The organism is Lentzea sp. NPDC006480, from assembly GCF_040611995.1.
GTDB lineage: Bacteria > Actinomycetota > Actinomycetes > Mycobacteriales > Pseudonocardiaceae > Lentzea.
The window spans coordinates 1-41,897 of the sequence record NZ_JBEXPJ010000066.1; the positions used below are offsets into that span (position 1 = coordinate 1).

Consider the following 41,897-nt stretch of genomic DNA (forward strand, 5'->3'; position numbering starts at 1 on the left):
GTGGAGAACCTCGACCGCGTCCTGGCGAGCCACTTCCTCGGCCCCACCCCGCAGGAGGTGTTGCGGCGCCGCGTCTCCGAGCTCACCGTCGCACAAGTCAGGTAGAGCTCGCGCGCGATCTCGTCGTTGCTGCGCCCACGCGCCATCCGCGCGAGCACCTGCCGTTCCCGCTCGCTCAACAACCCCAGCCCGCGATCCACCTCCTCGGGCGGGGGCAGGATCTCGAACCTGTCGAGCAACCGTCCCGTCACCTCGGCACACAGATACGCGTGCCCCCGAGCCACCGCCCGCACCGCGGCGAGCAGCTCCTCGTGGCTCGCCCGCTTCAGCAGAAACCCCCGAGCGCCGTCGGTCAGCACCTGGTGCAGCCGCGCGTCACTGCCCTCCCCCGCCAACGCGATCACGCCACCGGCCAGGACCCGCAACCGAGCCAGGTCCGAGACATCCGCGGTGATCACCACCTGTGGCCGCCGGAGCTGCGCGAGCCGCAGGCCTTCCGCCAGTCCACTCGCCTCGCCCACCACGCAGAGGTCGCCCGCTTCCTCCAGAGCGTGCCGGAACCCCCTGCGCACCAGCACTTCGTCGTCGATCAACAGCACGGAGGACATCAGTGCCCCATCCCGAGGCCGCCGTCGACCGGGATCACCGCACCCGTCACGTATCGGGCGCCCTCACTCGCGAGCCACACCACCGTCGACGCCACCTCAGAGGGTTCGGCGAAGCGGCGCAACGGGATCGCGTCGCGGTACTGCTTGCCGTACTGCTCTGGCAGCGCGGCGGTCATGTCGGTGTTGACGTAGCCCGGCGCGACGACGTTCGCCGTGACGCCCCGGCTGCCCAGCTCGCGGGCGAGCGACCTGGCCAGGCCGATCAGGCCCGCCTTGCTGGCGGCGTAGTTCGTCAGGCCGGCGCTGCCGTACATGCCGACCACCGAGGACATGAAGATCATGCGGCCGTGCCGGGCGCGCACCATCGGCGTGGCGGCGCGGCGGGCGCACCGCCACGCGCCGGTGAGGTTCGTGTCCACCACCGAGCTGAACCTGTCCTCGGTCATGCGGGTGATGAGCGTGCTGTCGGTGATGCCGGCGTTGGCCACCAGCACGGTCACCGGCCCCAGCTCCGCTTCCACCGCGGTGAACGCCGCGTCGACCTGCTCGCGGTCTCTCACGTCGCACTTCACTCCGAACGCGCCGTCCGGGCAGTCTCCGCCGCGGTGCGTCACCGCCACGTGCGCACCGTCGTCGAGGAACGCCTCCGCGATCGCCCGGCCGATGCCCCTGTTGCCGCCTGTCACCAGAACTGTGCGGGTCATGGTGCTCCTTCTGGATCATCGGCGTCCGGGTGATGCCGCTGGTCGGTGACCCGGCCGCCCCTATCGTGGGATCGGATTCGGGCACCGGCGCCCTCAGCCTGGTTCGACGGTAGGGAGAAAGACGGTGGCGCCTGATGGCCCTCGCGGCCGACGTGTTGACCTTTCCGGCCAACCACCCGGGTTCCGCAGGGGCACCGCCGGAGTGCGCGCGATGGTGGAAGTGGGCGCGCAGCACGGGGTGGACACGCGGGAATGCCTGCACAGCACGGGAATCTCGCCGGAGATGCTGCACGGCGACTCGGTGGTGAGCGGGGCGCAGGAACTGGCCGTGGCGGCGAACCTGGTCACCGGGACCGGTCACGCGCCCGGTGTGGGCTTCGCGGTCGGGGAGCGGCTTTCGTTGCGCGCCTACGGGGTCTGGGGGTTCGCACTGCTGACCTGCCCGACCGTGCGGGGCGCAGTCGAGTTCGGGCTGAGCTACCTGCCGCTCACCTACGCGGTCACCGGGTTGAGCATGCGGGTGCGTGGCGACGAGGCCCAGCTGATCGTGGACGACGGGCCTGATCACGAGGAGCTGCGGCCGTTCCTCGTCGAACGGGAGATCGCCGTGACGATCGGGATGCTGCGCACCATCCTCGACGAGCCACCACCGTCGATGCGCGTGGAACTCCGCTCCTCCCCCACGTCCGTCGACTACGCACAAGCCCTGGGCGCACCGGTGGAGTTCGGCGCACCGCACAACGCGATCGTCACCGACGCCGCGGTGCTCGACCTCCCGCTGCCCCAGGCTGATCCGCTCACCAGGACGGCCTGCGAACGCGCGTGCCGCTCGCTGTTGCTCGAACGTCGCTCCCCGCGCGTGGTGCGGAACGTGCGAGCGATCATCGCCGACGGTGTGACCGACGGCGGCCTGATCGCCGCGCACCTGCACCTGTCACCCCGCACCCTGCGCCGGCATCTCGCCGAGGAAGGGACATCCCTGCGACAGCTCGTCGACGAGGCCCGGCGGTCGCGGGCGATCGAGCTCATGGCGGAGCACCGGCTGAGCGTCGAGCAGGTCGCGCTGCGGCTCGGCTACGCGGACGCGGCCACGTTCATCCGCGCGTTCCGCAGGTGGACGGGCACCACGCCGGCCGCCTACACGTCACGCTGAGGTTCGAACGCGCGCATCTCCCGGGCACCTCACCGGGCGGAACCACGCCCACCGGTACCGGATCAGGCCGCAACCCAGCCGTGTGCCCGCCTTCTTCCGCGAACACCTGCGTCGAGCCGCCGGCCGCGGATATCCTCCCGCGCGCAGCAGCTCTGGGGAGCGGAGGAGCCATCATCAGCGGGTTGAGCGTGCGGTTGCTGGGCCCGCTCGAGGTCTGGCGGGACGGTCGCAGGGAGAGCCTCGGCGGCGTCAAGCAGCGGGCCCTGCTCGCGCATCTCGCGCTGCACGTGAACACCGGTGTCTCGCTCGACCAGCTCGTCGAGGCGTTGTGGCCCGTGTCGCGGCCGCGGTCGGTGGTCCAGAACGTCCGCACCTACGTCTGGCAGTTGCGCCAGCTCCTCGACGAACAGCTGCGCACCCACGGCACCGGCTACGTGCTCGAACTGTCCCCCGCCGAGCTCGACAGCCTGATGTTCGACGAGCTGGTCGCGGACGCCCGCCGAAGGCCGGACGCGGCGCTGGACTTGCTGCGGCAGGCGGAATCCCTCTGGCGTGGCCGGCCACTCGAAGACCTGCCGGACCACGACGCGTGGACGCCCGCGATCGCCCGGCTCGACGAGGCCCGGCTCTCGGCGACCGAGCAACGACTCGCGTTGCAGGTGACGCAGGGCGAGAGTGCCGAAGCGATCCCGGAGCTGCGGGCGTTGCTGACCGAGCATCCCTACCGCGAGAGCGTCTGCGGTCAGCTGTTGATCGCGTTGCATCAGGACAACCGGCGCGCCGAGGCGTTGCAGGTCTACGCCGACATGCGCGCCCGGCTCGCGGACGAGCTCGGTCTGGAGCCGGGGCCGGCGTTGCGCGAGGCCCAGCTCGCGGTCCTGCGCGACGTTCCAGCTGCCGCGCCCATTCGCCAGTTACCGCCCTCCGTGTCCGATTTCTGCGGCCGCACCACGGAAACCGGGGCTCTGGTCGCGGCGTTGCGGCGGGCTTCGGTGTCCGCGCCGGTGGCGGGCGTGACCGGGCCACCGGGGGTCGGCAAGTCGACCCTGGCGATCCGGGTGGCGCACCAGGTCGGTGACCACTTCCCGGACGGCCAGCTCTACGTCGAGCTCGGCGGCACCTCTGACCACCCGCGCGAGGCGAGCGAGGTGCTCACGGAACTGTTGCACGCCTTGGGAGTCACCGGCGCCGGGTTGCCCGCGCAGGTCACCGCCCGGGCCGCGCTCTACCGCTCGAAGCTCGCCGGACGCCGGGTCCTGGTGGTGCTCGACGACGCCGCCTCGGTGAGCCAGGTCGTGCCGCTGCTGCCCGCCGACGCCGGGTGCGCGGTCCTGGTCACCAGCAGGCGCAGGCTGGCGGAGCTGCCCGGCGCGCTGCAGGTCGAGCTGCCGCCGTTCGCGCCGTCGGAAGCCGCGGAACTGCTCGCGGGCATCGCGGGCGAGGACCGGGTCAGCGCGCAACCCGACGAGGCCGCGGCGATCGCGGCGGCGTGCGGGCATCTGCCGCTGGCGATCCGGGTCGCGGGTGCCCGGCTGGCCGGGCGCGGCGGGTGGTCGATGCAGGTCCTGCGCGAACGGCTAATCGACGAGTCGACCCGGCTGCGCGAGCTGAGCTCCGGCGAGCTGGCGGTGCGGGCGAGCTTCGACCTGAGCGTCCGTCAGCTGCCCGAGCGCGAGTTCCAGGCGTTCGTACGGCTGGCGTTGCTCGGGCCGCACGACTTCCCCGGCTGGGTCGTCGAAACGCTGCTCGACGAGCCGGGCACCGAGCACCTCGTGGACCGGCTGGTCGACGCTCACCTGCTCGAGTCCAACGGCGCCGACGGCATCGGCCAGCCGCGTTACCGGCTGCACGACCTGTTGCGCTGCCACGCGCTGGAACATTCGCTGCCGGACGGGCGGGCCGCGCTCGAACGGACGTTGCGGGCGTGGCTGTGGCTCGCGGTCACGGCAGCACGCCGGTTACCGGTCACGTTCGGCACCACGATCTGCTCGGTCGACCCGGTACCGGCACCGGAACACCTGCTCGCCGAGCCGGTCGCGTGGTTCGAGGCGGAACGGCGGACGTTGTGCGGCGCGGTGGACATCGCGGCGGCCGCGGGTCTGGACGACGTGGCGTGGCAGCTCGCGGCGGCCTGTGTGCCGTTCTTCGACCTGCACAGCCACTACGAGGACTGGGCGCGCACGCACGCGCGGGCGTTGCAGAGCGTTCGCGCGGCCGGGAACACAGCGGGCGAGGCGGCGTTGCTGCGCGGCATCTGCCAGGTGCACATCTACCGCAACGAGTTCGCCGAGGCCGAGCAGGGACTGCTTGCGGCACAAGAGCTTTATCGCTCGGTCGGTGACGAACGCGGTCAGGGCACCGCCGTCGCGGGCATCGGTGTGGTGTACCGGCTGCGGGCGGAACACGAGCGCTCGCTGGAGTTCTACGCCGAAGCGTTGCGGCTGCTGGAATCCGCCGGCGACCTGCATTCCGTCGCGCACGTGCGGGCCTCGATCGGCGGGGTGCTCGGCTCGCTCGGCAAGCCTGACGACGCACGGGAATGGCTCACCGGTGCCCGCCGGCTGGCCGCGGATCTCGGTGACGCACACCGGGAGGCTCTGGTGCTGGTGCGGCTCTCCGCGCTCTACCGCAGCACCGGCGAGCACGACGAGGAACTGGTCAGCGCACGCCGGGCCGTGTCCATCCTGATGGACCTCACCGACGAGCGGTGCACGGCGTTCGCCCAGGTCGAGCTGGCCGAGGCGCTGATCTCGAACGGTCACCCGCAGCAGGCGCACGACCTGGTGCAACAGGCGCTGGAAACCTACCGCCGCACCGGGAACCGGGAAGGCGAACCCGCCGCGCTGCGCACCCTCGCGCGCGCGGCGGGGTCACTGGATCAATTGCTGTTGCCGGGCTTCCAGCCGAGGTAGTGGCTGAAGTGCGACGTCGAGCTGGCGTGGCCGATCTTGTTGTTGACGTCGGTCGACCAGAAGCCGCCCGCACCGTCCGCGATGCCCACGTGGCCGTACTGGCTGATGTCCCAGAAGACGAACGCGCCCTTGGGCGGCAAGCCGGTGGTGTGCCGGGCGCCGTCGGAGGACCGCCAGTGCTCGATCGCCGACGCGTGGTGCGTCGTGCGGTTCCACGCCAGGCGGACCGCGCGCTCGCAGTAGCCCTCGTAGGCGGTGCTGCCGTTGCGGTCGGACATCCACTTGACCGCACCGGCCGCCGTCTGCTGGATGGTGATGTCGGACCCGGTGGCCGTGAACGCTTCCCCGGTGGCCGCGCCGGCCGGAGCGGCGGTGCCCATGAGAGCCCCCAGCAGGCCGATGGCCGCGAAGGTGAGTTTGCTGAACCGCATGAGATCCCCTTTTCGCTGTCTGCGCTGCTCCCACAGCGTCCGGGGGCCTCATCCACGGCCGATACACCGCTGATACACGGACGCGGAGCTATGTCCGTTCGGCCCTATCGAACAGGTCGTGTGCCACGCGCGCCCAGGGCCCTGCGCGTGTTGTCCTCGACGGACACTCCTAGGAGGTGGGCCATGTCCGGTCTGCTCGTCAAAAGCTTCGACAAGCCAGAGGAGACCCGTCCCTTCGAACAGGGCATGGGTCAGCTGGAGCTGCTCAACATCGACTCGGGCCCGGTCGGCCGTGCCGTCTTCCAGCCCGGCTGGCGCTGGTCGGAACACGTCAAGCCGATCGCGCAGACCGACAGCTGCATGGTGGCGCACAAGGGTTACTGCGTCTCGGGCCGGATGCAGATCGTCATGGACGACGGTCAGCAGGAAGAGATCGGGCCTGGTGACTTCATGACCGCCGAACCGGGGCACGACGCCTGGGTCGTCGGCGACGAACCCTGTGTGCTGATCGACTGGCAGGGTGAGTCCGACTACGCCAAGCGGAAGTGATCACAACCCTTTCAGCATGAGCTGCAACGCGAACTCGAACCGCTCGTGGCCGGAGCCCGAGTTCAGCTCGTCCGCGTGCTCGACCGTGTGCGGGAACCGGCTCACCGGCAGCATTCGCAGCCGGGCCAGGATCTCGTCCCGGTCGACCACGCGACTGTCCTCGTCGCGGTCCGGGTGACGGCGCAGTGACGCCTCGACCGTGTAGGCGCTGACGTACAGGAGCGCGGCGTCGATGGTCCACGCCGCCGGCCGCGGTGCCACACCGCCCTTCAACAGGATCGCGAGCAGGCCCTCGGTGATCCGGAGCGTGTCCAGGTTGGCCGGGGCGGCGGCGAGGGCGGCCTGCGCGATGCCCGGATACCGCAGGAACTGGTCGCGCAGCTGCCCGCAGACGTCGGCGAACTGCGCGCGCCACCGTCCGGCGTGGGGCGTCGGCAGCGACACGTTCCTGCTCAGGGTGCCGATCAGCAGGTCGTCGAGCTCGGCCTTGTTCCGCACGTGCGCGTAGAGCGAGGCCGGGCCGGTACCGAGCGCGGCGGCCACCCGGCGCATGGTCAGCGCGGCGAACCCCTCGGTCTCGACCAGGGCGAGCGCCGTCGTGACGATGCGGTCGACCGTGATCGGTTCCTTGCGCACCGGTGCCGCGTCCAGCGCCGCGATCTGGGCCGCCCACTCTTCCCGCGACGAGCTCTTCCGCTTCATGTCACCTACCCTACCAGTTGACACGAACACTGTTCGTCCGTAGAACAGTGTTCGTGCTTACGCAAACCTCCCCGCGGTCGCTGCGGGAAGCGTGGATCGCCCTCGCCGGGTTGTCCGCGGTGTTCCTCTTCGAGATGCTCGACAACTCGATCCTCAACGTCGCGCTGCCCACGATCGGCCGTGACCTGAACGCCTCGACGACCGCCTTGCAGTGGGTCTCGAACTCCTACGCCGTCGTGTTCGGCGGCCTGATGCTCGTGTTCGGCGCCGTCGCGGACCGGTTCGGACGGCGGCGTGTGATGCTCGTCGGCCTGGTGCTGCTCGGCGTCGCGAGCCTGGCGACCGTGTTCGTCACGTCCGTGGCATCGTTGATCGCCGTGCGGTCGCTCATGGGCGTGGCAGCGGCGATGACCACACCCGGCTCGATCGCGCTGGCGTTCCGGTTGTTCGCCGATGACGACCTGCGCGTGCGGGCGATGACGTTCATCTCCACCGTGGGCCTGGTCGGTCTCGCCGTCGGCCCACCACTCGGCGGCTTCGTGCTCACGGTCGCGCCGTGGCAGGCGTTGCTGCTGATCAACGTGCCGATCTCGGTGTTCGCGTTCATCGGCATCAGCCGCGGCATCGGCGCCGACACCGAGCTCCACCGCGACCCCGCGGACGTGCTCGGCGGCGTGCTCGGCACCGCGACCATCGTGCTCGCGCTGGTAGTGCCGACCTTCTTCGTCGAGCAGGGCGCCGGATCGTGGATGACGTGGACGGCTCTGGCGCTGACGATCGCGATGGCGTTCCTCTATGTCGTACGCGCGCGCTCGGCGAGTCACCCGCTGCTCGACCTGAAGCTCGTCGCCCGCCCGTTGGTCGCCAGCGGCCTCGCGTACAAGGCCGCGACCGGGCTGGCGGCGGCCGGTCTCACCTACCTCGTCACGCTCCAGCTGCAGCTCGACTGGCAGTGGTCGCCCGCGCTGGCCGCCGCGGGCATGCTGCCGCAGGTCGTCGTGCTGATCGCGGGTGGCCCGTTCGTCAACCGGTTCGTGCGCTGGGCGGGCCTCGACCGGGCCGCATGGCTCGGCGGCGCGGTCACCGTGGCCGGGCTGGCCGTCTACGCGCTGTTCGGTCGTCTCGGGTACCTGCCCGTCGCGACAGCCCTCGTCCTGGTCGCCGCCGGCATCCGCGTGGTCGGTGCCGTCGCGGGCGTCAACGTGCTGAAAGGCCTGCCGGAGAACAGGACCTCGATCGGCGCCGCGCTCGTCGACACCGCCTCGCAGGTCACCTCGGCCGCCGGTGTCGCCGTCAGCGGCACCGTCCTCGCGCTGATGTTCACCGGCACCATCGCCCAGCCCGGCTGGACGGGAGCGCAGACCGCCCAGTTCGAGAACGCGGTCACCACGGGCGGTCTGCTGCTCACCGCCGTGGCGGCCGTGCTCGTCGGCTGGGCCTACCTCCGCATGCGCAAGGCCTAAGAACGCTCGTCCACCGGCACGTATTCGAACGTCGGGCCGGCGCCCGCCTTCATGAGTCCCTGCGCCAGCCCCTTCAGCTGGTACATCGTGCCGACAGTGGCGCCGAGCTGCGCCGGGTTGCCGTTGAACACCTCTTCGAGCTGGTAGAGCAGCAGGCAGTAGGCGTTGTTGAACTGTTCCTGCGCGACGCGGATCTCGCTGCCTTCCGGGTGGTCCGCCGTGCGGGGGTTGGGCCGCATCGGCAGCACGCCGTCGTAGTCGACCACGATCGGCTCCCCGGTCGGCCCGGACTGCGGGGTGTCGCCGGTCTGGTAGCGGCGGCCGTGCTTGAGCTCCTGGAACCGGTAGTAGTGCGCCACTTCCTCGCGGTCGGGGTGGAAGACGTCCCGGTCGCCGTCCCACACGTCGGTGCGCGCGGCTCCCTCGCCCTGTTCCACGATCTCGCCGAGCGCGGCCAGGGCGGACTTCAGGTCGTGCACCGGCAGCACCGAACCACCCGCGGTGCGCAGGTGGAACTCACCGATCTGCCGCTCAGGGTCGCCGCAGAAGACCTGCTCCTCGCCGAGCTCTTCACACAACGCGCGAATGCCGGCCTCGATCGCCGCGTAGAACTGCCCGATCGTCTCGTACCCGTCCGTCTCGGCCGGTGCGTCCGCCGACGCGGGCTGCTCGATGCGCAGGAACAGCTCCAGCGCGTCCGGGCCGAACGGGGCGAGGTGCACGTGCACGGACTTGTCGCCGTGCGGCAACGGATGTGGGTACGGCGGCAGGAGTTCCGGGGTGTCGAGCTTCGGCTCGCCGCCCACGGCGTTGAGCAGGTTCGCCGCCAGGGCCAGGTGCAGCATCTCCTCCGCGAACACGCCGCCGACGACCTGCGCGGCCTCGGCGTTGCGGCCGGGGTCGAGTGAGTACAACGCGCACAGGTACGGCGGGATGGTCGCGTGTTCGAGCTCGATCGCCCATTGCAGGTGGCGGCGGAGATCGTCGAGCGTGTCCATTGTGGAGCCTCGTCTCGGTGGTGGGGTCGGGTGTCCACAACCAGGACAAGGCAGCCCTGCGAGTTGTGACAGCCGCGTGTCACAACTCGCAGGGCTGCCTTGTCGTAAGTGGGTGACCGCTCTGGAGTTGTTCTCGGCCGCCCGTCCGCGCCTGTTCGGCATCGCGTACCGGATGCTCGGCAGCGCGCTCGACGCCGACGACCTGCTGCAGGAGGTCTGGCTGCGCTGGCAGGACTACGACCACGCCGAGGTGCGCAACCCGGCCGCGTTCCTCGCCACGATCACCACCCGGCTGGCGATCAACGCGGGCAAGACCGCACGGGCTCGCCACGAGACCTACATCGGCCCGTGGCTGCCCGAACCCGTCGACACCTCGGCGGACCCGCAGCTCGGCGCCGAACGGGACGCCGCGCTGGAGGTCGCCGTGCTGGTGCTGCTGGAGAAGCTCACGCCGACCGAACGCGCCGCGTACGTGCTGCGCGAGGCGTTCGACTACCCGTACCACGAGATCGCCGAGATCATCCAGGCGAGCGAGGCGTCGGCCCGCCAACTCGTCAGCCGGGCGCGCAAACACCTCGCCACCGAACGCCGCACGACCGTCAGCACCGAGGAACAACGCCGGTTGCTGACAGCGTTCATCGCCGCAGCGCAGAACGGAGATCTCGCCGCGCTGGAGCAACTGCTCGCCGAGGACGTCGTGAGCTGCGCCGACAGCAACGGCAAGGTCCGCGGCGCCTCGAAGATCCCGCTCGTCGGCAGGTCGATGGTCGCGAACGTCGTCCGGACGGCCTCCGCCACGTTCTGGCCCGGTGCGTCGGTGGCGCTCACTCAGGTCAACGGCCGGCTCGCGGCCGTGGTCAGCCGCGCCGGCACGCCGTTCTGCGTGGTCAACGTGGTCACGTCGGGCGACCGCATCGACCAGCTGATGTGGATGATGAACCCGGACAAGCTCCGCGCGGTGGCGTGAACGCGTTCTCGTACTTGAATGCGCAGCCCTGTGCAAATCGTTCATAACAGGCATTTCGAATTAAGTATGTAAAGTTTCCTATCATATTGACCAGAGGTCTAGACGTATGCGACTCTCACGGAAATCGCCGCCCTGCAACGAGATCCGTTCTCAGCGAGTGAGGGGCTCATGCGCAAAACCCTGCAAGCACTGGCTTTGGCCGCCGTCGCGGCCACCAGTCTGATCACCACGCATTCGGCGATCGCGGCCCAGGCCGCCACCCCCTACGTCCCCGGCACGCTGCGCCCGTCGGCCGACCAGGCCACGCAGGACGCGGCGCTGATGAAGTACTGGAACTTCTGGAAGACCAACTTCCTGAGCACCAAGTGCGGTTCCGGTACTTATGCCGTGCTTTCGAAGGACGCCGACCACGCCTACGTCGCCGAGGGCGAGGGTTACGGCATGACGATCGCGGCGATGATGGGGAGCAAGGACACCCAGGCGCGGGCGATCTTCGACGGCATCCTGAAGTTCGTGAAGGCGCACCCGTCGGTCAACAACAAGGACCTGCACGCGGCCGAGCAGGACTCGAACTGCAAGAGCGTCAACGGCGGCGACTCCGCGACCGATGGCGACCTGGAGATCGCGTACGGGCTGCTGATCGCGGACAAGGTGTGGGGGTCCTCGGGTTCGGTGAACTACCTGGCCGAGGCCAAGCGGATCATCAACGCCATCAAGAAGTCCGAGCTCAACGGCAGCACGAAGTTCCTGCTGCTCGGCGACTGGGGCAACGAGGGCAAGTACAACACCAGCTCGCGCACCTCGGACTGGATGCCGGGCCACTTCCGGGCGTTCGCCAAGGCGACCGGTGACTCGACCTGGTCGAGCGTGCTGAGCACCTCGGAGAACGCCGTCACCAAGCTGCAGTCGCAGTACGCGAGCTCGACCGGTCTGCTGCCCGACTTCGTGGTGAACACCAACAGCACCCCGAAGCCCGCGCCGGCGAACTTCCTGGAAGGCTCCTACGACGGCGCCTACAGCTGGAACGCGTGCCGCGACCCGTGGCGGCTCGGCGCGGACGCGATCACCGCGGAGGGCAGCGCGGCGAAGGCTCAGGTCCGCAAGATGAACTCGTGGATCCAGACCAAGACCGGCGGTGACCCGGCCAAGATCGGTTCCGGTTACAAGCTGAGCGGCTCCGCGACCGAGTCGGGCCAGCACCCGTGCTTCACCGCGCCGTTCGCCGTGGCCGCGATGACCGACCCCGGCAGCCAGGCGTGGCTCGACAAGCTGTTCACGCAGATCACCAAGTTCAGCCCGGACAAGAACGACTACTACGGCACGGGGATCACGCTGCAGGTGCTGATCATCCTGTCGGGCAACTTCGTCGCTCCCTGACCTCCGTCCCTCTACCCAGCTTCGGAGGTTTCCTTGTCCACCAACAAGTATTGGGCATTCGCCGCCGCGGTCGCGTTGGCGACGCAGTGGACGCCCACCGCACTCGCCGCGGACACGGTCAACGTCTCGACCGCGGCCCAGCTGAAGGCGGCCCTGGCCGCCGCGACACCCGGCCAGACGATCTCGCTCGCGGTGGGCACGTACCACGGTGCGTTCCTGACGCAGAAGGCCGGCACGTCCGCCAAGCCGATCACGCTGACCGGCCCGGCGACCGCGGTGCTGATCAACGACGGCCCGGCCGGTGACCCGCCGGACTGCCCAGCGCCCGCACCGGGGTTCGACTCCGGCTACGGGCTCTGGCTGGTCAACGCGCCGTACTGGAACCTCACCGGGTTCACGGTCGCGCAGTCCAAGAAGGGCATCGTCGCGGACAACTCGCACCACACGGTGATCGATCACGTGACTGTGCACCACGTCGACGAGGAGGGCGTGCACTTCCGGAAGTCCTCGGCCGACAGCGTCATCCGCAACTCCAAGGTCACCGACACCGGCCTGGTGCAGACCGGGTACGGCGAAGGTGTCTACATCGGATCGGCCGAGTCCAACTGGGAGTGTCACGGCAACAGCGGGGGCATCGACAAGTCCGACCGGGTCCAGGTGCTGAACAACACCATCGGCCCGAACGTCACCGCCGAGCACATCGACATCAAGGAGGGCACGGCCGGCGGCGTGATCCGCGGCAACACCTTCAACGGCAGCGGGATCTCGGGTGAGCACTCCGCAGACTCGTGGGTGGACGTGAAGGGCTCCGGCTACCTGTTCGACGGCAACACCGGCACGTTCCGCAAGCCCGGCACGCTGGCCAACGGGTACGAGACGCACCAGATCACCGGCAGCGCGAGCGGGTGCGGCAACACCTGGAAGAACAACAAGTCCGACCTCGGCGGGTCCGGCGAGTACGCGATCAAGATCACGACGTTGTCGCAGTGCACGAGCAAGCCCAACGTCGTCCACGCGTCCAACACGGTGACGGGCGCGAAGAAGGGGCTGACCAACGCGAAGGTCACGCCCTAGGTGACACTGGTCAGTCCCCGCGTGCCTGTGGGGACTGACCGGCCGCGCCCGCTGCGTCCGTAAGACGCAACTTTCGCGGCCGTGGTTTGGAATGGTGATGCCACGGGCATTGGACGGCTCATGATGGCGTCGTACTGGGAAACCGCACGGACCGGCTTCCTGGCGTTCGTGGGCATCGGGTTGATGGTGCTCATTCCCCTGGTCGCATTGCACTACTGGCGTTTCGGGCGGGTAGAGCCGCGCCGGGCGTTCGTGCTGTACGGCCTGCTGCTCTACGGACTAGTGGCGCTGGCGTTGATCTTCCTGCCGTTCCCGGACCGGTCGCAGGTGTGCCAGGGCGACCAGATGCTGTCCACCGTGCCGTTCCAGTGGGTCACCGACATGAACAACAACATGGCGGCGTACGGGCGTTCCGGCATCGTGGCGATGGTGCGGTCGCAGGCGTTCCTGCAGCAGCTGTTCAACGTCGTGCTGTTCGTGCCGCTGGGAGTGGTGCTCCGCAAGGCTTACGGCAAGGGCCCGCTCGCCGTCATCGCCATCGGTCTCGGTGTTTCGCTGGCCGTGGAAGTGGTGCAGTACACCGGGAACTTCGGCTACTACCCGTGCCCGTACCGGATCGCCGACGTCGACGACCTGATGTCGAACACCTTCGGCGCACTGCTGGGCTGGATGCTGGCACCGGTCGCGCTCGTGGTGCCCCGGCTGCCGTCCTCGCAGGACTCGACCTCGCCTCTCGGCACCGTTTCCTTGCCACGCCGGCTGCTCGGGCTGATCGCCGAGCTCGTGCTGGTGATCGTGGCCGCCAAGCTGCTGCCCGATCCGCGCTGGGCCATCAGCCTGCTCGTGGTGTTCCGCGTCCTGCTTCCCGCCGCGGCGAACGGGATGACGGTCGGCGGAGTGCTGCTGGACTACCGGGTTCGCGCCTTGGACGGCTCTCGTGCCAACCCGGCCCGGCTGCTTTTGCGGGAACTGCTGGGCGTCACGGGGTTCGTGACCTACGCGGTCGTCCTGTCGCCGATGATCGGCTTCGGCCCGGTCGACCTCGTCGTCGTGGTGTTGTTCGTGGCCGGGGCCTTCGTGGTGCCGGTGTTCCGCCGTGATCAGCGCGGCTGGCACGAGCAGCTGGCGCGGACCCGGGACGTGTTGGTGGGCCGCCCGGCCGGGTACCCCGAGCGCCATGACGACGTACACGCACACAGCTGAGGCGGACATCGCGGCCGACACGCTGTTCGGTTTCCTCGCCGAGCCCCGCAACCTGCCGCGCTACTTCCCGCAGATGACCGCCGCCGAGCCCGAGGGCGGCGAACAGGTCCACGTGGAGGCCGAGGTGCACGGCCACCACGTGGACGCCGAGGCGTGGGTGCGTCCGGACGCCACGCACCGCCGGCTCGAGTGGGGTGCGGAGGGCCCGGACGACTACCACGGCGAGCTGCAGATCGACGAGCTGTCGCCCGGCCGGTCGCGGATCACGGTGAGCCTGCACAGCGTCCGTGAGGCGGACGACGACGAGGTGCAGCGCGGGCTGGAACAAACCGTCGCCGTGCTCACTCAGACCGCCGCGGCCGACGACCGCCAGGCGCAGTAACCCAGCCCGATCCCCTGCCGCCATCGGGATGCTGGTCAGCAACCCGGCCAGGCCGTTGCCGGGGATCACGATCGTGAGCGCGGCGATCGGCACCCACCTGGGCACGGCACGCGAGCGAAGAGGCTCGAACGCTACCTGCACCTAGCGCGCGGTCGAGGAGCACCGCCGGGTGGTCGCCGTCCTCGCGTACCTGGTCGAGTTCAGCTGACCGGCGGGCCACCCGGTCCGGGCCACACCGTCTCCTCGTTCCACACCGCGTCCTTGAGCACGATGCCGGTCAGGTCGGCGTGGTCGAGCCTGGCACCGCTCAGGTCGACCCCGGTGAAATCGGCGTCGACGAGCGTCGCGTGGGTCAGGTCGGCGTTCGACAGGTCACTGCCGGTGAAGTCGACGCGGCTGAGGTCGGCGCCTTCGAAGGTCGCCCACGCGAACTTCGAGCGCGGCAGCCGCGACCCGGCCAGGTTCGCGCCGTCGAGGTCGATCGACACGCTCCAGAAGTGCTGGTCGCCGCGCCGGTGGGCGTGCAGGATGCGCAGCGCGGTGATCCGCACCTGCGCCTCTTCACGGTCGTCCACGAACGGCATGCGCAGGTAGGCGCAGATGACGTTGATGATCGTCCGCCGCTGCTCGGCGTTGGCCACGCCGAGGCGTTCGAGGGCGTAGAGGCCGGCGAGGCGAACGGGCGCCTTGTCGCTGCCGAGCTGGTCCGCCGCCTTCGTGTACAGGTCGGTGATGCGGCGCTCGATCGCGTCGTGCTCGGCCTGGCGCGCGGTCTCCTGCTGATGCTTCAACGTCAGCTCGGCCGACCGTTGCCGGCGCGCGGCGAGCAACAGCGCGACCGCTCCCCCGGTGCCCACCACGATCGTGCCCGCGGTCCGGACGGCGTCCAGGTGCGCCTGGTCCTGAGGTGACCCGCCGCCGTACAGGGTGAGCAGCAGGGTCAGCATCAGTCCGCCGACCGCCAGCACCGCGAGGCCGCCGAGCACGATCGCCCGCGTGGTCAGCGGTCTGGGTCCGGGATCTGCCATGAACGACATTGTGGCGCACGACTAGCGGTACTCCGGGTTGTCGAAGTCGTACCGGCAGCCCGCGTCCCAGCCGGCGCGCTGGTTGCCGTGCGCGGGGATGCCCCCCGCGTCCTTCAACATCCTGGCCAGGTGCAGCAGGTTCCACGTCATGAACGTGGTGTTGCGGTTGGTGAAGTCGTTCTCCGGCCCGCCGGATCCCGGGTCCAGGTAGGACGGTCCGGGCCCGGCGGGGCCGATCCAGCCCGCGTCGGTCTGCGGCGGGATGGTGTAGCCGAGGTGCTGCAGGCTGTACAGGACGTTCATCGCGCAGTGCTTCACGCCGTCCTCGTTGCCGGTGATCAGGCATCCGCCGACCCGGCCGTAGTAGGCGTACTGCCCGGCGTCGTTGAGCAGGTGCGAGCAGGCGTAGAGCCGTTCGATCACCTGTTTGGTCACGGAACTGTTGTCGCCCAGCCAGATCGGGCCCGCGATCACCAGGATGTCGGCGGCCATCACCCGTGCGTAGATCTCCGGCCAGGCGTCGGTGGCCCAGCCGTGCTCTCTCATGTCGGGCCACACTCCGGTGGCGATGTCGTGGTCGATCGCGCGGATCACCTCGACCCCGACACCCTGCTTCTCCATGATCGCGCGACTGATGTCGACCAGACCCTCGGTGTGGCTGCGGTCGGGGGACCGCTTGAGCGTGCAGTTGATGAAGACGGCTTTGAGGTCGCTGTAGTCCATCAGATGATGGTGCACGCCATGCCTGCTCCCAGGGCTTACGAAAGTGCTACGGGCGCGACCTGGGCCAGTTTGCTAGATCAGGTCGGCGAGCAACGCGGCCGCACGGGAAGCGCCATCGGACTCGACCGGGCGGTAGGACGGCGAGCGCCCGATCTCCTCGGCCATCGCGGCGGCCAGGACCTCCCGATCCACCACCTGCTCGTAGGTCGTGCACCGGCCCGCGCCATACCGTTCGAGCCGGTGCCGGACGTGGAAGTTCTGCTCGAAGTGGTTCCGCAACGGCACGTAGATGAACGGACGCCGGGCAGCCGTCAGCTCCATGCAGGTGGTCAGCCCGCCCTGCACCACCGCCAGGTCGCAGGCGCCGAGATAGCGGTGCAGGTCCGGCAGGTACCCGCGCACCTCCACGTCCCGGTCGCGGCCCAGCGACGACGGATCGATGCGCGGCCCGGTGACGACGAGGAACCTCAAGCCCGGCACCAGCTTTCGCGCGAGAGGCACGGCGTCGAGCACCCGCCGCAGCAGTGACTCCCCCACCCCCGAACCGCCGACCGTGACCACGCACAGCTTCTCGTCCGGCCGGACACCGATCCTGCGCCGCAACGCCTCGCGCTCGCCCTCGTCCGGCGGGTCGAATCCCGTGACGTAGCCGGAGAAGTCGAAGTTCTCCAGAGTCCACTCGCGGATCGCCGGCAGACCGGGCCCGAATGGCAGCGGCACCACGTCGTCCGGGTCGCCGACGAACACCGACCTGTCCCGCACCCGCCGCAACCGGGCCCGTTGCTCGATCATCTCCAGGTTGTAGTCGGCGGTCAGGCGTTCCTCGCGCGCACCACCGCCGGGCATCGGGAGCCAGCCGACGAAGTCCGTCAGCCACGCGAACGGGCTCCGCTTCAGCCGCGGGTTCTCGTGCAGGAAGTGGTCGACCTCCCACGCCTCGTCGCCGATGACCAGGTCGTACCCCTCGACGGCCTCGTCGAACACCATGAAGTTGTTGACCAGCACCGCGTCCAGCCGGCGGAACGTCTCGAACACGTGCAGGTCGTGCTCGCCCGCGTCGTCCTCCACGTGCGCCGACTCGGTGGCGAGCCACGCCGACGCCGGGTGGATCCGCTCGCCCGCGCGGCCGAGCATCTCGGTGACCGGGTGCTGGGCGAGCCAGTCGATCTGCAGCTCCGGCCGCAGCTTGCGCAGCTCGGACGCGATCGCGAGGTCGCGCCGGGCGTGACCGAGACCGATCGGCGAGCTCAGGTACAACGCGCGGGGCGGCCTGCTGATCGGCCTCGACGACCTGGTGCGGCTCGCCGTGGGATGCACTCGGTCGACGAACTCCTTGATCAGCAGGTTGATCCGCACCGGGTCCCGCGCGTGCACGCCGTGCCCGGAGCCCTCGACCAGCACCAGCGAACCGCCGGTCAGCTCGGCGAGCCGTTCTCCGATCGCGTGCGGGCGGACGCGGTCCTCGGTTCCGTGAATTACCAGCACGGGACATCGCACCGCCCGGCAACTGTCCTCAATGGACTCCGAGCCGAGCCGCCCGTCAGTCGTGTCGGCCAGCGTGGCGGGCGAGATCTGCCGCGCCCACCGCACACCGTCCTCGATCTGCTTGGTGGAGTGCGGTTCCGAGAACATCCTGGCGAAGAACCAGTCGACGAACTCGTCGTAGCCGCCGTTCAGCCAGTGGTGCCGGTTGTACTGGATCCCGCCCTCGGCCGACTCCCAGGCCTGCTTCTCCTGGACCAGCGTGCCGATGAGCGAAGCGCTGGCCGGCGCGATGGCGACGATGCCGGTGACCCGGTCCGGGTGGTGCGCTGCCGTCAGCACCGACCACGCATCGCCGCGCGACAACGCCACCAGCACGGCACTGCCGGTCCCCGTGGCGTCCATGACCGCGATGGCGTCCGCGGCGCACTCAGCGTCCACATAGGACTCGCCGCCGACCGGGCGATCCGAGGAGCCGGAGCCGCGGCCGTCGAACGTGACCACCCGGAAGTGCCGCGCGAGGTACGGCACCTGCGCCTTCCAGTGCAGCGACGGCACGATCGACCACGTCGGCATCAGCAGAACCGTTGGCCTGCCCGGGTTGTCGTAGACGCGGAACGCGAGCCGCACCCCGGCCCGCTCGGCGAACCCGGTTTCGTCGGCCTCGCGGACCGGGCGCGGCTCGGCTGTCACGGCCGGACTTCGAGCACCTGGTTGAACGGCGTCGCGGCCACCCCGGCGAACCGGGTGAACCCGCCCGCGACCGCCACGTCCCGGATGCGCGCGGGCCCGGCCTGCGTGCCCAGCGCGAGCCCGACGTCCTGCGACAGGGAGGCAGGCGTGCACAGCAGCGTCGAGAAGCCGTAGTAAGTGCGGCCCACGGGGTTGAGGTTGTCCTCGACGTGGTCCCCGGCCATCGGCTCGACGATCATCCAGGTGCCTTCGGCAGCCACCGCGTCCCGGACGTGCCGCGCGGCCCCGACCGGGTCGCCCATGTCGTGCAGGCAGTCGAACATCGTCACGAGGTCGTAGCCCGTGCCGCCGAAGTCCTTCGCGGACGCCACCTCGAACGTCACGCGGTCACCGACTCCGGCGGCCGCCGCCCGTTCGCGCGCCACCCGGATCGACTCGGGGTGGTAGTCGGACCCGGTGAAGGTGGAGTTCGGGAACGCCTGAGCCATCAGGATCGTTGATGCCCCGTGCCCGCAGCCGACGTCCGCGACCCTGGCGCCGGCGCGCAGCTTCGCGGTCACGCCGTCCAGCGCGGGCAGCCAGCTCTCGATCAGGTTGGCCTCGTAGTTGGGCCGGAAGAACCGCTCGCAGCCCACGTGCACGTCCGTGTTGTGCTCGTGCCAGCCGACCCCGGACCCGCTGCGGGCCGCGTCGAGCACACGTCCGGCGTCGTGCACGGTGCCCAGCGCGATCTGGAACATGCCGGGCAGGAACGCGGGGCTGTTCTCGACCGTCAACGCCACCGCGTGTTCGATCGGCAGCGCATAGCTGCTGGTCCCGGGGTCGTACGTCACGTATCCCCCGGCAGCCTGGGCGTTGAGCCATTCGCGCACGTACGGCTCGGCGGTGCCACTGCGGTCGGCCAGCTCGGCGGCGCTGATCGGCTCGCCGGACGCCATCGCGCGGTAGTAGCCGAGCTTGTCGCCCATGACGACGAGCGCGGCGTTCAGCGTGGCCCCCACCTCGTCGACCGCGCGGAACACGAACTGCATCAGCTTGTCGGTGTCGACCTCGGGTCTTGTCGTGGTCATCTGCCCTGCCCTCCTGTGAGGGTCGGAACGTATGAGCGCCAACAGGTCAGTCGCATCAGGTGCCCCACCTAGTGCCGGAGCGCTGCTTACACTCCCCGATGTGCTGATGGGACGCGAGTCCGAGCGTCGACAGATCGAGCGGCTCGTCGCGAGCGCCCGGATCGGGCGCGGTGGCGTCCTCGCCCTCACCGGTGAGCCCGGCGTCGGCAAGACCGCGTTGCTGCGCAAGGCAGCCGAGAGCGCCACCGGCATGACCGTGTTGTGGGTGGCCGGCAGCGAACCCGAGCGGGAGATCCCTTTCGGTGCCCTGCACCAGGTCCTGCGGCCCGCGCTCGACCGGCTCGACGAGATCCCGGCGCCCCAGGCACAAGCGCTGTCCGTGGCACTCGCGTTGCACCCCGGCACCGCGGGTGACCGGTTCGCGGTCGGGGCCGCCACGCTGAGCCTGCTCTGCCGGTTCGCCGAAACGCGGCCGATCGCCGTGCTGCTCGACGACCTGCACCTGTTCGACCGGCCTTCCGCCGACGCGCTGGCGTTCGCGGCCCGCAGGCTCGCGGCGGATCCGATCGTCCTGCTGGCCACCTCACGGGACGCCGATCCCGGGCTGCCCGCGCTGCCGTTGTCCGGCATCGATCTCGCCGCCGCGGGAGAGCTGGTCTCGAACCGCTCCAACGGGACCGTCTCGCCCGATCTCGTCGCTCGCCTCCACAAGGCCACCGCAGGGAACCCGCTCGCGCTGATCGAACTGGCCGGGCACCGGCTCGACCACGTCTCACCCGAGACTCCGCTGCCCGTGTCCGCGACGCTCGCCCACGAGTTCGCCGAGCAGGCGCGGTCGCTCAGCGAGGCCGGCCGCGCGGCGCTGACCGTGGCGTCGGTGGCGGGCAACGATCTGCGCGTGGTCGCCGGGGCGTGCGGACTGCTGGGCATCCACGTCGACGCGCTGACCGAGGCGGAGAACGCCGAGCTCGTCCAGATCACCGACGGCCGCGTCGAGTTCCGTCATCCGCTGATCCGCGCGGCGGTCTACGGGGACGCCGCGCCTGCCCAGCGCAGGGCGATCCACCGCGCCGTCGCGGACACGTTCGGCCCGCACGACCCCGACCGGCACGCCTGGCACCTCGCCGAGGCGACACTGGGACCGGACGCCCGTGTCGCCGATCATCTCGTTCAAGCGGCCGTGCGCGCGAAGGAACGGAGTGCGCACGACGTCGCCGCCGCTGCTTACGAACGGGCCGCGCGGCTGAGCCCGGACGTCCAACGGCACGGCGAGCTGTGCGTGGCGGCAGCGGAGTCGGCGTGGCTGGCCGGCACCACGTCGCGCGCCATCGCGTTGCTCGACGAGGCCGGCCGGGACGACGCACTCGAACTGCGCGGCGCGATCGCGGCCCGCACCGGCTCGCTGACCGAGGCCCGCGACTTCAGCCGCGCGGCCGCCCATCGGTCCGGCAGCGCCGACGACAGCGTGGTGCTGCTGGCCGACGCGGTGAACGCCTGCTTCTACCTCGGCGACACCACGACCGGGGTCTTGCTGGCACACGAGATCGAGGCGCTGCTCGACCGCGTGGTGACCCCGCGGGCGCGGGGAATCGGCCAGATGGCGGCGGGCTGTGCCCGAATACTCGCCAACCGCGGTGGCGCCGGGCAGATCCGCGCCGCCGTCGACCTGCTCGCCGCCTCCGGTCTGCTGCAGGCGGACCGGAACCGGTTGTCGTGGCTGATGATCGGCCCCATGTTCCTGCGCGAGGCCTCCTCGGGAGCGGAACTGCGGCGCATCGTCGGCGAGGTGCGGGCGGAAGCGGCCGTGGGGACGCTGCCGTCGTTGCTGTTCCACGTCGCCAGGGACGAGGCCACCACGAACCAGTGGGTGCGTGCCGAGGCGACCTACGACGAGGCGGCCCGGCTGGCGCGGGAGACCGGGCAGGAGACCGACCTCGCGATGAGCCTGGCCGGGCTGGCGTGGCTGCGGGCCCGGCTCGGCGACGAGGAGCAGTGCCGCGGGCTCGTCGCCGAGGCACTGCCGATCTGCCGCACCCGCGACATCCACATCGGCCGGGTGTGGTCGTTGTTCGCGTTGGGAGAGCTCGAACTCGGCCTGGGCAACGCGCGGAAAGCCTTGGCACAGCTGGAAGAGCTCGCCGGGTTGCTGGACGAGCTCCAGCTCACCGACCCGGACCTGTCCCCCGCACCGGAGCTGACCGACGCGCTGGTGAGGCTGGGCAGGCACGAGGACGCCCACGAGATCGCCGACCGCTACCGGGACGAGGCGACCGCGAAGGGCCAGCCGTGGGCGATGGGGCGGGCCGAGCGCGCGATCGGCATGCTCAGCAAGGACATCGACGAGCACTTCGAGGCGTCGCTGGAGTTCCACGCGCGGACGCTGGACGACTTCGAGACCGCGCGGACCCGGCTCGCCTACGGTGCCCGCCTGCGCCGCGCCCGGCGGCGAGCCGACGCCCGGCCGCACCTGCACGCCGCGCTCGAGACGTTCGAGAACCTGCGAGCGGTCCGGTGGGCCGACCTCGCCGCGATCGAGCTGGGCGCCACCGGCGAGACGATCCAGCGGCGCGCACCGGGCGAAACCCTGACCCCGCAGGAGTTGCAGGTGTCGTTGCTGCTCGCCGAGGGCAAGACCACCCGTGAGGTCGCCGCGGCGTTGTTCCTGAGCCCGAAGACCATCGAGTACCACCTGCGCAAGGTGTACACGAAGCTCGGCATCAGCTCACGCGCCGAGCTGGCCGCCCGCCTGCCCTGACCCGGCCCAGGCGAAGCCGTCGGGGTCGGTGAACTGCGAGGCACCGTTCACGACGATCCGGTGCGATCCGGAACCTTCCGGCGCCACCCCGGCGTCCTTGGCGAGAGCGCGCCGCCGGTACAGGCCCAGCTTCACGTCACCGGCCGAAGCGAACTCCACGTACATGCGGCCGAAGCTCTTCGCCACGGTGAAGCCCTGGTCGAGGTAGCACTTGCGGCTCGCGGCCACGTCGGTGGAGCCCAGCAGCAGCACGATCGAGTCGATCTTCCCCGTGGCCGGCCCGGTGTCCTTCTTCGCCGACGTCGCGACCTTCCAGATCGCGCCGTCCGGAGCCTGCACCACGCCGCCGTAGCCCCACATGGACTTCGCGGCGGGCTTCAGCACGGTCGCACCGGCATCCACCGCGGACCCGATCAGCGCGTTGACGTCGGCGGGCTGGGACACGGTGAGAGACAAGGTGAAGCCGCGGAATCCGGTGCTGGATTCCCGGGCCTCTCGCAGGCGGAGCCGGGAGCCGAGGCCGAAAGCCTTGGCGTAGAAGCTTTCCGCGGCGGCGAGGTCGGAGACTTCGAGGGTGATGGCGTCGATTGAGGTCATGCCGGAAACGCTAGGCGCCGGTCCACCAGCGGTGCTTCTTGATTCCTGACCGTTCACGCGCCGAACCCGTTCGTGACTCATGCCGTAGCCCGACCAGGTGAATCAGGGGCCAATGGTTCGCTGTAGAGCTACCCGCAGTGGGCCGAAGCGGGTAAGGGTGTACGCCATGGAGAGGCGACAGGCGTTACTCGGCTCGGCCGCGTTCTTCGTGCTGGCGCCCGGCGGCGTGGCCGGGCTCGTGCCGTGGCTGCTGACCCGGTGGCGGGTGGAGCCGTTCTGGCCACCGCTGCGGATCGCCGGAGCGGTCCTGCTGGTGCCCGCACTCGCGGTGCTGATCTCCTCGTTCGCGCGGTTCGCGGCGGAGGGTCTGGGCACGCCGGCGCCGGTCGCACCGCCCGATCGCCTGGTGGTGGGCGGGTTCTACCGCTACGTCCGCAACCCGATGTACCTCGCCGTGCTGTCGCTGATCATCGGCCAGGCACTCGTGCTGGGACAGCTGATCCTGCTCGTCTACGCCGCCGTCGTGACGGTGGCGTTCACCGCGATGGTGCGCTGGCACGAGGAACCGGCTCTGCACCGCCAGTTCGGCGACCAGTACGACACGTACCGCGCCGCCGTGCCCGGCTGGCTGCCGCGCCTGCGTCCGTGGGGCAGCTAGACGGTTGCTTCCCAGGCGTTGGCTCTGCTCGCGTCTGCAAGTACCACCAACTCTTCATCACATCGCCGCTGACCACACCCAACCGGCTCCGGAACCGGCCGTCGCCGCGTGGCGTGGCGCGCCAGCCGGTTGGCAACAGGAAGTGCTGGGTGATCTTGGGTTCAGGGTCCTGGCGAAGTCGTGCGTGCTGATTGCGCGTGTGCACGCCTGGCTTGCCCCGTTATGCACGGTCCGGCTGGTCGGGACAGCCTGTGCACGGTGCCGGCGTGTTCGACGCCGACGCCGCGACCTCCGGACGGTCCAGCCGCGACCACCGCCGAGAGACCGAAGCCCAGTTTCCTTGTGTGGTCAGGGAATTCGCGGGCTGCAGTGTTCACGGACGGCTTCCCACACCTGGTCGGCAGTGGTGAGGCCGAGGGCGTGGTGCGCGATGCTCGCGCACGTCGTGTGGTCGAGGCGGCGGATGATGGCGCGCACCTGGTCGAGGTGGGCCGGCGCGGTCGACAGCACGTCGCAGCCGAGACCGATCAGCAGCGGCACGACGAGCGGGTGCGCGGCGGCGTCGCCGCACACGGACACACGTTGATGTCGGCGGTGTGCCGCGGCAATGGTGTCGGCGATGGCGCGCAACACGGCCGGGTGTGCGGCGAGTTGCGGTGTCAGCGCGGGATCGCGGCGATCCAGGCCCAGGATCTGACCGGTGAGGTCGTTGCTGCCGATGGACAGGAAGTCGGCGCGGGCGGCGATGTCGTCGGCCGCGGCGACGGCTTCGGGGAGTTCGATCATCGCGCCCAGCGGTGGTGGCGCGACGCCGAGATCGTGTGCGACGCGGTTGAGGATGTGGCGGCAGGCGTCCAGCTCACCCGGAGTCGCCACCATCGGGATCATGATGCGGACGTCACCACCGTCCGCAGTCGCGAGGATGGCCCGGAACTGGCGTGCGAACGCGTCGGGATCGGCGAGCATGAGCGGTAGGCCCCTGCCCAACCGGCCGGTTGGGCCCCCGGACAGGAACGGCGGCAGCTTGTCGTCGGCGTAGTCGAGGGTCCGCACGGTGACCGGTCGGCCGGCCAGCGCGCGCAGCACGGGCCGGAGCACGCCGCTGTGCTGCGCCTCGCTGGGCCATTCGACGGCGTCGAGGAACGGGAGCTCGGTGCGCAGCAGGCCGACGCCGTCGGCGTTGGCGGTGATCGCGGCGCGCGCCTCGACGGTGGTGGCTATGTTGGCGCGCAAGGTGACCGTGTGGCCGTCCCGCGTCTGCGCGGGCAGATGCCGTTCCGCGGCAAGGGCTTCCCGGCGTTGGCGGGCGGCCCGCATCGCCTCGGCCGCGGCGGCCTGCTCGGCGGGGCTCGGGTTGATGACGATCTTGCCGTACCCGCCGTCGACGGCGACGGGTGCGCCGTCGGAGTGGTCGAGCACCCTCGGGTCGACGCCGACGAGCAACGGGATGCCCAGCGAGCGCGCCACGATCGCGGCGTGGGAGTTGAACCCGCCGGTGACGGAGACCGCCGCGGCCACCGTGCCCGCCCGCTCGAGCAGGTCGGCCGCGCCGATCTCGCCGGCCATCAGCACCACCGGGCCGTCGGTGTCCAGGTCGTGGTCATGACCGTGCAACCGGGCGATCACGCGTTTACCGACCTGACGGACGTCCGCCGCGCGTTCGGCGAGCGTCGGATCGGGTAACGCCGCCAGCGCCTCGGCGTGATGATCCACCGCCCGCTGCACGGCCAGTGCCAGCGGCAGGCTGCTCTCGGCGTGCTGGACGGCCAGTGCCCGCAGATCGGTGTCCATCGCCAGATAGCTGATGACTTCGAGGATGTCGGCGTCCTCCGCGCGGTCGGCCGCACGCAGTCGCTCCGATGTGGACAGCAGGTCCGCGGCGACGCCCTGGAACGCCTCGGTGATCTGGGTGGCGGGATTGCCGATGCCGTTCCAGGGCAACGCGGTGGGGAGTGGCCGGTCCGTGCGGTGCAGCACGCCGACGGCCGTGCCGGGACTGGCCGCCCGCCCGGAGAAACGCAGCTGGTTCATCTGGCGGCCACCACCCCGGCCAGCGCGGTGAAGATCAACGCGGTGGACGCCGCCCCTGGGTCCTGGTGCCCGATGCTGCGCGGACCGAGGTAGGACGCCCGGCCTTTGCGGGCTTGCAACGGGATGGTGGAGTGCGCACCGTCCTCGGCCGCCTTCGCGGCGGCCGCGGCCGCCGCACTCAGATCCGCGCCGTGGAAGACGGCCTCCTCAAGCGCCGTGACCGCCGGCGCCAGCGCGTCGAGCATCGTCTTGTCGCCGAGGGTGGCCGCACCGAGCTGGGTGACGGCGGCCGTGGCGGCGTGCAGAGCCGCGACGAGCTGCTCCGGCGACGCCGTCGGGCCGGTCAGCGCCTTGCCCGCGGCACGGAATGCCGTGCCGTACAACGGACCTGACGCACCGCCCACAGTGGACATGAGCGTGCTGCCGGTCTTGACCAGGACATCGCCGACCGTGACCGGCTCGAACTCCGCGAGCGCCGCGACGACGGCGGTGAAGCCGCGGGACATGTTGGCGCCGTGGTCCGCGTCGCCGATCGCGGCGTCGAGCTGGGTGAGCTGGTCGCGATGCTCCTCGACGGCCGCCGCGACGGCCCGGATCCACGCACTGGCCGTGGCCGTGTCCACCGTGTCCACCGTGTCCACCGGATCCTCCTCGACTCGGACGGCAATGCCGCCATCGTGCCCGGTGGGCTGATCCTGCGTCATCAACTGCCCCACCGCAGTCCCGCCGTCGCCACCGGCGCCGCCCAGAGGTCGAGCATCTCGTCATCGGCCCGGCAGACGGTGATCGACACACCCGCCATGTCCAGGCTGGTCACGTAGTTGCCGACCAGGCTCGCGCCGATGCGCACGTCCTGCGCGGCGAGCACCGCGGCGACCTCGGCCGCCACCACGTAGAGCTCGATCAGCGGTGTGCCGCCGAGGCCGTTGATCATCACGATGGCCTTCTCGCCCGCGGTCAAGGGCTGGTCGGCCAGGATCGCGTCCATCGCGAGGCCGACGAGTTCCTCGGCGGGCCGGAGCTTGCCGCGGCTGCGGCCGGGTTCGCCGTGGATGCCCACGCCGATCTCGATCTCGTCCTCCGGCAGGTCGAAGCCAGGACGCCCGGCCGACGGCGTGGTGCAGGCGGTGAGCGCGATCGCGAACGACCGCGACGCCGCGTTGACCTTCTCCGCCATCTCGGCGACCTTGTCCAGGTCCGCACCCCGGTCGGCGAGCGCACCGGCGATCTTCTCCACGAACACCGTCGCGCCGGTGCCACGCCGGCCCGCGGTCCAGGTGGAGTCCTGCACGGCCACGTCGTCGTCGACCAGCACGGTGCGCACGGTGAGGCCCTCGTCAGCCGCCAGTTCGGCGGCGAGCTGGAAGTTCATCACGTCGCCGGTGTAGTTCTTGACCACGAACAGCACGCCGGCGCCACCGTCGACGGCCTTGGCCGCGGCCAGGATCTGGTCGGGCACCGGGGAGGTGAAGACCTCGCCGGGAACCGCGGCGTCGAGCATGCCGGGGCCGACGAACCCGCCGTGCAGCGGCTCGTGGCCGGAGCCGCCGCCGGACACCAGCGCGACCTTCCCCGTTCTGGGTGCGTCGGCGCGCACGATGATCCGGCTGTCGCTGTCCACCCGGAGCTCGGGGTGGAAGGCCGCGATGCCGGCCAGCGCGTCGGTCAGCACGGACTCGGGTGTGTTGATGAGCTTCTTCACGACAGGACTCCTTCGGCCTGAACCGGCGCCGGCTGCTCGGCGACACTCCGCGTGGTGGCGATGAGGTGGTAGACAGCCGCGGCGGCGATCCCGCCCGCGATCTCGGCGGCCAGGTAGACGGGCAGCTGTTCCCAGTGGACGGTCCCGCCGAACAGCTGTCCGGTGAGCATCGGGCCGAACGTGCGAGCGGGGTTGATCGAGGCGCCGGTGGCCGGGGCGATCGGGATGATGATCGCGAACACCGCCAGTCCGATGGCCACACCCGCGAAGCCCTGTGGCGCCCGCTTGTCGATCGCGCCGAACACCACCAGCACGAGCAGGAAGGTGCCGATCGCTTCCGCGACGAACGCCTGGCCCGGACCGACTTCGGCGCTGTAGGAGGCGATGCCGAGTCCGACGTCGACGGCTTTGTGGCCGAGCACGCCGATGATGGCGAACGCGCCCAGCGTCGCGCCCGCGAGTTGCGCGGCGAGATAACCGGGTACCTGCCGCCACGGCATCCGCCCGGTCGCGGCCAGCGCGAGCGTGACGGCCGGGTTGATCTGGCAGCCCGAGACGTGGCCGATCGTGTGGACCATCGCGATCACGGCGAACGCGAAGGCCAGGGAGATCATGCCCAGCTGGGCCATGGTGAACGGGGCGTCGCCGCCCACGATCAGCGTCGCGGGAACGGATCCGACGCCGATGAAGACCAGCGTCGCGGTGCCGAGAACCTCGGCGATCAATGCCTGGGGGAATGTGTTTGCCAGGGGGGATGTGTCAGCCATGTGGGACGCCCGCGGCAATGCGGGCGCTCACCTCCTCAGCGGGGAACCAGAGTCCGATTTGCTGAACGGCGTTCGTTATTACTGAACGAGAGGAAGGTAAGCGTGGCCCAGGTCACTGTCAAGAGGCCTGACGTCAGGCGAGCGCGCGAGCGAGCGGAGCGCGGCCGGCCCCCAGCTCACGGGACAGCTGGCGGGCCACTTCCCGCACCTTGACGGCCAGGTCCTGGTTCCGCCCGTCCTCCAGCAGCCGCTCGACCGGGCCGACCACCCCGATCGCGCCGGCGAGCCCCGACCTGTCGAACACCGGCGCGGCGATCCCGGCGTCACCGAGCGTGGACTCCTGGTCCTCCAGCGCGTAGCCGGCGGAGCGCACCCGCTCCAGCTGCTCGTTCAGCGCGGCCGGATCGGCGAGACTCCGGCCGGTGAGCGGCGGCAGCGGCCCGGCGAGCAACTCCGCCTGGCGCTCCTCGGGCAGGAACGCCACCATCGCTTTGCCCAGCGCACAGGTGTGCCACGGGACGCTCGCGCCCACCTCGAGGATCTGCACCGCCCCCTCCGGCCGGAACGCGTGGTGCACGACCAGCACGTGATCGCCGGTCAGCACGGCGACCCAGACGGCCTCGTTGGCACGGGCGGCCAGCAGATCAGCCCAGGTCAGCGACCTCATTCGCAGCTCATGGGTCTCCAGGAACGCGTTGCCGAGCGTGAGCACGCCGGGCCCCAGCACGTACCTGCCGGTCTGGCGGTCCTGCGCGACCAGCCCTTCCGCCTCCAGCGTGCGCAGCAGCGCGTGCACCGTGGGCTTGGCGACCCCCACGTGCTCGGCCAGTTCGGCCAGACCCAGCCGGGGACCGCCCGCACTCAGCAGCCGCAGGATCTGCACCGCCCGCTGTACCGACTGGACCACAAGGAACCTCGATTCAGTATTGCTGAACGCTATTCAGCATGACAGCATCCTGTTCATGCAACCTGTTGGGATCGTACTCGTCTCGCACAGCGCGGAGCTGGCATCCGGACTGCGCGCGTTGCTCGACCAGCTCGGCGTCGAGCCGGGCTCGGTGATCGCCGCCGGAGGCACCGCCGACGGCAGGATCGGCACCAGCTACGACGCGATCACCGCGGCCGTCAAGGAAGCCGACCAGGGCAGCGGCGTGGTCGTCCTGCCCGACCTGGGCAGCGCGGTGATCACCGCTCGCGCGGTGCTGGCCGACTACGCCCAGGACGACGTGGTGCTCGTGGACGCCCCGTTCGTCGAGGGCGCCGTCGCCGCCGCCGTCACCGCCGCCGGAGGCGCCGATCTCGCCACTGTCATCACCGCCGCACGGGAGGCCCGCCATGCCACCAAGCTCTGACACGTCCCTGCACACCGGCGACACGGCCGAGATCGACGTGGTGCTGCCCGCGCACCTGCACGCACGCCCGGCGGGCAGGCTGGCCAGAGCAGCGGCGCAACTGGCCTGCGGTGTGCAGATCTCGCACGAGGGCAGGACTGTCGACGCGACCGGGATCCTCGCCGTCATGGGCCTCGGCGCCACCGCCGGCACCACTGTCACCGTCCGCGCTCACGGCGACGGTGCCCACGACGCCGTGGCCGAGATCTGCCGGCTGCTGCGCACGATCGACTGACGCCGAACTGTCGACCACCGCACGACCACAGCCGCTGGAAAGGTGCAGACGTTCGGTCTGTCCGGCCTAAGGTATTCGACGTGATCGAGCGAGATCGGGCACGACGGCCGCGCATCGGGGCGTTGAACATGTCGCTGGCCGGGTTGTTCGAGCTCCAATGGCTCGGCATGGCCGACGCGGCACAGGCGCTCGACGCCGACCTCATCGCGTTCATCGGCCGCGAGCTCGATGATCCCGCCGACTTCGGCAGGTCCGCGAACTCGGTCTACGAGCTCACCCGCGGCGCCCGGCTGGACGGGCTGGTGGTCTGGACGACCGCACTCAGCTCGTACGCGGGACCGCGGGCCGTGCAGGCGCTCTGCGACCGGCTGGCGCTGCCGCTGGTGAGCGTCGAGCACCCGCTGCCAGGGCATCCGAGCGTGCTCTTCGACGACACCGGCGGGATCCGCAAAGCTGTCGAGCACCTCGTGGAGGTCCACGGGCACAACAGGATCGCCTTCGTGCGCGGTCCGGCGACGCACCCCGGCGCCGAGCTGCGGTACCGCGGCTACCTGGACGGGCTGGCGGCGAGGGGACTTCCGTTCGACGAGACGCTCGTGCCCGTGCCACCGCAGGGGTGGGACGCCGGCCGGGCGGTCGCGATGACGACCGAGGTCTGCGCGCGCGAGCCGCAGGCGATCATCGCCGCGAGCGACTTCTTCGCCCAGGCGGTGATCGTGGGCGTGCGGCGACTGGGGCTGCGCGTGCCCGACGACGTGGCGGTGATCGGTTTCGACGATCTGCCGAACACCGCGCACTTCGCTCTGGGGCTGGACAACGTCGACCCGGCCGTGGCGGGGCGGACGGTCGAGCGGTCGGTGAACCTGGGTTCCGCTCCCCCGCCGCTGACGACGGTGCGGATGCCGTTCGCGGACCTCGGTGCGAAGGCGGTGGAGCTGCTGCTCGCGAGACTGCGCGGTGACCAGGTGCCGGAGTCCGTCACGTTGGTGCCGGAGCTCGTGGTCCGCCGGTCGTGCGGATGTCTCCCGACGCCGGTCGAGGACACCGGCGGCCAGGTGGCGGAACGGCTGTACCAGGCCGCTCGGCAGGCCCTCGACGGCGAGGGGGACGAGAGGTTCCTGACCGCGCTGGACTCGTTCGCGCGGACGGAGGGCGTCGACCACGCGTGGACCGCACTCGCCGCGCTGCGCCGGGACCGCCGGCTGCCGCCCGCTCCCGAGCTCTGGTGGCAGGCGAGGCAGCTGCTGGGCGAGATCATCGGGCAGCAGCGCACGTTCGAGCACCAGGTCGGCGAGAAGCGCGACGAAGTCGTCCGCACGCTCGGGCAACGGCTGGTGACCGCCCGCGAGGTCGGCGACCTCGGTGACGTGCTCACCGCGGAACTGCCCCGCATCGGCATCCCCAGTTGTGCGATGGCCCTGTACGAGCCGCCGCTGACCGAACCGGGCGTCCCCGGCCAGGCCGTGCTGGCGATGGCCTGTGACCGCGGCCGCCGGCTGGACGCGGGCGACCAGCCGTCCTTTCCCGCGCTCGATCTCGCGCCCGGATCATTTCTGGAGCGTGCCACCGCCTCGAACTTCGTCGCGCTGCCCTTGTACTTCAAGGACGAACGGCTCGGCTTCGTGCTCTTCGAAGCCGGCGTGCGGGTCGGGTGGATCTACGAGGCGCTGCGCGGCCAGATCTCCAGCGCGCTGGCCGGCGTCATCCTCGTCGAACGGGAACGGCGTGCGCTCGCGGCGGTGGAGGAGAGCAGCCGGCGGCTGGAGGACCGGGTCGCCGAACGGACCGCCGAGCTGCGCGAGCAGATCAAGGTGCGCGAACACGTGGAGGAGCAGCTCCGCCACGCCCAGAAGATGGAGGCCGTCGGCAGGCTGGCGGGCGGCATCGCGCACGACTTCAACAACCTGCTCGTGGTGATCAACGGCTACAGCGAGATGCTCCGCAATCGCCTGCGGGACAACGACGAGCTGCGGGACGCGGCCGAGGAGATCCGCAACGCCGGCGTGCGGGCGGAAGCGCTCACCCGGCAGCTGCTGATCTTCAGCCGCCAGGAGGTCCCGCAGCCGGCGCTGCTCGACCTGAACGACGTCGTGACCGGCGTCGAGGCGATGTTGCGCCGCCTCATCGGCGAGCAAGTGCGGTTCACGACCCGCCTCGCACCGCTGCCCTGCCCGGTGTTCGCCGACCGCGGCCAGCTGGAGCAGGTGGTGGTGAACCTGGTCGTGAACGCCCGCGACGCCATGCCCGGCGGCGGCCTGCTGACCGTCGAGACGACAGAGGTCCACCTCGCCGAAGGTGAACGGGTCGGCGTCGCGCCCGGCCGCTACGCGCTCCTCTCGATCACCGACACCGGCGTCGGCATGTCGGCGCAGACCCAGCAACGGATCTTCGAGCCGTTCTTCACGACCAAACCGGCCGGGCAGGGCACCGGGCTGGGCCTCTCCACGGTCTTCGGCATCGTCGAGCGCAGCGGTGGCCACGTCACGGTCAGGAGCGAGCCGGGTGCGGGCTCCAGCTTCGACGTGCACCTGCCCCACGCGACCGACGAGGAACTGAAGCCCGCACCCGAATCGCTGCCACCGGCACCCACCGCGGAGGCACGGGAAACCGTGCTGCTGGTCGAGGACGAGGCATCGGTCCGTGCCGCGACCCGAGTGTTCCTGGAACAGTACGGCTACCGCGTCATCGAAGCGGAGACCGGCGCGAAGGCGCTCGACCTCGTCGTCGCCACCGCGGAGATCGACGCGGTCGTCACCGACGTCGTCATGCCGGAGATGGGCGGACGCGAGCTCGGCGAGCAGTTGGAGCAGCTGCGCCCCGGTCTGCCAGTCCTGTACGTCACCGGATACGCGGACAACGCCGACGTCCGCGAGCACCTGTCCCAGCGCGGCGTCGCCCTGCTGCAGAAACCGTTCACCGCAGCCACATTGGCCCGCCGGATGCGGGAGCTCATGACCGGACGCACCCGCTGAGAAGCACCGGGCGAGGCCTGGGTCCACAGGAGACCCAGGCCTCGGTCAAGCACGATCAGGAGTGCACGGGGATCTGCTCGTAAATCGTCTTCCACTCGAAGGTGCCGACGAACCCGTTGGCCCACAAGCGGTTCACCCGAGCCGCCTCGGTGGCGTTCGGCGAGGCGACGGTGCACGACGTGCCCGGACCGCCGCCGGACATCAGTTCCGAGCACGGCCCGCTGTAGTGGTCGGGCAGGCCGAGGGCATGCCCTGTCTCGTGCGCGGTGATCCGGACGACGTAGTACTGCCGCGCTTGCGTGTAATCGATGAAAATGGTGCCGCTGCCGTGGCCGTTGGTGGAGGCGTACGAACCGCGCGGGTCGTTGCCCTCGCGGTAGCGCAGGGTCGCCGCGCTGCGGTTCTCCACCAGTTTCACGTTGCTCACCTTCGCGTTCCAGTTCGCCGCGCCTTGCCGGATGGCGCTCGCGAACGTGGGTGCGCTGCTGGTGTCGTAGTAGACGTTGACCGACGCCGCGGTGGGCGGGGCCTCGGCGGCCGACGCCTGACCGGTCAGGGGTGCGACGAAGGTCGTGGCCGCGGCGAGCGCGACCGACAGGACGAGTTTCCTGAACATGGTTCTCCTCGCTTGCAGGGTGCGAAGAATGGAACCTCGGGGGTTCCGCCATCCAACGTAAGGAAGCTCGTCACGCCCACTCACCCGCCATTGGCGTGAAGGGGTCCAGCGCTCTTGACGGTTGACATCACTCACTATTCGGATTAATGCGCTGAAAGACGCGAAAAGGGGCGAATGGCCGTCACGGTGCGTCAGCTGCAGCGGCGAAATGCTGGGCCAGCGGTGCGGCGCCGGCCGGGCTCAGCAACATCTCGCCGCTGGCGTCGGTGTCGAGGATGGTGCCGACCATGCGGTCGAGCATGGCGCGTTCGAACACGGCGATCGCGTCGTCGAGCGTGGCGTGCTCGGGCGCGAACAGGGTGTTGACGAGTTCCACGGCGTCGAGCAGGGCCATGTTCACGCCTTCGCCACCGAACGGCGGCATGACGTGTGCGGCGTCGCCGAGCAGAGTGATTCCGGAGTGCTGCTTCCACTGCTGGCGCGCCGGCATGCCGTAGAGGGGCCAGTAGGCGAAGTAGCCGTCGATCTCGTCGAGCACAGCCAGCAGGTCCGGGCTCCATCCGGCGAACGTCTCGCGCAGCTGCCGGCGCACGGCAGCCGGGTCCGTGAACCGGTCGCCCTGCTCGCGGCTCGGGTCCTCCTCGGTGCGGACCGCGAAGTACACGCGGACAGACCGGTCAGCCGCGCGCTGGGCCAGAATCGCCTTGTTGTCGCCGACCGCGTGCAGGATGCCCTCGCCGGTGTGGCGGGCCACGAACGACTCGGGCCCGGGATCCCGGAGATCTCCGTGGATGAACGTGATCCCGCTGTACGCGGGCTGCTCGTCGGTGACCAGCGGCCGGGCGCGAGAGCGGATTCCGTCGCAGGCGATGACGAGGCCGGCTTCGACCTCGGTGCCGTCGGCGAGGCTGACCCGGTGGCGGCCGTCGGGCGTCGGCGTGACCGCGGTGACCTCGGCACCCCACCTGATCATCTCCGGTGGCAGCGAGTCGATCAGCAGCCGGCGCAGCTGCGCGCGGTCGATCTCCGGCCGGTACTCCCCCGCCGCCTCGTCCACGTCGACCTGGATCTCGGCGTCCGAGTTCATCAGGCACAGTCGTTGACCCAGCGGCCGCGCCAGTTCCTCGAACTCCGCGAACAACCCCATCTCCCGCAGGGCGAGCTGCCCGCCCCGCTCGGCGAGGTCGAGGCTGCCGCCCTGAGACCGGGCATCCGGTCCGGCGTCCCGCTCCAGCACCCGTGGCGCGAGACCGCGCAGGTGCAGCAGTCGTGCCACGGCGAGGCCGGCCGGGCCGCCCCCGAGCACCACGATGTCCGCGGCCCGCACGGCCTGTGCGGCGGAAGGGAACTCTGTCATGTCGAACTCCTTGCTGTGCTTGAACGAGCTGCTCAGATCTGGGCGAGGCCGCCGTCGACGACGATCTCCGAGCCGGTGAGGTAGGAGGCGCGTTCACCGGCGAGGAACACCACCGCGTGCGCGACGTCCTCCGGGCGCCCCCAGCGGGCCATCGGCACCGTGCTCGTCACGTACTCGTCGATCGCCAGCTGCATCTCCGGGTCGGTCTGCGCGGTGAGCGGAGTGGCGATGCAGCCGGGCGTGACCGCGTTGACGCGCACGCCACGGGCCAGGACTTCCTCGTCGAGCGCGAGAGTGCGCACCAGGCTGCGCACAGCGGCCTTGCTGGCCGAGTACAACGGGTCTCCAGGGCGGCCCTTGGCCTCGGACACCGAGCTGGTGACCACCACCGATCCGCCCTGGCGCAGCACCGGAAGCAGCTTGACCACGGTGAAGAAGACGCTTTTGACGTTGGTGGCCATCATCAGGTCGAAGTCGTGTTCGAGGGTCTGCAGAACCGGTGGCGCGTCGGAGCGTCCCGCGTTCGCGAACACCAGGTCCACCTGCCCGAAGCGCTCACGTGCCTGCGCGGCAACACGTTCCGTGCCGGCCACGGTCGCGACGTCCGCCACCACCACGTGCACGGGCGTGCCGGTGCCGATCCGTTCCGCGGCGGCCCGCAGCCTGGCCTCGTCGCGCCCGGCGATCACCAGCGCGTATCCCTCGTTCGCGAGCTCGGCCGCCGTCGCCAGGCCGATCCCGCTGCTCCCACCGGTCACCACGGCGGCCCTGCCGTTCCACTGCTCTTCCACCACGCACCTCCGGCGTTCGGCCACGACATCACGATAAGCCACAGTCAGACACAAACGTGTGTCCGTTACTTATTTTGTTCACTGAAGTGACGTATCGAACACACGAAAGTCACTGCGGGAAGAAGGTCAGCGGACCGTGTTACCGTGACGAGATGGCCGGTGACGAGGACAGCGCGAGACTGAGCCTGCGCGAGCGCAAGAAGCTGCTGACCCGCCAGGCGCTGATCGACGCGGCGGACGCGATGTTCGCCGAGCGCGGGTTCGACAAGGTCACCGTCGCCGAGATCGCCGACGCGGTGAACGTGGCCGCCAAGACCGTCTTCGTCTACTTCCCCACCAAAGAGGACCTGGTCTTCCACGGCGAGGACGAGGTGCTGCGCACGTTGGTCGACCGCATCCGGAACCGTCCGGCCGGCACCACACCACTCGACGCCGTGGTGGACATGCTGAGCGAAGCCATGACCACGAGCCGGATAGGCGCTGTCACCGAACTGGAGCGCCTGCACCGCACGGTCGGCGACAGCGCGGGACTCAAGTCGCGGATGCGGCTGATGTGGGAACGGTTCGAACTGGCCGTGGCCGCCGAGCTCGCCGACGAGACGGGCGAACCGCCACACTCACCGCGCCCCCGCATCGCCGCCGCGCAGCTCGTCCTGATCTACCGGACCATGGCGTCGCCCGAGGTGATGGCCTACGTCCGCGCACGCCCCAAAACACGTCAGCGCCAAGCATTCAGCGAGTGGCTGACCGTGGCACGGGACATGACCGGCGAGGGCATCGGCGACTACGCCAGGCGCGGAGACTGATCCTGCCGGACTGGACACCATGACCCGAACGCTGCTCGCGGTGCACGCCCATCCCGACGACGAGTCGACGTCCACCGGCGGCATCCTCGCCCACTACGCCTCGCTCGGCACCCGAATCGTGCTCGTCACCTGCACGAACGGCGAGCTCGGCGATGCACCGGACGGCGCCGAGCCGTTCACGCCCACCCACGATCCCGCACGAGTCGCAGCGCACCGGCTCGGCGAGCTGCAAGCGGCGTGCCGCGTCCTCGGCGTGACTGATGTCGAACTGCTCGGGTACCACGACTCGGGCGTCGCGGCGTGGGAGAAGCCTCCCGGCGCCTTCGTGGACGTGCCGGTGTCCGCGGCCGCCGACCGGGTGGCGAGGCTGATCGAGCACTACGAGCCGCTGGTGGTGGTGACCTGTGACGCCGAGAACACAGCTCAGCACCGCGACCACCTGCACGCCGCGCGGGTCGCTGCGGCGGCGTTCGACCTGTCCGCGGTGGCAGCCAAGCTCTACTTCAAGGCGCACGGCCGGGCGTACTGGGAACGCCTGATCCGGGTGGCCGCCTCGGTCGGAATCCACCGGGACCTCCCCACCGGACTCGATGACGTCGACCGGCGCATCACCACGACCATCGACACCCGCGCCGTCACCGACCGGAAGCGCGCAGCGCTGCACTGCCACGCCTCCCAGCTCGGCTCGTCGATCGCGGGCAGGCTGCCACCCGCCGAGTTCGCCGAAGCGCTCGGCGTCGAGGACTTCGTCCGCGCACGGGACACCACGGGATCACCTGTCCCGGAAACCGACCTCTTCGCCGGGCTGGAGTAGCACGAGCTACACCAGGGCCGCGGCCGCCGTGCTCGCCGCGGCGATCTCCCGTTGAGCGACTCCGCACACGCGCAGGCACGCTTCGGCGATGGCGTGGCAGTCGGACGTGTCGGGCAACCGGGTTCGCCGTTGCTGGATCACGACTTCGACGAGCTGGATCAGCATCTCTCCCCGGCGGGTGCCCGCGGCCGACGCCGGGTCGTCGCCCGCGATCCGCGCGCCGAGACGGGCGTAGACGTCCTGGAGTTCCGCGCGATCGGAGCGGAACAGGTCGTACCGCTCCAGTTGCACTTCGGGCAGCAGGTAGAGCATGCCGATGTTGTGCGGTGCCGTCGCGAGCGTGTGTGCGTCGGCCACGGCCAGCGCGTACAGGGCGGGTGCCGCAGCGGCGCCTTCCAGCGAGCGGGCGACCTCCAGGCTGGGGCGCACGGAGACGCGGAGCAGTTCCAGGAGGATCTCGTCCTTGCCGGCGAAGTGGTAGTAGAGGGACGCCTGCCGCATGCCCACGCTGTCGGCGATGGCGCGGGTGGAGGTGGCGGAGAACCCCTGGGCGACGAAGAGCGCGGCGGCCGCTTCGAGGATCTGGTCACGTGGGGAACCGCCGCCGTCGTCGGGAGCGTGGCGCGGGCGGCCGGGACGGGGGCGAGTCACCTCCCCATTGTCCCCGATCATGCCCGGGCCGCGAGATAGCCGCGCCATCCGCCGAACTCGGTGATGTCCTCGGTGCCGTCGAGGGCCCATGGTTCGGCCAGGAAGCCTGGGACGCCCGAACCGTCGTTGAGCTCGACGGTGCCGATGACCATCGGGGGTGGCACCGCGGCGACGAAGGTGCCGAAACCTGCCGCCGGGAGCCGCCAGACCTCGCCGTCGATGCCGGAACCGCCTTCCGGCACGCGCACCAGTCCGGGTTTGGGCGGTGTCGTGGCCAGCGCTCGCAACCGGTAGGTCTCGGCGGTCCGCGCCGTGCGGACCAGGGAGCCTCCTGCCTGCACCAGCTGTTTGTTCAGGGGCTGGCCGTTCAGGTGCGCGCCCACGACGAACAACTCGATCGACGGCGCGAGCAACCGATCCGCGAGCTGGGCGAGAGCGCGGTCGCTGAACGCGGGGCCGGTGAACATCACCCCGAACGGCAGGCCGTCGGCGAACCCCGCCGGCACCGCGAGCGAGGCCATGTCGAGCAGGTTGGCGAAGTTGGTGAAGCGGCCCAACCGGCTGTTGACGCCGATCGGGTCGGCGGCCACCTCGTCCAACGTGGGATGACCGACCGTCGTCGGGGTCAGCAGCGCGTCGCACCCGGCGAGCAGGGCTCGCCCCGCCGCGCCGAGACGGGCGAGGGTGGCGGTGTCCTCTGCCCACTGCGCGGCCGACGGAGCCGCTCCGGCCAGGATGATCGCGGCCACGGTGGGGTCGAGGTCGGTGCCGATCAGGTCGCGGTGCGACTCGATGTGGGCGCCCACGGCGGCGTAGCGCTCAGCGACGAAAGCTCCGCCGTACAACAACTTCGAGGCTTCCAGCAGTGGTGCGACGTCGATCTCGACGATCTCCACTCCCCCGGCGGCCAGGCTCGCCACCGCGGCCGCGAACGCCTCGCGCCAGCCGGGTGCCAGGTCCGCCAGGTGCTCGCCCGTGGGCACGGCGACACGTGGCCTCGGCGGGAGCACGACGTCCGCGCGGGCTTCGCGGGACAGCGGATCCGCCGCGTCCGGCCCGGACATGAGCTCGGCGGTCAGCCGCGCGAGGGCGAGATCGCGGGCGAACACCGTGACGCAGTCCAGGGAGTAGCACGCGGGCACGACACCGGTGACGGGAACGAGTCCCTTGGTCGGCTTCACCCCGATGACGCCGTTGAGCGCCGCCGGAACCCGGCCGGAGCCCGCGGTGTCGGTACCCAGCGCGGCGTCGACGATGCCCAGCGCGACGGCCACCGCGGACCCCGCGGAGGAACCTCCGGAGATCCTGGCCGGGTCCCAGGCGTTGCGGACCGCGCCGTACGGACTCCTGGTGCCCACCAGCCCGGTCGCGAACTGGTCGAGGTTGGTCTTGCCGATCACGACGGCGCCCGCGGCTCGCAGCCGCGCGACCGCCGTGGCGTCGGCGTCCGGCCGGTAGAGGTAGGAGTGCGCGGCCGCGGTGGTCGGCAGCCCGGCCACGTCGATGTTGTCCTTGACCGCGATCACCTTGCCCGCCAACGGGAGGTCCTCGCCCGCGGCCAGCCGCGCGGCGATCTCCTTCGCCTCGGACATCGAGTCCTCGCGGTGGCGCCGCGTCACCCAGATCTCGGGCCGGCCGACCGCGTCGATCCGGTCGTAGGACGCCTCGACCGCGGCGACCGGATCCGGCGTCACGGCCGCACCGCCGCGAGGATCTGACCCGGAGCGACCTGGTCGCCGGGACGCACGTAGAGCTCGACCAGCCTGCCCGAGACGGGTGCGGTCACCTTGGCCTCCATCTTCATCGTTTCCACGGTGAGAACCGGATCTCCTTGTCCGACAAGCGTTCCCGGCTCCCCGACGAGTCGCCACACGGTCGCGGTGAACGGCGCGGTCACGGCGACCGCGCCGGCGGGCAGCACCACCTCCGGCGCGGTGACCTCCGGCGGTTCGTCGTGCCGGTCGAACTCACCGGCGAGGTGCCAGCGTTGTTTCTCCGCTTCGAAGGCGGCCGTCTGCCGCGCGCGGAAGGCCGCGATGTCGCCGGCGTTGTCGTCGAGGAACCGGAGGTGGTCCGCGATCGAGAACGTGCCGTCGACCGTCTCGAAGTCACCCCGGCCGGCGTCGGTCTCGGCGCGGAGCTCCAGCAGTTCGTCCGCGTCGACCGGGTACCACTCGATCCGGTCGAAGAAGCGCAGCGCCCACGGATGTTCGGCGAACAACCCGCCCCGGCGGTAGCGGTTCCACACCTGCACGGTGCGGCCGACGAACTGGTACCCGCCGGGCCCTTCCATGCCGTAAATGCACAGATAGGCGCCGCCGATGCCGACGGAGTTCTCCGCCGTCCACGTCCGCGCGGGGTTGTACTTCGTCGTCACCAGCCGATGCCGGGGATCGAGCGGTGTCGCCACCGGGGCGCCGAGGTAGACGTCGCCGAGGCCCAGCACCAGGTACGAGGCGTCGAACACGGTCCGGTAGACGTCGTGCACCGACTCCAGACCGTTGATGCGGCGGATGAACTCGATGTTCCACGGTGTCCACGGCGCGTCCGAGCGCACGCCGGCCATGTACCGCTCGATCGCCAGCCTGGTGGCGGGGTCGTCCCAGCTCAGCGGCAACCGGACGGTGCGGGACGGCACCACGAGATCCTGTGTGGGCGGCACTTCCGCTTCGAGTTCCTGGAGCAACCGGGCGACGTCCGAGGCCTTCAGCAGGGCGGGATCGGTGTGGACCTGCAGCGAACGGATGCCGGGGGTGACGTCGACGATGCCGTCCGGGCCATGTGCCGCAAGGGTTTCCTGGAGTGCGTGCACTCTCATGCGCAGGGCGAGGTCGAGGGTCATCGGCCCGTACTCGACGAGCACGTTGCTGTCGCCGTCGCGGCGATAGGTCACCGACGGGCGGTCCTCGGTCTCCTCCAACCGGCCCAGGACACCGTCGTCGCCGTCGCCACCCGAGGTGACGACGTGCGGAGCGGCTCGCCGGTCGGCCGCGGCATCGGCCTCGCGCACCCGCACGAAGCGCACGGCGTCACCTGGACGCAGCTGCCCGAGCTTCCACAGATCACCACTGGCGACCACGGCCGGGCAGACGAAACCGCCCAGCGACGGGCCGTCCGGGCCGAGGATGACCGGGGTGTCGCCGGTGAAGTCGACGGCGCCGACGGCGTAGGGCGTGTCGTGGATGTTCGACGGGTGCAGCCCCGCGTCGCCACCGTCCGGCCGCGCCCAGGCGGGTTTCGGGCCGATCAAACGAACTCCGGTGCGCGCCGAGTTGTGGTGCACCTTGAACTCGGCCCCGTAGAAGGAGTCCAGGTCCGCACGCGTGAAGAACTCCGGTGCGCCGTGCGGTCCCTCGGTGACCGCGAGCTGCCAGCTGCCGGTGATCGCGGGACGGCGGTGGGCCGGCGTCGGGCCACCGATCGTGGTCAGTCCCGGGTTCTCCGCCGCGTCCGGTGAGCCCGGCCGCAGCACGTCACCGGCGAGCAGCGCGCGACCGGCATGACCGCCGAACCCGCCCAGGGTGAACGTCGCGGCGCTGCCGAGGTAGGCGGGCACGTCGAGGCCACCGCGGACGGCGAGGTAGGTGCGCAGTCCGGGCCCGGTGGCGGTGCCGATCCGCAGCGTGCCGCCGGCGGGAACGTCGACAGGTTCCCATTGCGCGACGGGCTGGTCGTCTACAAAGGACTCCACGGGCGCACCGGTGAGACAGACGACGGACGGCACCGAGAACCGCAGCACCGGTCCGGCTGCCGTGATCTCCAAACCCGGCGCGGAGGCGGGATTGCCGACCGCGAGGTTCGCCTCGGTGAGCGAGACAGCGTCGAACGGACCGCTGGGCGGCACGCCGACCTGCCAGTACCCGGTGCGGCCCGGCAGGTCCTGCACGGTCGTCATCGTTCCCGGTACCAGGACGTCGATGCGCGGATCGGGGTCGGTGGTGCGGTCGAGGGTGGAGGTCGAGTGCACCGCGGCCCGCACGTCGTCGGAACCGGTGAGCGCGCGCAACAGCCCGAGGTTCGTGACGACGCCGTCGACCCGGGAGCCGTCGAGCGCCTCGCCGAGCAGATCCAGCGCGGCGTCCCTGGTGGGTCCGGCGGCGATCACCTTGGCCAGCATGGGGTCGTAGTGCGGCGAGACCTCCAGCCCGGTCTCGATCCAGCCGTCAACGCGGACCCCGGCGAGGTCGGCCGGGAAGACCGCCCGCGTCACCAGGCCCGGCGACGGCAACGACTCC

The 41,897-nt window shown here is 70.5% G+C and carries 37 protein-coding genes; 16 read left to right on the top strand and 21 right to left on the bottom strand.

Annotated features, from left to right (window positions below; all coding sequences use genetic code 11):
- Both ABZX92_RS24620 and fabG read right to left on the bottom strand, forming a co-directional pair.
- On the bottom strand, positions 1-608 hold a 608-nt coding region (locus ABZX92_RS24620), incomplete at its 3' end, for a response regulator transcription factor (protein ID WP_355563668.1).
- Positions 608-1,312 (bottom strand): 3-oxoacyl-ACP reductase FabG, encoded by a 705-nt coding sequence (gene fabG / locus ABZX92_RS24625; protein WP_355563671.1) that lies wholly within the window; start codon positions 1,310-1,312, stop codon positions 608-610. The genes ABZX92_RS24620 and fabG, both read right to left, overlap by 1 nt.
- A gap of 211 nt (positions 1,313-1,523) precedes the next feature.
- Here fabG and ABZX92_RS24630 point away from each other — a divergent pair, with 211 nt between their 5' ends.
- Together ABZX92_RS24630 and ABZX92_RS24635 are read left to right on the top strand one after the other, a co-directional pair.
- Positions 1,524-2,465 carry an AraC family transcriptional regulator gene (locus ABZX92_RS24630; protein WP_355563674.1) on the top strand — a complete coding sequence of 314 codons (942 nt, stop codon included), beginning with the start codon at positions 1,524-1,526 and terminating at the stop codon, positions 2,463-2,465.
- 188 nt (positions 2,466-2,653) lie between these two features.
- Positions 2,654-5,377: a BTAD domain-containing putative transcriptional regulator gene (locus ABZX92_RS24635; protein WP_355563769.1), complete on the top strand. Its 2,724-nt coding sequence runs from the start codon at positions 2,654-2,656 to the stop codon at positions 5,375-5,377.
- Here the strand turns inward: ABZX92_RS24635 and ABZX92_RS24640 are convergent.
- Entirely contained in the window at positions 5,344-5,808 is a 465-nt protein-coding gene (locus ABZX92_RS24640) for a hypothetical protein (RefSeq protein ID WP_355563677.1), read from the bottom strand. The two genes, ABZX92_RS24635 and ABZX92_RS24640, sit on opposite strands and share 34 nt — an antisense overlap.
- A gap of 183 nt (positions 5,809-5,991) precedes the next feature.
- On the opposite strand from ABZX92_RS24640, the gene ABZX92_RS24645 reads away from it, so the two are divergent.
- Positions 5,992-6,357 carry a cupin domain-containing protein gene (locus tag ABZX92_RS24645; protein WP_355563680.1) on the top strand — a complete coding sequence of 122 codons (366 nt, stop codon included), beginning with the start codon at positions 5,992-5,994 and terminating at the stop codon, positions 6,355-6,357.
- Here ABZX92_RS24645 and ABZX92_RS24650 read toward each other — a convergent pair whose 3' ends face one another.
- On the bottom strand, positions 6,358-7,059 hold the full coding sequence (locus tag ABZX92_RS24650; RefSeq protein WP_355563683.1) for a TetR/AcrR family transcriptional regulator: 702 nt from the start codon (positions 7,057-7,059) through the stop codon (positions 6,358-6,360).
- Between the two features lie 53 nt (positions 7,060-7,112).
- Between ABZX92_RS24650 and ABZX92_RS24655 the strand changes: the two genes are divergently transcribed.
- Positions 7,113-8,522, top strand: a complete 1,410-nt coding sequence (locus ABZX92_RS24655; RefSeq protein ID WP_355563686.1) for an MFS transporter — start codon at positions 7,113-7,115, stop codon at positions 8,520-8,522.
- Here the strand turns inward: ABZX92_RS24655 and ABZX92_RS24660 are convergent.
- Positions 8,519-9,520, bottom strand: coding sequence for a ferritin-like protein (locus tag ABZX92_RS24660; protein WP_355563689.1), 1,002 nt, complete (start codon positions 9,518-9,520; stop codon positions 8,519-8,521). The two genes, ABZX92_RS24655 and ABZX92_RS24660, sit on opposite strands and share 4 nt — an antisense overlap.
- 112 nt (positions 9,521-9,632) lie before the next feature.
- On the opposite strand from ABZX92_RS24660, the gene ABZX92_RS24665 reads away from it, so the two are divergent.
- From ABZX92_RS24665 to ABZX92_RS24685, 5 genes are all read left to right on the top strand, one after another.
- Positions 9,633-10,487 carry an RNA polymerase sigma-70 factor gene (locus ABZX92_RS24665; RefSeq protein ID WP_355563692.1) on the top strand — a complete coding sequence of 285 codons (855 nt, stop codon included), beginning with the start codon at positions 9,633-9,635 and terminating at the stop codon, positions 10,485-10,487.
- A 168-nt stretch (positions 10,488-10,655) separates the two neighbouring features.
- Positions 10,656-11,864: a glycosyl hydrolase family 8 gene (locus tag ABZX92_RS24670; RefSeq protein ID WP_355563695.1), complete on the top strand. Its 1,209-nt coding sequence runs from the start codon at positions 10,656-10,658 to the stop codon at positions 11,862-11,864.
- A gap of 33 nt (positions 11,865-11,897) precedes the next feature.
- Positions 11,898-12,938, top strand: coding sequence for a right-handed parallel beta-helix repeat-containing protein (locus tag ABZX92_RS24675; protein WP_355563697.1), 1,041 nt, complete (start codon positions 11,898-11,900; stop codon positions 12,936-12,938).
- A gap of 81 nt (positions 12,939-13,019) precedes the next feature.
- On the top strand, positions 13,020-14,141 hold the full coding sequence (locus tag ABZX92_RS24680) for a VanZ family protein (protein WP_355563700.1): 1,122 nt from the start codon (positions 13,020-13,022) through the stop codon (positions 14,139-14,141).
- Positions 14,116-14,523, top strand: coding sequence for an SRPBCC family protein (locus tag ABZX92_RS24685; RefSeq protein WP_355563703.1), 408 nt, complete (start codon positions 14,116-14,118; stop codon positions 14,521-14,523). The genes ABZX92_RS24680 and ABZX92_RS24685 overlap by 26 nt, the downstream gene beginning before the upstream one ends.
- A 200-nt stretch (positions 14,524-14,723) precedes the next feature.
- On the opposite strand, the gene ABZX92_RS24690 is transcribed toward ABZX92_RS24685, so the two are convergent.
- From ABZX92_RS24690 to ABZX92_RS24705, 4 genes are all read right to left on the bottom strand, one after another.
- Entirely contained in the window at positions 14,724-15,551 is an 828-nt protein-coding gene (locus ABZX92_RS24690; RefSeq protein WP_355563706.1) for a pentapeptide repeat-containing protein, read from the bottom strand.
- A gap of 21 nt (positions 15,552-15,572) precedes the next feature.
- Positions 15,573-16,274 (bottom strand): flavodoxin family protein, encoded by a 702-nt coding sequence (locus ABZX92_RS24695; RefSeq protein ID WP_355563709.1) that lies wholly within the window; start codon positions 16,272-16,274, stop codon positions 15,573-15,575.
- Positions 16,275-16,346: 72 nt separating this feature from the next.
- Positions 16,347-18,449 carry an alpha/beta fold hydrolase gene (locus ABZX92_RS24700; protein ID WP_355563712.1) on the bottom strand — a complete coding sequence of 701 codons (2,103 nt, stop codon included), beginning with the start codon at positions 18,447-18,449 and terminating at the stop codon, positions 16,347-16,349.
- Positions 18,446-19,519, bottom strand: coding sequence for a class I SAM-dependent methyltransferase (locus tag ABZX92_RS24705; protein ID WP_355563715.1), 1,074 nt, complete (start codon positions 19,517-19,519; stop codon positions 18,446-18,448). Before ABZX92_RS24705 ends, ABZX92_RS24700 begins: the two co-directional genes overlap by 4 nt.
- A 106-nt stretch (positions 19,520-19,625) precedes the next feature.
- Here ABZX92_RS24705 and ABZX92_RS24710 point away from each other — a divergent pair, with 106 nt between their 5' ends.
- Entirely contained in the window at positions 19,626-22,274 is a 2,649-nt protein-coding gene (locus tag ABZX92_RS24710; RefSeq protein ID WP_355563772.1) for an AAA family ATPase, read from the top strand.
- On the opposite strand, the gene ABZX92_RS24715 is transcribed toward ABZX92_RS24710, so the two are convergent.
- On the bottom strand, positions 22,242-22,871 hold the full coding sequence (locus tag ABZX92_RS24715; RefSeq protein WP_355563718.1) for a glyoxalase: 630 nt from the start codon (positions 22,869-22,871) through the stop codon (positions 22,242-22,244). The two genes, ABZX92_RS24710 and ABZX92_RS24715, sit on opposite strands and share 33 nt — an antisense overlap.
- 166 nt (positions 22,872-23,037) lie before the next feature.
- On the opposite strand from ABZX92_RS24715, the gene ABZX92_RS24720 reads away from it, so the two are divergent.
- Positions 23,038-23,529 carry an isoprenylcysteine carboxylmethyltransferase family protein gene (locus ABZX92_RS24720; RefSeq protein WP_355563721.1) on the top strand — a complete coding sequence of 164 codons (492 nt, stop codon included), beginning with the start codon at positions 23,038-23,040 and terminating at the stop codon, positions 23,527-23,529.
- Between the two features lie 348 nt (positions 23,530-23,877).
- Here ABZX92_RS24720 and ABZX92_RS24725 read toward each other — a convergent pair whose 3' ends face one another.
- From ABZX92_RS24725 to ABZX92_RS24745, 5 genes are all read right to left on the bottom strand, one after another.
- The gene (locus ABZX92_RS24725; RefSeq protein ID WP_355563724.1) at positions 23,878-25,560 is read right to left on the bottom strand and encodes a putative PEP-binding protein; all 1,683 of its coding nucleotides are present in this window, start codon (positions 25,558-25,560) and stop codon (positions 23,878-23,880) included.
- Positions 25,557-26,201: a dihydroxyacetone kinase subunit DhaL gene (gene dhaL, locus ABZX92_RS24730; RefSeq protein ID WP_355563727.1), complete on the bottom strand. Its 645-nt coding sequence runs from the start codon at positions 26,199-26,201 to the stop codon at positions 25,557-25,559. Before dhaL ends, ABZX92_RS24725 begins: the two co-directional genes overlap by 4 nt.
- A gap of 62 nt (positions 26,202-26,263) precedes the next feature.
- Positions 26,264-27,262: a dihydroxyacetone kinase subunit DhaK gene (gene dhaK / locus ABZX92_RS24735; protein ID WP_355563730.1), complete on the bottom strand. Its 999-nt coding sequence runs from the start codon at positions 27,260-27,262 to the stop codon at positions 26,264-26,266.
- On the bottom strand, positions 27,259-28,029 hold the full coding sequence (locus tag ABZX92_RS24740; RefSeq protein ID WP_355563733.1) for an aquaporin: 771 nt from the start codon (positions 28,027-28,029) through the stop codon (positions 27,259-27,261). Before ABZX92_RS24740 ends, dhaK begins: the two co-directional genes overlap by 4 nt.
- A gap of 133 nt (positions 28,030-28,162) precedes the next feature.
- Positions 28,163-28,936 carry an IclR family transcriptional regulator gene (locus ABZX92_RS24745; protein WP_355563736.1) on the bottom strand — a complete coding sequence of 258 codons (774 nt, stop codon included), beginning with the start codon at positions 28,934-28,936 and terminating at the stop codon, positions 28,163-28,165.
- Between the two features lie 55 nt (positions 28,937-28,991).
- Between ABZX92_RS24745 and dhaM the strand changes: the two genes are divergently transcribed.
- The 3 genes from dhaM to ABZX92_RS24760 all read left to right on the top strand — a co-directional run bounded on the left by dhaM (position 28,992) and on the right by ABZX92_RS24760 (position 32,627).
- Positions 28,992-29,381: a dihydroxyacetone kinase phosphoryl donor subunit DhaM gene (dhaM, locus tag ABZX92_RS24750; protein ID WP_355563739.1), complete on the top strand. Its 390-nt coding sequence runs from the start codon at positions 28,992-28,994 to the stop codon at positions 29,379-29,381.
- On the top strand, positions 29,365-29,655 hold the full coding sequence (locus ABZX92_RS24755; RefSeq protein ID WP_355563742.1) for an HPr family phosphocarrier protein: 291 nt from the start codon (positions 29,365-29,367) through the stop codon (positions 29,653-29,655). The genes dhaM and ABZX92_RS24755 overlap by 17 nt, the downstream gene beginning before the upstream one ends.
- Before the next feature lie 80 nt (positions 29,656-29,735).
- On the top strand, positions 29,736-32,627 hold the full coding sequence (locus tag ABZX92_RS24760) for a substrate-binding domain-containing protein (protein ID WP_355563745.1): 2,892 nt from the start codon (positions 29,736-29,738) through the stop codon (positions 32,625-32,627).
- A 55-nt stretch (positions 32,628-32,682) separates the two neighbouring features.
- Here ABZX92_RS24760 and ABZX92_RS24765 read toward each other — a convergent pair whose 3' ends face one another.
- From ABZX92_RS24765 to ABZX92_RS24775, 3 genes are all read right to left on the bottom strand, one after another.
- Positions 32,683-33,243 (bottom strand): snapalysin family zinc-dependent metalloprotease, encoded by a 561-nt coding sequence (locus ABZX92_RS24765; RefSeq protein ID WP_355563748.1) that lies wholly within the window; start codon positions 33,241-33,243, stop codon positions 32,683-32,685.
- A gap of 181 nt (positions 33,244-33,424) precedes the next feature.
- Positions 33,425-34,600: an NAD(P)/FAD-dependent oxidoreductase gene (locus ABZX92_RS24770; RefSeq protein WP_355563749.1), complete on the bottom strand. Its 1,176-nt coding sequence runs from the start codon at positions 34,598-34,600 to the stop codon at positions 33,425-33,427.
- 32 nt (positions 34,601-34,632) lie between these two features.
- A complete protein-coding gene (locus ABZX92_RS24775; RefSeq protein ID WP_355563752.1) occupies positions 34,633-35,415 on the bottom strand; it encodes an SDR family oxidoreductase in 783 nt (260 codons plus the stop codon).
- Between the two features lie 128 nt (positions 35,416-35,543).
- On the opposite strand from ABZX92_RS24775, the gene ABZX92_RS24780 reads away from it, so the two are divergent.
- Both ABZX92_RS24780 and ABZX92_RS24785 read left to right on the top strand, forming a co-directional pair.
- On the top strand, positions 35,544-36,197 hold the full coding sequence (locus tag ABZX92_RS24780; protein WP_355563755.1) for a TetR family transcriptional regulator: 654 nt from the start codon (positions 35,544-35,546) through the stop codon (positions 36,195-36,197).
- A 19-nt stretch (positions 36,198-36,216) separates the two neighbouring features.
- Complete coding sequence (locus ABZX92_RS24785; protein WP_355563758.1) at positions 36,217-37,011, top strand: PIG-L family deacetylase; 795 nt, start codon at positions 36,217-36,219, stop codon at positions 37,009-37,011.
- A gap of 6 nt (positions 37,012-37,017) precedes the next feature.
- Here the strand turns inward: ABZX92_RS24785 and ABZX92_RS24790 are convergent, their stop codons facing one another.
- From ABZX92_RS24790 to ABZX92_RS24800, 3 genes are all read right to left on the bottom strand, one after another.
- Positions 37,018-37,662 (bottom strand): helix-turn-helix domain-containing protein, encoded by a 645-nt coding sequence (locus ABZX92_RS24790; RefSeq protein WP_355563761.1) that lies wholly within the window; start codon positions 37,660-37,662, stop codon positions 37,018-37,020.
- Between the two features lie 17 nt (positions 37,663-37,679).
- Positions 37,680-39,356, bottom strand: coding sequence for an allophanate hydrolase (locus ABZX92_RS24795; protein WP_355563764.1), 1,677 nt, complete (start codon positions 39,354-39,356; stop codon positions 37,680-37,682).
- Positions 39,353-41,897 (bottom strand): 5-oxoprolinase/urea amidolyase family protein (locus ABZX92_RS24800; RefSeq protein WP_355563767.1); only part of this gene is annotated, 2,545 nt, incomplete at its 5' end. The genes ABZX92_RS24800 and ABZX92_RS24795, both read right to left, overlap by 4 nt.

Bases quoted from the DNA above. Each gene is read 5' to 3' on its own strand.
- ABZX92_RS24650 (WP_355563683.1), bottom strand. From the start codon at position 7,059: ATGAAGCGGAAGAGCTCGTCGCGGGAAGAGTGGGCGGCCCAGATCGCG.
- ABZX92_RS24710 (WP_355563772.1), top strand. From the start codon at position 19,626: ATGGGACGCGAGTCCGAGCGTCGACAGATCGAGCGGCTCGTCGCGAGC.
- ABZX92_RS24705 (WP_355563715.1), bottom strand. From the start codon at position 19,519: ATGACCACGACAAGACCCGAGGTCGACACCGACAAGCTGATGCAGTTC.
- ABZX92_RS24770 (WP_355563749.1), bottom strand. From the start codon at position 34,600: ATGACAGAGTTCCCTTCCGCCGCACAGGCCGTGCGGGCCGCGGACATC.
- ABZX92_RS24670 (WP_355563695.1), top strand. From the start codon at position 10,656: ATGCGCAAAACCCTGCAAGCACTGGCTTTGGCCGCCGTCGCGGCCACC.
- ABZX92_RS24630 (WP_355563674.1), top strand. From the start codon at position 1,524: ATGGTGGAAGTGGGCGCGCAGCACGGGGTGGACACGCGGGAATGCCTG.
- ABZX92_RS24685 (WP_355563703.1), top strand. From the start codon at position 14,116: ATGACGACGTACACGCACACAGCTGAGGCGGACATCGCGGCCGACACG.
- fabG (WP_355563671.1), bottom strand. From the start codon at position 1,312: ATGACCCGCACAGTTCTGGTGACAGGCGGCAACAGGGGCATCGGCCGG.
- dhaM (WP_355563739.1), top strand. From the start codon at position 28,992: ATGCAACCTGTTGGGATCGTACTCGTCTCGCACAGCGCGGAGCTGGCA.
- ABZX92_RS24690 (WP_355563706.1), bottom strand. From the start codon at position 15,551: ATGGCAGATCCCGGACCCAGACCGCTGACCACGCGGGCGATCGTGCTC.
- ABZX92_RS24725 (WP_355563724.1), bottom strand. From the start codon at position 25,560: ATGAACCAGCTGCGTTTCTCCGGGCGGGCGGCCAGTCCCGGCACGGCC.
- ABZX92_RS24765 (WP_355563748.1), bottom strand. From the start codon at position 33,243: ATGTTCAGGAAACTCGTCCTGTCGGTCGCGCTCGCCGCGGCCACGACC.
- ABZX92_RS24780 (WP_355563755.1), top strand. From the start codon at position 35,544: ATGGCCGGTGACGAGGACAGCGCGAGACTGAGCCTGCGCGAGCGCAAG.
- ABZX92_RS24660 (WP_355563689.1), bottom strand. From the start codon at position 9,520: ATGGACACGCTCGACGATCTCCGCCGCCACCTGCAATGGGCGATCGAG.
- ABZX92_RS24695 (WP_355563709.1), bottom strand. From the start codon at position 16,274: ATGGACTACAGCGACCTCAAAGCCGTCTTCATCAACTGCACGCTCAAG.
- ABZX92_RS24640 (WP_355563677.1), bottom strand. From the start codon at position 5,808: ATGCGGTTCAGCAAACTCACCTTCGCGGCCATCGGCCTGCTGGGGGCT.
- ABZX92_RS24740 (WP_355563733.1), bottom strand. From the start codon at position 28,029: ATGGCTGACACATCCCCCCTGGCAAACACATTCCCCCAGGCATTGATC.
- ABZX92_RS24645 (WP_355563680.1), top strand. From the start codon at position 5,992: ATGTCCGGTCTGCTCGTCAAAAGCTTCGACAAGCCAGAGGAGACCCGT.
- ABZX92_RS24720 (WP_355563721.1), top strand. From the start codon at position 23,038: ATGGAGAGGCGACAGGCGTTACTCGGCTCGGCCGCGTTCTTCGTGCTG.
- ABZX92_RS24755 (WP_355563742.1), top strand. From the start codon at position 29,365: ATGCCACCAAGCTCTGACACGTCCCTGCACACCGGCGACACGGCCGAG.
- ABZX92_RS24785 (WP_355563758.1), top strand. From the start codon at position 36,217: ATGACCCGAACGCTGCTCGCGGTGCACGCCCATCCCGACGACGAGTCG.
- ABZX92_RS24715 (WP_355563718.1), bottom strand. From the start codon at position 22,871: ATGACCTCAATCGACGCCATCACCCTCGAAGTCTCCGACCTCGCCGCC.